Source organism: Nocardioides sp. F233, assembly GCF_057813895.1.
In genome coordinates, this window is sequence record NZ_JBVASH010000001.1 from 1,140,147 (window position 1) to 1,195,165 (window position 55,019).

At 71.1% G+C, this 55,019-nt stretch carries 62 protein-coding genes (2 of these 62 cut by a window edge); 52 read left to right on the forward strand and 10 right to left on the reverse strand.

Annotation, left to right across the window (positions count from 1 at the left end; genetic code table 11):
- Positions 1-688 carry the end of a leucine-rich repeat domain-containing protein gene (locus ACZYRU_RS05445; RefSeq protein ID WP_488956065.1) on the forward strand. Its footprint begins 2,393 nt before the window's first position, so 688 of the gene's 3,081 nt are visible here — the last part of the coding sequence; the start codon falls outside the window, past its left edge; its stop codon occupies positions 686-688.
- 7 nt (positions 689-695) lie between these two features.
- Here ACZYRU_RS05445 and ACZYRU_RS05450 read toward each other — a convergent pair whose 3' ends face one another.
- Genes ACZYRU_RS05450 through ACZYRU_RS05470 form a run of 5 tightly spaced genes read right to left on the reverse strand, consistent with a single transcriptional unit; the run spans position 696 to position 5,916 of the window.
- The gene (locus tag ACZYRU_RS05450) at positions 696-2,033 is read right to left on the reverse strand and encodes a DUF58 domain-containing protein (protein ID WP_488956066.1); all 1,338 of its coding nucleotides are present in this window, start codon (positions 2,031-2,033) and stop codon (positions 696-698) included.
- A 4-nt stretch (positions 2,034-2,037) separates the two neighbouring features.
- Positions 2,038-3,009 carry an AAA family ATPase gene (locus tag ACZYRU_RS05455; RefSeq protein ID WP_488956067.1) on the reverse strand — a complete coding sequence of 324 codons (972 nt, stop codon included), beginning with the start codon at positions 3,007-3,009 and terminating at the stop codon, positions 2,038-2,040.
- Positions 3,006-4,148, reverse strand: coding sequence for a DUF4350 domain-containing protein (locus ACZYRU_RS05460; RefSeq protein WP_488956068.1), 1,143 nt, complete (start codon positions 4,146-4,148; stop codon positions 3,006-3,008). The genes ACZYRU_RS05455 and ACZYRU_RS05460 overlap by 4 nt, the downstream gene beginning before the upstream one ends.
- Positions 4,145-4,777 (reverse strand): DUF4129 domain-containing protein, encoded by a 633-nt coding sequence (locus ACZYRU_RS05465; RefSeq protein ID WP_488956069.1) that lies wholly within the window; start codon positions 4,775-4,777, stop codon positions 4,145-4,147. Before ACZYRU_RS05465 ends, ACZYRU_RS05460 begins: the two co-directional genes overlap by 4 nt.
- Positions 4,774-5,916: a hypothetical protein gene (locus ACZYRU_RS05470; protein ID WP_488956070.1), complete on the reverse strand. Its 1,143-nt coding sequence runs from the start codon at positions 5,914-5,916 to the stop codon at positions 4,774-4,776. The genes ACZYRU_RS05465 and ACZYRU_RS05470 overlap by 4 nt, the downstream gene beginning before the upstream one ends.
- Before the next feature lie 388 nt (positions 5,917-6,304).
- Between ACZYRU_RS05470 and rpsJ the strand changes: the two genes are divergently transcribed.
- The 38 genes from rpsJ (at position 6,305) to ACZYRU_RS05660 (ending at position 37,724) form a co-directional block, all read left to right on the forward strand.
- Positions 6,305-6,613 carry a 30S ribosomal protein S10 gene (gene rpsJ / locus ACZYRU_RS05475; RefSeq protein WP_007078637.1) on the forward strand — a complete coding sequence of 103 codons (309 nt, stop codon included), beginning with the start codon at positions 6,305-6,307 and terminating at the stop codon, positions 6,611-6,613.
- A 10-nt stretch (positions 6,614-6,623) separates the two neighbouring features.
- A complete protein-coding gene (rplC, locus tag ACZYRU_RS05480) occupies positions 6,624-7,274 on the forward strand; it encodes a 50S ribosomal protein L3 (RefSeq protein ID WP_462552259.1) in 651 nt (216 codons plus the stop codon).
- 5 nt (positions 7,275-7,279) lie between these two features.
- Positions 7,280-7,891: a 50S ribosomal protein L4 gene (gene rplD / locus ACZYRU_RS05485; RefSeq protein ID WP_282426966.1), complete on the forward strand. Its 612-nt coding sequence runs from the start codon at positions 7,280-7,282 to the stop codon at positions 7,889-7,891.
- Entirely contained in the window at positions 7,891-8,196 is a 306-nt protein-coding gene (gene rplW, locus ACZYRU_RS05490; RefSeq protein WP_488956071.1) for a 50S ribosomal protein L23, read from the forward strand. The genes rplD and rplW overlap by 1 nt, the downstream gene beginning before the upstream one ends.
- A gap of 24 nt (positions 8,197-8,220) precedes the next feature.
- A complete protein-coding gene (gene rplB, locus ACZYRU_RS05495; protein ID WP_141003840.1) occupies positions 8,221-9,057 on the forward strand; it encodes a 50S ribosomal protein L2 in 837 nt (278 codons plus the stop codon).
- 12 nt (positions 9,058-9,069) lie between these two features.
- Positions 9,070-9,351: a 30S ribosomal protein S19 gene (rpsS, locus tag ACZYRU_RS05500; RefSeq protein ID WP_139621517.1), complete on the forward strand. Its 282-nt coding sequence runs from the start codon at positions 9,070-9,072 to the stop codon at positions 9,349-9,351.
- Positions 9,348-9,767, forward strand: a complete 420-nt coding sequence (rplV, locus tag ACZYRU_RS05505; protein ID WP_488956072.1) for a 50S ribosomal protein L22 — start codon at positions 9,348-9,350, stop codon at positions 9,765-9,767. The genes rpsS and rplV overlap by 4 nt, the downstream gene beginning before the upstream one ends.
- Complete coding sequence (gene rpsC, locus ACZYRU_RS05510) at positions 9,767-10,597, forward strand: 30S ribosomal protein S3 (protein ID WP_488956073.1); 831 nt, start codon at positions 9,767-9,769, stop codon at positions 10,595-10,597. The genes rplV and rpsC overlap by 1 nt, the downstream gene beginning before the upstream one ends.
- 3 nt (positions 10,598-10,600) lie before the next feature.
- On the forward strand, positions 10,601-11,020 hold the full coding sequence (gene rplP, locus ACZYRU_RS05515) for a 50S ribosomal protein L16 (protein WP_179727421.1): 420 nt from the start codon (positions 10,601-10,603) through the stop codon (positions 11,018-11,020).
- Positions 11,020-11,256, forward strand: a complete 237-nt coding sequence (gene rpmC, locus ACZYRU_RS05520; protein ID WP_028656351.1) for a 50S ribosomal protein L29 — start codon at positions 11,020-11,022, stop codon at positions 11,254-11,256. The genes rplP and rpmC overlap by 1 nt, the downstream gene beginning before the upstream one ends.
- On the forward strand, positions 11,256-11,528 hold the full coding sequence (rpsQ, locus tag ACZYRU_RS05525) for a 30S ribosomal protein S17 (protein ID WP_488956074.1): 273 nt from the start codon (positions 11,256-11,258) through the stop codon (positions 11,526-11,528). Before rpmC ends, rpsQ begins: the two co-directional genes overlap by 1 nt.
- 66 nt (positions 11,529-11,594) lie before the next feature.
- Complete coding sequence (gene rplN, locus ACZYRU_RS05530) at positions 11,595-11,963, forward strand: 50S ribosomal protein L14 (protein WP_141797584.1); 369 nt, start codon at positions 11,595-11,597, stop codon at positions 11,961-11,963.
- A complete protein-coding gene (gene rplX / locus ACZYRU_RS05535) occupies positions 11,963-12,376 on the forward strand; it encodes a 50S ribosomal protein L24 (RefSeq protein ID WP_488956075.1) in 414 nt (137 codons plus the stop codon). Before rplN ends, rplX begins: the two co-directional genes overlap by 1 nt.
- A gap of 1 nt (position 12,377) precedes the next feature.
- Positions 12,378-12,947, forward strand: coding sequence for a 50S ribosomal protein L5 (gene rplE / locus ACZYRU_RS05540; RefSeq protein WP_488956076.1), 570 nt, complete (start codon positions 12,378-12,380; stop codon positions 12,945-12,947).
- 1 nt (position 12,948) lies between these two features.
- A complete protein-coding gene (locus tag ACZYRU_RS05545; RefSeq protein WP_011757321.1) occupies positions 12,949-13,134 on the forward strand; it encodes a type Z 30S ribosomal protein S14 in 186 nt (61 codons plus the stop codon).
- Between the two features lie 67 nt (positions 13,135-13,201).
- The gene (gene rpsH, locus ACZYRU_RS05550) at positions 13,202-13,606 is read left to right on the forward strand and encodes a 30S ribosomal protein S8 (protein ID WP_488956077.1); all 405 of its coding nucleotides are present in this window, start codon (positions 13,202-13,204) and stop codon (positions 13,604-13,606) included.
- A 22-nt stretch (positions 13,607-13,628) separates the two neighbouring features.
- The gene (gene rplF / locus ACZYRU_RS05555) at positions 13,629-14,168 is read left to right on the forward strand and encodes a 50S ribosomal protein L6 (protein ID WP_488956078.1); all 540 of its coding nucleotides are present in this window, start codon (positions 13,629-13,631) and stop codon (positions 14,166-14,168) included.
- 2 nt (positions 14,169-14,170) lie between these two features.
- Entirely contained in the window at positions 14,171-14,554 is a 384-nt protein-coding gene (gene rplR, locus ACZYRU_RS05560; protein WP_141797588.1) for a 50S ribosomal protein L18, read from the forward strand.
- A gap of 25 nt (positions 14,555-14,579) precedes the next feature.
- Positions 14,580-15,224, forward strand: coding sequence for a 30S ribosomal protein S5 (gene rpsE / locus ACZYRU_RS05565; RefSeq protein ID WP_488956079.1), 645 nt, complete (start codon positions 14,580-14,582; stop codon positions 15,222-15,224).
- Positions 15,224-15,412 carry a 50S ribosomal protein L30 gene (rpmD, locus tag ACZYRU_RS05570; protein WP_139621508.1) on the forward strand — a complete coding sequence of 63 codons (189 nt, stop codon included), beginning with the start codon at positions 15,224-15,226 and terminating at the stop codon, positions 15,410-15,412. The genes rpsE and rpmD overlap by 1 nt, the downstream gene beginning before the upstream one ends.
- Positions 15,413-15,414: 2 nt before the next feature.
- Positions 15,415-15,855 (forward strand): 50S ribosomal protein L15, encoded by a 441-nt coding sequence (gene rplO / locus ACZYRU_RS05575; protein WP_141797590.1) that lies wholly within the window; start codon positions 15,415-15,417, stop codon positions 15,853-15,855.
- 160 nt (positions 15,856-16,015) lie between these two features.
- On the forward strand, positions 16,016-17,329 hold the full coding sequence (gene secY, locus ACZYRU_RS05580) for a preprotein translocase subunit SecY (RefSeq protein ID WP_488956080.1): 1,314 nt from the start codon (positions 16,016-16,018) through the stop codon (positions 17,327-17,329).
- Complete coding sequence (locus ACZYRU_RS05585; protein ID WP_488956081.1) at positions 17,326-17,901, forward strand: adenylate kinase; 576 nt, start codon at positions 17,326-17,328, stop codon at positions 17,899-17,901. Before secY ends, ACZYRU_RS05585 begins: the two co-directional genes overlap by 4 nt.
- Before the next feature lie 9 nt (positions 17,902-17,910).
- Positions 17,911-18,750 carry a type I methionyl aminopeptidase gene (map, locus tag ACZYRU_RS05590; protein WP_488956082.1) on the forward strand — a complete coding sequence of 280 codons (840 nt, stop codon included), beginning with the start codon at positions 17,911-17,913 and terminating at the stop codon, positions 18,748-18,750.
- Between the two features lie 137 nt (positions 18,751-18,887).
- Positions 18,888-25,802 carry a DUF5979 domain-containing protein gene (locus tag ACZYRU_RS05595; RefSeq protein WP_488956083.1) on the forward strand — a complete coding sequence of 2,305 codons (6,915 nt, stop codon included), beginning with the start codon at positions 18,888-18,890 and terminating at the stop codon, positions 25,800-25,802.
- Positions 25,803-25,812: 10 nt separating this feature from the next.
- Positions 25,813-26,943, forward strand: a complete 1,131-nt coding sequence (locus tag ACZYRU_RS05600; protein WP_488956084.1) for an isochorismate synthase — start codon at positions 25,813-25,815, stop codon at positions 26,941-26,943.
- A gap of 193 nt (positions 26,944-27,136) precedes the next feature.
- Entirely contained in the window at positions 27,137-28,186 is a 1,050-nt protein-coding gene (locus ACZYRU_RS05605; RefSeq protein ID WP_488956085.1) for a TerC family protein, read from the forward strand.
- Between the two features lie 39 nt (positions 28,187-28,225).
- Positions 28,226-30,676, forward strand: a complete 2,451-nt coding sequence (locus ACZYRU_RS05610) for an FHA domain-containing protein (protein ID WP_488956086.1) — start codon at positions 28,226-28,228, stop codon at positions 30,674-30,676.
- A gap of 156 nt (positions 30,677-30,832) precedes the next feature.
- On the forward strand, positions 30,833-31,885 hold the full coding sequence (locus ACZYRU_RS05615) for an LLM class flavin-dependent oxidoreductase (protein ID WP_488956087.1): 1,053 nt from the start codon (positions 30,833-30,835) through the stop codon (positions 31,883-31,885).
- A 275-nt stretch (positions 31,886-32,160) separates the two neighbouring features.
- Entirely contained in the window at positions 32,161-32,382 is a 222-nt protein-coding gene (gene infA, locus ACZYRU_RS05620) for a translation initiation factor IF-1 (protein WP_028656368.1), read from the forward strand.
- 42 nt (positions 32,383-32,424) lie between these two features.
- Complete coding sequence (gene rpmJ / locus ACZYRU_RS05625) at positions 32,425-32,538, forward strand: 50S ribosomal protein L36 (RefSeq protein ID WP_004008316.1); 114 nt, start codon at positions 32,425-32,427, stop codon at positions 32,536-32,538.
- 185 nt (positions 32,539-32,723) lie between these two features.
- Positions 32,724-33,098 carry a 30S ribosomal protein S13 gene (gene rpsM, locus ACZYRU_RS05630; protein WP_036547929.1) on the forward strand — a complete coding sequence of 125 codons (375 nt, stop codon included), beginning with the start codon at positions 32,724-32,726 and terminating at the stop codon, positions 33,096-33,098.
- Between the two features lie 55 nt (positions 33,099-33,153).
- A complete protein-coding gene (gene rpsK, locus ACZYRU_RS05635; RefSeq protein WP_038681087.1) occupies positions 33,154-33,555 on the forward strand; it encodes a 30S ribosomal protein S11 in 402 nt (133 codons plus the stop codon).
- A gap of 31 nt (positions 33,556-33,586) precedes the next feature.
- The gene (rpsD, locus tag ACZYRU_RS05640; RefSeq protein WP_488956088.1) at positions 33,587-34,195 is read left to right on the forward strand and encodes a 30S ribosomal protein S4; all 609 of its coding nucleotides are present in this window, start codon (positions 33,587-33,589) and stop codon (positions 34,193-34,195) included.
- A gap of 137 nt (positions 34,196-34,332) precedes the next feature.
- On the forward strand, positions 34,333-35,355 hold the full coding sequence (locus ACZYRU_RS05645; protein WP_141797602.1) for a DNA-directed RNA polymerase subunit alpha: 1,023 nt from the start codon (positions 34,333-34,335) through the stop codon (positions 35,353-35,355).
- Between the two features lie 70 nt (positions 35,356-35,425).
- Complete coding sequence (gene rplQ, locus ACZYRU_RS05650) at positions 35,426-36,001, forward strand: 50S ribosomal protein L17 (RefSeq protein ID WP_488956089.1); 576 nt, start codon at positions 35,426-35,428, stop codon at positions 35,999-36,001.
- A gap of 89 nt (positions 36,002-36,090) precedes the next feature.
- Positions 36,091-37,107 (forward strand): 4-hydroxy-3-methylbut-2-enyl diphosphate reductase, encoded by a 1,017-nt coding sequence (locus tag ACZYRU_RS05655; protein WP_488956090.1) that lies wholly within the window; start codon positions 36,091-36,093, stop codon positions 37,105-37,107.
- Positions 37,107-37,724 carry an L-threonylcarbamoyladenylate synthase gene (locus tag ACZYRU_RS05660; protein ID WP_488956091.1) on the forward strand — a complete coding sequence of 206 codons (618 nt, stop codon included), beginning with the start codon at positions 37,107-37,109 and terminating at the stop codon, positions 37,722-37,724. The genes ACZYRU_RS05655 and ACZYRU_RS05660 overlap by 1 nt, the downstream gene beginning before the upstream one ends.
- A 6-nt stretch (positions 37,725-37,730) precedes the next feature.
- Here the strand turns inward: ACZYRU_RS05660 and ACZYRU_RS05665 are convergent, their stop codons facing one another.
- Positions 37,731-38,150, reverse strand: a complete 420-nt coding sequence (locus tag ACZYRU_RS05665; RefSeq protein WP_488956092.1) for a DUF6542 domain-containing protein — start codon at positions 38,148-38,150, stop codon at positions 37,731-37,733.
- A 31-nt stretch (positions 38,151-38,181) separates the two neighbouring features.
- Positions 38,182-39,264, reverse strand: a complete 1,083-nt coding sequence (locus ACZYRU_RS05670) for an ABC transporter ATP-binding protein (protein ID WP_488956093.1) — start codon at positions 39,262-39,264, stop codon at positions 38,182-38,184.
- Positions 39,265-39,358: 94 nt separating this feature from the next.
- Here ACZYRU_RS05670 and ACZYRU_RS05675 point away from each other — a divergent pair, with 94 nt between their 5' ends.
- The 8 genes from ACZYRU_RS05675 (at position 39,359) to ACZYRU_RS05710 (ending at position 47,826) form a co-directional block, all read left to right on the forward strand.
- Positions 39,359-40,483, forward strand: coding sequence for an ROK family protein (locus ACZYRU_RS05675; protein ID WP_488956094.1), 1,125 nt, complete (start codon positions 39,359-39,361; stop codon positions 40,481-40,483).
- Between the two features lie 30 nt (positions 40,484-40,513).
- Complete coding sequence (locus ACZYRU_RS05680) at positions 40,514-41,800, forward strand: extracellular solute-binding protein (protein ID WP_488956095.1); 1,287 nt, start codon at positions 40,514-40,516, stop codon at positions 41,798-41,800.
- A gap of 79 nt (positions 41,801-41,879) precedes the next feature.
- Entirely contained in the window at positions 41,880-42,779 is a 900-nt protein-coding gene (locus tag ACZYRU_RS05685) for a carbohydrate ABC transporter permease (RefSeq protein WP_488956096.1), read from the forward strand.
- A 5-nt stretch (positions 42,780-42,784) separates the two neighbouring features.
- Positions 42,785-43,627 (forward strand): carbohydrate ABC transporter permease, encoded by an 843-nt coding sequence (locus ACZYRU_RS05690; protein ID WP_488956097.1) that lies wholly within the window; start codon positions 42,785-42,787, stop codon positions 43,625-43,627.
- Positions 43,624-45,027, forward strand: a complete 1,404-nt coding sequence (locus tag ACZYRU_RS05695) for a glycoside hydrolase family 3 protein (protein WP_488956098.1) — start codon at positions 43,624-43,626, stop codon at positions 45,025-45,027. The genes ACZYRU_RS05690 and ACZYRU_RS05695 overlap by 4 nt, the downstream gene beginning before the upstream one ends.
- Before the next feature lie 11 nt (positions 45,028-45,038).
- Positions 45,039-45,923: an ROK family protein gene (locus ACZYRU_RS05700; RefSeq protein ID WP_488956247.1), complete on the forward strand. Its 885-nt coding sequence runs from the start codon at positions 45,039-45,041 to the stop codon at positions 45,921-45,923.
- Positions 45,920-47,044 (forward strand): N-acetylglucosamine-6-phosphate deacetylase, encoded by a 1,125-nt coding sequence (nagA, locus tag ACZYRU_RS05705; protein ID WP_488956099.1) that lies wholly within the window; start codon positions 45,920-45,922, stop codon positions 47,042-47,044. The genes ACZYRU_RS05700 and nagA overlap by 4 nt, the downstream gene beginning before the upstream one ends.
- Positions 47,044-47,826: a glucosamine-6-phosphate deaminase gene (locus tag ACZYRU_RS05710; protein ID WP_488956100.1), complete on the forward strand. Its 783-nt coding sequence runs from the start codon at positions 47,044-47,046 to the stop codon at positions 47,824-47,826. The genes nagA and ACZYRU_RS05710 overlap by 1 nt, the downstream gene beginning before the upstream one ends.
- A gap of 217 nt (positions 47,827-48,043) precedes the next feature.
- Here ACZYRU_RS05710 and ACZYRU_RS05715 read toward each other — a convergent pair whose 3' ends face one another.
- Complete coding sequence (locus ACZYRU_RS05715) at positions 48,044-48,826, reverse strand: exodeoxyribonuclease III (RefSeq protein WP_488956101.1); 783 nt, start codon at positions 48,824-48,826, stop codon at positions 48,044-48,046.
- Between the two features lie 22 nt (positions 48,827-48,848).
- On the opposite strand from ACZYRU_RS05715, the gene ACZYRU_RS05720 reads away from it, so the two are divergent.
- Genes ACZYRU_RS05720 through ACZYRU_RS05730 form a run of 3 tightly spaced genes read left to right on the forward strand, consistent with a single transcriptional unit; the run spans position 48,849 to position 51,180 of the window.
- Positions 48,849-49,991 (forward strand): glycosyltransferase 87 family protein, encoded by a 1,143-nt coding sequence (locus tag ACZYRU_RS05720; RefSeq protein ID WP_488956102.1) that lies wholly within the window; start codon positions 48,849-48,851, stop codon positions 49,989-49,991.
- A complete protein-coding gene (locus tag ACZYRU_RS05725) occupies positions 49,988-50,500 on the forward strand; it encodes a sigma-70 family RNA polymerase sigma factor (RefSeq protein WP_488956103.1) in 513 nt (170 codons plus the stop codon). Before ACZYRU_RS05720 ends, ACZYRU_RS05725 begins: the two co-directional genes overlap by 4 nt.
- The gene (locus tag ACZYRU_RS05730) at positions 50,497-51,180 is read left to right on the forward strand and encodes an anti-sigma factor family protein (RefSeq protein ID WP_488956104.1); all 684 of its coding nucleotides are present in this window, start codon (positions 50,497-50,499) and stop codon (positions 51,178-51,180) included. Before ACZYRU_RS05725 ends, ACZYRU_RS05730 begins: the two co-directional genes overlap by 4 nt.
- Here the strand turns inward: ACZYRU_RS05730 and ACZYRU_RS05735 are convergent.
- The gene (locus tag ACZYRU_RS05735; protein ID WP_488956105.1) at positions 51,157-51,543 is read right to left on the reverse strand and encodes a hypothetical protein; all 387 of its coding nucleotides are present in this window, start codon (positions 51,541-51,543) and stop codon (positions 51,157-51,159) included. The genes ACZYRU_RS05730 and ACZYRU_RS05735 overlap by 24 nt on opposite strands.
- 53 nt (positions 51,544-51,596) lie before the next feature.
- Positions 51,597-53,747: a CDP-alcohol phosphatidyltransferase family protein gene (locus ACZYRU_RS05740; RefSeq protein WP_488956106.1), complete on the reverse strand. Its 2,151-nt coding sequence runs from the start codon at positions 53,745-53,747 to the stop codon at positions 51,597-51,599.
- Positions 53,748-53,830: 83 nt separating this feature from the next.
- On the opposite strand from ACZYRU_RS05740, the gene ACZYRU_RS05745 reads away from it, so the two are divergent.
- Both ACZYRU_RS05745 and ACZYRU_RS05750 read left to right on the forward strand, forming a co-directional pair.
- Positions 53,831-54,832, forward strand: a complete 1,002-nt coding sequence (locus ACZYRU_RS05745; RefSeq protein ID WP_488956107.1) for a zinc-dependent alcohol dehydrogenase — start codon at positions 53,831-53,833, stop codon at positions 54,830-54,832.
- Positions 54,832-55,019, forward strand: the 5' portion of a protein-coding gene (locus ACZYRU_RS05750; protein WP_488956108.1) for a 6-pyruvoyl trahydropterin synthase family protein. The gene runs 211 nt beyond the window's last position; only the first 188 of its 399 coding nucleotides appear in the window; it begins with the start codon at positions 54,832-54,834; its stop codon lies beyond the right edge, outside the window. Before ACZYRU_RS05745 ends, ACZYRU_RS05750 begins: the two co-directional genes overlap by 1 nt.

Below are 55,019 nucleotides of genomic sequence, written 5' to 3' on the forward strand. Positions count from 1 at the left end.
GCTGACCGGCCTCAACGGCCTCTACCTTGCCGACAACGAGCTGACCGTGTTGCCTGCCGAGCTCGGCGACCTCGACGCGCTCACCTGGCTGTCGGTCGAGCGCAACGAGCTCACGTCGGTGCCCGCCGTCGTGCCCCAGCTGGCCGGGCTGGAGCACCTGATCCTCAGCGGCAACCACCTGACCGAGGTGCCTGCCTCGGTGGGCGGTCTGACCCACCTCCGTGCCCTGTACCTCGACGACAACGAGCTCCCCGGCTTGCCCACCCCGGTGTGGAACCTCCCGCTGCTCGAGGAGCTGCGCCTCGGCCTGAACCAGCTGACGCAAGTGCCGGCGGACATCGCCGGGCTCGTCCACCTCACCCACCTCGACCTGCAGTTCAACCAGCTCGCCAGTCTGCCCGCTCAGCTGTGGGGACTCACGGGATTGCGTGAGCTCCACCTGGCCGGAAACGCGTTCACGAGCATGCCGGCGGGCCTCGGCAACCTGGCCCACCTGGAGACTCTGGACCTGGACCAGAACGACCTGAGTGGCGACATCTCGTCGTGGGCCTCCGGGCTGCGACAGGCCGGGACGCTGGGCTCGCTCACGCTGTGGGGCAACGGGTGCCTCGACGTCGGAACGGACGTCGCACTGGCCGCGTGGGTCGGCAACCTCGACCCGCAGTGGCGACAGAGCTGCCCGGGCTGAGCCTCGCTCAGAGCAGGCCCTGCGCCTTGAGCGCGAGGTAGTGGTCGGCCAGCGCGGGAGGCAGCTCGCCTGCATCGGCGTCGACGACGTCGACCCCGAGTCGCACCAGCATGGCGCGGGTGCGCTCGCGGCGATCGAGCTCGTGGGAGGCGGCCGCGGCGGCATAGACGTCGTCGGCGGTGGGCGGCGTGGGACCGTCCTCGTCGGCGAGCGCCGCCATCCGGGTCAGCTCGGGATCGCGCACGGACGCGATCACCACGCGGTGGTGGCGGGTGAGGACCGGCAGCACGGGCAGCAGGCCGTCGGCGATCGCAGCGGGCTCGAGCGCGGTGAGCAGGACGACGAGCGCGCGCTGGCGACCGAAGCCCTGGACCGCGCCGGCCAGCAGGTCCCAGTCGGCCTCGGCGAGGACCGGCTCGAGGTCGGTCATCTGCTCCTGGAGCCGCATCGCCACGTCGCGGGCGCCGTGCAGCCGCTGCCGGGCGCGGACCCGTCGGTCGCCGGCGACGAAGTCGACGCGGTCACCGGCCCGCGAGGCGAGGGCGGCGAGCAGCAGGGCGGAGTCCATCGCGGCGTCCAGCCGCGGCATGCCGTCGGTCTCCGCCTCGCCGGCGGCGCGGGCGACCCGGCCGGCCGACGTACGGGAGGTGTCGAGGACCAGCACCACCCGGCGGTCCCGCTCGGGCTGCCAGGTGCGGACCACGACGTGGGTGCTGCGGGCCGAGGCGCGCCAGTCGATGGAGCGTACGTCGTCGCCGCGGACGTACTCGCGCAGCGAGTCGAACTCGGTGCCCTGCCCGCGCACGCGTACGGCGGCCCGCCCGTCGAGCTCGCGCAGCCGCGCCAGCCGGGAGGGCAGGTGCTTGCGGGACTCGAAGGGCGGCAGCGCCCGGACCGAGCCGGGCACGTCGTACGTGCGCTGCCGGGCGACCAGCCCGAGCGGCCCCCACGACCGGACCGTGACGCCGGCGGCGCGCAGGTCGCCGCGGCGGCGGGGGAGCAGCGGCGTGGTCAGCCGTCGCTGGTCGCCAGCGGCCAGCCGCAGCCGGAACCGGTTGTCGCGGGCCTCGGCCGACGGCTGCCAGGCGTCGCGCACGTGGAGGTGCAGTCGGCGGCCGGTCGCGGCGAGCACGAGCTCGGACGACGCGGGGTCGCCGAGCCGGACCGAGCCCGGCGGGCGCCGGGTGATCGTCGCCAGCGCGGGCGAGGGGGTGAGCAGCCGGTCGAGGCCGACCAGCAGCAGCACCCCGAGCAGCCACAGCCACACCGTGCCGGCCTGCGGGCGCAGCACGACCGCTGCCAGCCCCAGCAGGAGCAGCAGCGGGACGCGGCCGGAGATCGCCATCCGACTAGCGCGGGACCGGGACGGACGCGATCGCCGACGCGAGCACCTGGGCGACGTCGACGCCCTCGAGCTCGGCCTCGGCGCGCACGCCGAGGCGGTGGGCCAGCGATGCCTGGGCGAGCGCCTTCACGTCGTCGGGCGTCACGAAGTCGCGACCCGACAGCCACGCCCACGCCCGGGCCGCACGCAGCAGCGCGGTCGCACCACGCGGGCTCACGCCGAGCGAGAGCGACGGGGAGGCCCGGGTGGCCCGCGCGATGTCGACGATGTACGACGCCACCTCGGGTGCGACCTGCACCTTCTTCACCGCCGCCTGCCCGGCCTCGAGGTCGGCGGCACCGGCCACGGGACGCACGCCCGCGCCGGCCACGTCGCGCGGGTCGAAGCCCTCGGCGTGGCGGGTGAGGATGGTGATCTCGTCCTCGCGCGGCGGCACGGGCAGCACCACCTTGAGCAGGAACCGGTCCAGCTGGGCCTCGGGCAGCGGGTAGGTGCCCTCGAACTCGACCGGGTTCTGGGTGGCGGCGACCAGGAACGGGCGCGGCAGCGGCCGGGTCACGCCGTCGGCGGACACCTGGCCCTCCTCCATCGCCTCCAGCAGCGCCGACTGCGTCTTCGGCGGCGTCCGGTTGATCTCGTCGGCGAGCAGCAGGTTGGTGAAGATCGGCCCCTCGCGGAAGCTGAGCTCACCGCCACCTGCGGAGTCGATGACCAGCGATCCGGTGATGTCGCCCGGCATCAGGTCGGGGGTGAACTGCACCCGGCGGGTCTGCACGTCGAGGCTCTGGGCCAGGGTCCGCACGAGCAGCGTCTTCGCCGTACCGGGCACGCCCTCCATCAGCACGTGGCCGCCGCACAGCAGCGCGACGAGCAGCCCGGACACGGCCGCGTCCTGGCCGACCACGGCCTTGGCGACCTCCTGGCGCACGGCCATCAGCCGCTCGCGCACACCGGCCTCGTGGGTGGTCTGGGTCATGAGCGTCGTACCTCTCTCCTCAGTCGGGCCAGGTCCTGCGCGAACCGGACCAGGTCCTGGTCGGTCGCCGGTGGCATGCGGTCGTCGTCGAGCAGGGCGGCCACGGCCTCGACCGGAGCCCCGAGGTGGCGCGCGGCCGCCTCGACGACCACCGGGGTCGGGGCGCCGCGGTCCAGGCGCAGCCGGCGGGCGATGTCGGCGCGGGCGGCGCGGCGCAGCGCGGTGGCGGCGTGGTCGCGGTCACCGCTGCGGCGGTACATCCGGCCGCGGCTGCTGGCGGTCTCGACCGCGCGGACCACGACCGGCAGCGGCTCGGTCGACAACGGGCCGAGCCGGCGCACCCGCCACAGCAGCAGCGCGGCCCCGGCCAGCGCCAGGATCCACAGGCCCGGCCCGATCCAGTCGGGCAGCAGGGTGCCGATCGTGACGGCGTCGTCGGACACGGCGTCGGTGGCGTCGGGGACGTACCAGACCAGCCGCTGGTCCTGCCCGAGCAGCCGCAGCCCGACCGCCGCGTTGTCGGCGCGGGTGACCTGGTCGTTGGTCAGCGCCTGGCCGGCACCGAGGAGGACCAGCCCGTCCACGCTGCGCACCAGAGCCCGGTCGGAGACCGGGAAGCAACCCTCGCCGGTGTACGACGTGGCACGGTCCACCTCGACGCGCAGCCCGTCGAGGTCGACACCGGCGATCCCGTCGGGGCAGCGGGCGGCGACGGAGTCGTCCTTGCCGGCGGGCACGGTGAGCAGCCCGAGGTCCGGGTCGATCTGGTTGAGGATCGCGAAGTCCGGCTCGACCAGGACGATCCGGGCAGCGGCCGAGGCGTGCTCGCGCATCCGCCGCAGCGTGCTCGGCGCCAGCTGCTCGGTGCCGCTCACGACGACGGTGGTGCGGTGGTCGACCTTCGCCTCGTCGAACGCGTCGGCCGAGCGGGCGATGGTGACGTCGACGCCCTGGTCGGCGAGCACCTTGGCGATCGCCTGGGCGCCGTCGGGCCCGGGGTTGCGCGGGTCGGCGTCGCCCGGGTACTGCTCCGAGCCGCGGGTCGTCCACACCGCAACCACGATCGCGAGCACCACCGCTGCGGCGACCACCAGCTGGCCCCGCGAGACACGCACCCGAGCCCCCGTCGCGGTCGTCATCGGCGCACCGCCCGCCCGGCGAGGGCGTCGTCGAGCGCCAGCAGCTCGGCCGCCTGCCCGGCCGTGGCCGGCCGCTCGCCGTAGAGGACGCCGTCGAAGAGGTCGGCGCCGCGCAGCACGGCCTGACGGTGCTCGGGGAACACCGCGACCAGCGCGTCGGCCAGCTCGTGGGCCGTGGCCTGGGGGAGGTCCTCGATCCGGCCGCGCTCGACCTGGCGCACCGCGGCCGCCCGGTAGGCGTCGACCAGCGCCCCGGCGGCGTCACCTGCGGCCAGGGCGGCCTCGGCGCGCGCCCGCAGCTGGTCGGCGCTGACCACCTCGTCGGTCAGGGCGGGGGTGCTCGCGGCCCGCCCGGTCGCCGTACGACGGGCGCGGCTCGCGAGGAAGAGGACGCCGGCGACGATCAGCAGCACCACCAGGATCGCTGCCGCCGTGGTCAGGCCCGACGAGCCGGAGGCGGCGTCGACGGTGCCGGAGATCAGCCGGTCGAGCCAGCGGGTCAGCCGGCCGATGATGTCGTCCTGGTAGTACTCCGGGCGCACCAGCTCGCGACGCAGCTGACGGCGCGCCTCGTCCCCACTCGGGTCGAGCGGCGGGTCGAGGCGGACGAGGGCGAGCGCCGGGATCATGCCGGGACGATCCCCGCCTCCCGCATCAGCTCGACGTCGAAGGCCTCCTTGCGCATGCGGAGGTCGACGTACTGCACCGACGTGACGGCGGCGAGGAAGGGCGCGACGAAGGCATTCTGGACGACCACGGCGATCGCCTGGGTCAGGATCAGCGCGAGCACGGCGTGCTGCGGGGCGGCCAGCGCGACCACGTTGCCGACGATGCTGACGGGGAAGGACAGGAGCCCGCCGGCGAACTGCGCGATGACCACGGTGAGCAGCGCGATGCCGAAGGTGCGCCAGTACTGCCGTGACGAGAGCCGCCAGCCGCGGCCGATCGCCCCGAAGACGCCGACCGGCTCGAGCATCAGCGCCGGCACCGGCAGGTAGTAGAAGCGGATCCACAGCCAGCAGCACAGGGCGATGAAGGCAGGCACGCTCACCAGGCCCCAGATCACGACCGGCCACGGGTTGCTGCTCACCACCACCACGAGCACCCACAGCAGGATGTAGGCCACGAGCAGGAACAGGAAGGTCACGTTGAGGACCAGGGTGAGCCCGAGCAGCCGCCACCGCTTGCCCCGCGTCGCGGCCCACGCCTCGCCGAGCCCCAGCCGGCGGCCGACCGCCGCGGCCCGGGTCACGTGGGCGACCATGCCCGTCACGAACACCACCCCGACCTGGGCGACGACCAGGGACAGCAGCAGGGAGCCGTACGCCGCCAGCGCCCCCACCAGCTCCGCTGTGCTGGCGTTGGGGTCGAGCTCACCGGAGGCGTCGGCCGCGATGCCGATGGTGAGGCTGACGATCACCGTCACGACGACCGGGATCAGCATGGCGACCGCGGTCACCATCACCGCGGCGCCGACCGTCGCCTTCGGGTTGAACCGGATGATCCGGAACGCGCCGTCGTAGATGTTGCCGAGGGTCAGCGGGCGCAGGGGGAGTGCGCCGGGCTTGTGGGCGGCGCCGAGCACCAGGCCGGGGCGCGGCCCCGGACCGGTCGGGTACGGCGCCCAGCCGGCCGGCGCCGGCCCGGGGACGTAGCCCCGGGGCGCCCCCGGCGGCGGGAACGAGGCCCCGGCGACGCCGGGCGGGACCGGGTCGGCGGGCGCGGGCGCACCCGGGGCCGGGTACTGCTGCGAGGGGCCGTCGGTCATGCGGGTCATCCTTGCATCCGGTCCCTGCGGAACCGGGGGAGACGGCCTCGAGAATGGAGCGCCCTCCGCAATTTGGTACGCCCCGGGAACTCTGCCAAGATGTTCCGGTTGCCCCGGACAGGTCGTCGGGGTGCGTGCCAATCTTGACTACTGAATCGTGTCTCCCCTGCGGAGTGGTCGGCCCTGCCGATCCGAGCCGCGTGGAGCGTGTGCAGGTCGTCGACATCAGCTCGCACCGCACGCCCGGGAGGCCCGAGGCAGCCAAGAACAACAGCTCGACTTCCCCAGGGAAGACGTGCGCGCCCACAACAAGGTGCGACACGCCCGACCGCGGGGGTCGGAGCTGAAGGACCCAGAGTCGTACGACGAGTAAGGACGAGAGAGACCTATGGCGGGACAGAAGATCCGCATCAGGCTCAAGGCCTATGACCACGAGGTGATCGACACCTCGGCGCGCAAGATCGTGGACACGGTCACCCGGACGGGTGCGAAGGTCGCCGGCCCCGTGCCGCTGCCGACCGAGAAGAACGTCTTCTGTGTCATCCGCTCGCCGCACAAGTACAAGGACTCGCGCGAGCACTTCGAGATGCGCACCCACAAGCGGCTCATCGACATCATCGACCCCACGCCGAAGACCGTCGACAGCCTCATGCGCCTCGACCTGCCGGCCGGTGTCGACATCGAGATCAAGCTCTGAGGTTCGAGACATGACTATTGAGCGCAACGTGAAGGGCCTGCTGGGCACCAAGCTCGGCATGACCCAGCTCTGGGACGAGAACAACCGGGTCATCCCGGTGACCGTGGTCGCCGCCGGCACCAACGTCGTCACCCAGGTCCGCCAGCCCCAGCCGGACGGCTACAACGCCATCCAGATCGGCTTCGGCGAGATCGAGGGCCGCAAGGTCAACAAGCCGCAGGCGGGTCACTTCGCCAAGGCCGGTACGACGCCGCGTCGCCACGTGGTCGAGATCCGCACCGCCGACGCCAGCGAGTACACCGTCGGCCAGGAGCTGCCCGTCGACACGTTCGAGGCCGGCCAGGTCATCGACGTGACCGGCACCAGCAAGGGCAAGGGCTTCGCCGGTGTCATGAAGCGTCACGGCTTCGCCGGCGTGAGCGCCTCGCACGGTGCCCACCGCAACCACCGCAAGCCGGGCTCGATCGGCGCGTGCGCCACCCCCGGCCGCGTGTTCAAGGGTCTGCGCATGGCCGGTCGCATGGGTACCGACACCGTCACCACCCAGAACGTCACCGTCCACGCCGTCGACGTCGAGAAGGGCATCGTCCTGATCAAGGGCGCCGTTCCCGGCCCCAAGGGCGGTCTCGTCGTTCTCCGCACGGCTGCGAAGAAGGGCTGATCACCATGGCCAAGACCGTTTCCGTCGACTTCCCCGCCGAGATCTTCGGTGTCGAGGTCAACATCCCGCTGATCCACCAGGTCGTCGTCGCCCAGCAGGCCGCTGCGCGTCAGGGCACCCACGCCACCAAGCGTCGCGGCGAGGTCCGCGGCGGTGGCAAGAAGCCCTACAAGCAGAAGGGCACCGGCCGCGCCCGTCAGGGCTCGACCCGGGCGCCGCAGTTCGCCGGCGGTGGCATCGTCCACGGCCCGCAGCCGCGTGACTACAGCCAGCGCACCCCCAAGAAGATGAAGGCCGCCGCCCTGCGCAGCGCCCTCTCCGACCGGGCCCGCAACGAGCGGATCCACGTCGTCGAGGGCCTCGTGTCCGGCGACAAGCCGTCGACCAAGGCCGCGCTCGCCTCGCTCTTCGAGCTGACCACCCGCCGCAAGTTCCTCGTCGTGCTCGAGCGCGCCGACAGCCTCACCTGGCTCTCGCTGCGCAACGCGCCCGAGGTGCACATCGTGGCGGTCGACCAGCTCAACACCCGCGACGTCCTCGTGAGCGACGACGTGGTGTTCAGCAAGGCCGCGTTCGACCGCCTCGTCGGTGGCAACGCCGAGGAGGAGACCAACTGATGAGCACCCTGCACAAGGACCACCGCGACGTCCTGATCGCGCCCGTGGTGTCGGAGAAGAGCTACAGCCTCCTCGACGCCAACAAGTACACCTTCCTGGTGCACCCGGACGCCAACAAGACCGAGATCAAGATCGCCGTGGAGAAGGTCTTCGGCGTCAAGGTCACCTCGGTGAACACGCTCAACCGTCCGGGCAAGGTCCGTCGCACCAAGAACGGCCTCGGCAAGCGCAAGGACACCAAGCGCGCCATCGTGAGCCTGGCTGACGGTCACCGCATCGACATCTTCGGAGGTCCGGTCTCCTGACCGGGCTAGGTAGAGGAATCTGACATGGCTATCCGCAAGTACAAGCCGACCACCCCGGGCCGTCGTGGCTCCTCGGTGGCCGACTTCGCCGAGATCACCCGGACCACCCCCGAGAAGTCGCTGACCCGCCCGCTGCCCAAGAAGGGCGGTCGCAACAACCAGGGCCGGATCACCACGCGGCACCAGGGTGGCGGTCACAAGCGCGCCTACCGGATCATCGACTTCCGTCGCTACGACAAGGACGGCGTTCCGGCCAAGGTCGCTCACATCGAGTACGACCCCAACCGCACCGCGCGCATCGCGCTGCTGCACTACGCCGACGGCGAGAAGCGCTACATCGTGGCGCCGAAGGACCTGACGCAGGGCATGCGGGTGGAGTCGGGCGTCGGTGCCGACATCAAGCCGGGCAACAACCTGCCGCTGCGCAACATCCCCGTCGGTACGACGATCCACTGCGTGGAGCTCCGCCCCGGTGGCGGCGCCAAGCTGGCCCGCTCGGCCGGCAACAGCGCGCAGCTCGTCGCCCGTGAGGGCTCGCGTGCCACCCTGCGTCTGCCCTCGGGCGAGATGCGCTACGTCGACGTGCGCTGCCGCGCCACGATCGGCGAGGTCGGCAACGCCGAGCAGTCGAACATCAACTGGGGCAAGGCCGGCCGCATGCGCTGGAAGGGCAAGCGCCCGACCGTCCGTGGTGTGGTCATGAACCCGGTCGACCACCCGCACGGTGGTGGTGAGGGCAAGACGTCCGGTGGTCGCCACCCCGTCTCACCGTGGGGCAAGCCCGAGGGCCGTACGCGCAAGCGCAAGGCCAGCGACTCCCAGATCATCCGACGCCGCAAGTCCGGCAAGAACAAGCGCTGAAGGAACTGAGAGATGCCTCGCAGCCTGAAGAAGGGCCCCTTCGTCGACGGCCACCTGCTCAAGAAGGTGGACGCCGAGAACGAGAAGGGCACCCACAACGTCATCAAGACCTGGTCGCGCCGGTCCATGATCATCCCCTCGATGATCGGCCACACGATCGCGGTCCACGACGGTCGCAAGCACGTCCCGGTCTTCGTGTCCGACTCCATGGTCGGCCACAAGCTCGGTGAGTTCGCGCCGACCCGCACCTACCGCGGCCACGTCAAGGAAGACCGGAAGGGACGCCGTCGATGAGCACCACTGAGCGCAACCGCGTCAGCGCGCGCCGCGAGTCCCTCCTGGGCGACGAGCCCGGCGCGTTCGCGACCGCCCGCTTCGTGCGGATCACCCCGATGAAGGCCCGCCGCGTCATCGACCTGGTCCGCGGCCTGCCCGCCGACGAGGCGCTGACCCTGCTGCAGTTCGCGCCGCAGGCGGCCTCCGAGACCGTCTACAAGGTGCTGCAGAGCGCCGTCGCGAACGCCGCGACCACCGAGGGCCTCGCCACCGGCGACCTGGTCGTCTCGGTCGCGCGGGTCGACGAGGGTCCGACGATGAAGCGCTGGCGTCCGCGTGCGCAGGGCCGGGCCACCCGGATCAACAAGCGCACCAGCCACATCACCATCGCGGTCCAGCCGGCCGATGTCGTCGCGAAGAAGGGCAAGAAGTAATGGGTCAGAAGATCAACCCGAACGGCTTCCGCCTCGGCATCTCGACCGACCACAAGTCGCGTTGGTACGCCGACAAGCTGTACAAGTCCTACGTCGGCGAGGACGTCGCGATCCGCAAGCTGCTCAGCAAGGGCATGGAGCGGGCCGGTATCGCCAAGGTCGAGATCGAGCGCACCCGTGACCGGGTCCGCGTCGACATCCACACCGCGCGTCCGGGCATCGTCATCGGTCGCCGTGGCGCCGAGGCCGACCGCATCCGCGGCGAGCTCGAGAAGCTCACCGGCAAGCAGGTCCAGCTGAACATCCTCGAGGTCAAGAACCCCGAGATCGACGCGCAGCTGGTCGCCCAGGGTGTCGCCGAGCAGCTGTCGGGTCGCGTGCAGTTCCGCCGCGCGATGCGCAAGGCCATGCAGACCTCGATGCGTTCCGGTGCCAAGGGCATCCGGATCCAGTGCTCCGGCCGCCTCAACGGCGCCGAGATGTCGCGCACCGAGTTCTACCGCGAGGGTCGCGTCCCGCTGCACACGCTGCGTGCCGACATCGACTACGGCTTCTACGAGGCCCGCACGACCTTCGGCCGCATCGGCGTGAAGGTCTGGATCTACAAGGGCGAGGTCGCCGGCTCCCGTGCCGAGCGCCAGGCCCAGGCTGCTGCTCGCGCCGGTGTTCCCGGCCGCGGTGGCCGCCCCAGCCGTGGTGGCGACCGTCCGACCCGTGGGTCGCGCGGTGACCGCCCGAACCGCTCGGACCGCAACGCCGACGGTGCCGCTCCCGCGGACGCCGTCGAGGCTGCGCCGGCCGCCGAGCCGACCACCGGAACGGAGTCCTGACCCATGTTGATGCCGCGTCGCGTCAAGCACCGCAAGCAGCACCACCCCAAGCGGTCGGGTGCTGCCAAGGGCGGTACGTCGCTCGCGTTCGGTGACTTCGGTATCCAGGCGCTGGAGAGTGCGTACGTCACCAACCGCCAGATCGAGTCGGCCCGTATCGCGATGACCCGCCACATCAAGCGTGGCGGAAAGGTCTGGATCAACATCTACCCGGACCGCCCGCTCACCAAGAAGCCGGCCGAGACCCGCATGGGTTCCGGTAAGGGTTCCCCCGAGTGGTGGGTCGCCAACGTCAAGCCCGGCCGCGTCATGTTCGAGCTCTCCGGCGTCCCGGAGGACATCGCTCGCGAGGCCATGCGTCGTGCGATCCACAAGCTGCCCATGAAGGCCCGTTTCATCACGCGAGAGGCTGGTGAGTTCTGATGGCGAACGTCATCCGCGCCCACGAGCTGGACGAGCTCAACGACGTCGACCTGGAGGCCAAGCTCCGCGAGGCCAAGGAGGAGCTGTTCAACCTCCGCTTCCAGGCGGCCACCGGCCAGCTGGAGAGCCACGGTCGGCTCCGCACGGTCAAGAAGGACATCGCCCGGATCTACACCGTGGTGCGTGAGCGCGAGCTCGGCATCCGGACCGCCCCGGGTTCGGAGGAGGAGAACTGATGAGCGAGTCCAACGAGACCGCCCGCAACGCCCGCAAGACCCGTGAGGGTCTCGTGGTCAGCGACAAGATGGACAAGACCGTGGTCGTGTCCGTCGAGGACCGCGTCAAGCACGCCCTGTACGGCAAGGTCCTGCGCCGCAACACGCGGCTCAAGGCCCACGACGAGCAGAACGACTGCGGCGTCGGCGACCGTGTCCTCATCATGGAGACCCGCCCGCTGTCGGCCACCAAGCGCTGGCGCGTGGTGGAGATCCTCGAGCGCGCGAAGTAAATCCGTTCGGCCAGGCTCAGGCTCCCGTGAGGGTCTGAGAACCGGCACGACAACCAGGAGAAATCGATGATTCAGCAGGAGTCGCGACTCAAGGTCGCCGACAACACCGGTGCCAAGGAGATCCTTTGCATCCGCGTGCTCGGCGGCTCCGGTCGTCGATACGCCGGGATCGGTGACGTCATCGTCGCCACCGTCAAGGACGCCATTCCCGGTGGCAACGTCAAGAAGGGCGAGGTCGTCAAGGCTGTCGTCGTGCGCACCGTCAAGGAGCGTCGCCGGCCCGACGGTTCGTACATCCGCTTCGACGAGAACGCGGCGGTGATCCTCAAGAACGACGGCGAGCCGCGCGGTACGCGCATCTTCGGCCCCGTCGGCCGCGAGCTGCGTGAGAAGAAGTTCATGAAGATCATCTCGCTGGCACCGGAGGTGCTGTGATGGCTGCCAAGTTCATTCGAAGCGCCCGCAAGAAGTCCGAGCAGAACCGCAAGAAGCCCAACCTGCGCGTCAAGAAGGGCGACACCGTCAAGGTCATCGCCGGCAAGGACAAGGGCGCCGAGGGCAAGATCATCAAGGTCCTCCGTGAGGAGGAGCGCGTGATCGTCGAGGGTGTCAACCGCATCAAGAAGCACACCAAGGTCGTCGACCAGGGTGGGCGCGCGGGCAACACCGGCGGCATCATCACCACCGAGGCCCCCATCCACGTGTCCAACGTGATGCTGGTCGAGGGTGACGGCGTCACCAAGATCGGCTACAAGCGGGTCGACGTGACGAAGCGTCGCGCCGACGGTTCCGAGTACCCCTCGACGCGCAGCGTGCGCATCTCCCGCAAGACCGGGAAGGAGATCTGAGATGAGCGAGACCACCATCGAGAAGGTCACGCCTCGGCTCAAGACCAAGTACCGCGAGGAGATCCTCCCGGCGCTGCGTACCGAGTTCGAGATCGCCAACGTCATGCAGGTTCCCGGCGTCGTCAAGGTCGTCGTGAACATGGGTGTCGGCGAGGCTGCCCGCGACTCGAAGCTGATCGAGGGCGCGATCCGCGACCTCACCGCGATCACCGGCCAGAAGCCGGCCGTCACGAAGGCCCGCAAGTCCATCGCGCAGTTCAAGCTGCGTGAGGGCATGCCGATCGGCACGCACGTCACGCTGCGTGGCGACCGGATGTGGGAGTTCCTCGACCGCCTGCTGTCGCTCGCGCTGCCGCGCATCCGCGACTTCCGTGGTCTGTCGCCGAAGCAGTTCGACGGCCGCGGCAACTACACGTTCGGCCTGACCGAGCAGGTCATGTTCCACGAGATCGACCAGGACAAGGTTGACCGCCAGCGGGGCATGGACATCACCATCGTCACCACGGCGACCAACGACGAGCAGGGGCGCGCGCTGCTGAAGCAGCTCGGCTTCCCGTTCAAGGAGAACTGACATGGCGAAGACTGCGCTCAAGGTCAAGGCGGCCCGCAAGCCCAAGTTCGCGGTGCGTGGCTACACCCGCTGCCAGCGTTGCGGCCGGCCGAAGGCGGTCTACCGCAAGTTCGGCCTGTGCCGGATCTGCCTGCGGGAGATGGCCCACCGCGGCGAGCTGCCCGGCGTCACCAAGTCGAGCTGGTAACACCCAACCGTTGAAGGTCCACTCGCCGCGTTGCTGAGTGGAAACCACAGCAGAAAGAACACACATCATGACGATGACTGACCCGATCGCAGACATGCTCACGCGTCTGCGCAACGCCAACCAGGCGTACCACGACGCGGTGACCATGCCGTACAGCAAGCTCAAGGAAGGCGTCGCGGAGATCCTCAAGCAGGAGGGCTACATCACCTCCTACGGGGTCGCCGACAACGAGAACGGCGTCGGCAAGCTGCTGACCGTGACCCTCAAGTACGGCCGCAACCGTGAGCGTTCGCTCGCCGGTGTGCGCCGCATCAGCAAGCCCGGTCTGCGGGTGTACGCCAAGCACACCGGTCTGCCGAAGGTTCTCGGCGGCCTGGGTGTGGCGATCATCTCGACCAGCCAGGGTCTGCTGACCGACCGCCAGGCCAACCAGAAGGGCGTGGGTGGGGAAGTCCTCGCCTACGTCTGGTGACAAGGGAAGGAGAGAGAAGAACATGTCGCGCATCGGCAAGCTCCCCGTCCCGGTCCCCGCGGGCGTCGACGTCCAGGTGGACGGCTCCGTCGTCACGGTGAAGGGCCCGAAGGGCACCCTGAGCCACACCGTGGTCGCTCCGATCACGGTCGAGAAGGGCGACGGCGTCCTCGACGTCAAGCGCCCCGACGACGAGCGCCTGTCCAAGGCCTACCACGGCCTGTCCCGGACGCTCATCAACAACATGGTCGTCGGTGTCACCGACGGCTACGAGAAGAAGCTCGAGATCGTGGGCGTGGGTTACCGCGTCCTGTCGAAGGGCCCGACCCAGCTGGAGTTCCAGCTCGGTTACTCGCACGTCATCATCTTCGACGCCCCCGAGGGCATCACCTTCACGGTGGAGAGCCCGACCAAGCTGGGCGTCGTCGGTATCGACAAGCAGCTGGTCGGCGAGGTCGCCGCCAACATCCGCAAGCTCCGCAAGCCCGAGCCGTACAAGGGCAAGGGCGTCCGGTACTCCGGCGAGCACGTCCGTCGCAAGGTCGGAAAGGCTGGTAAGTGACCATGGCGATCACCCTCAAGCACCAGCGGAACCTCTCGGCTCGCGCCAGCTCCAAGCTGCGCCGCCAGATCCGCGGTCGCAAGAAGATCTCCGGTACCTCCGAGCGTCCGCGCCTGGTGGTCACCCGCTCGAGCAAGCACATCACCGCGCAGGTCGTCGACGACCTGGTCGGCAAGACCCTGGTGTCTGCCTCGACCCTCGAGGGCGACCTGCGCGCCTTCGACGGCGACAAGACCGCCAAGGCGAAGAAGGTCGGCGAGCTCGTGGCCGCCCGCGCCAAGGAGCAGGGCGTCGAGTCGGTCGTCTTCGACCGGTCGGGCAACAAGTATCACGGTCGCATCGCGGCCCTGGCTGATGGCGCCCGCGAGGGCGGCCTGACCTTCTGACCGCGAACAGGACTGAGGAGAAATCATGAGCGGACCCCAGCGCGGACAGCGTTCGGGCGGCGACCGTGGTGGCCGTGGCGGTCGCGACGGCGGCCGTGGCGGCGCCGAGAAGAGCCAGTACGTCGAGCGCGTCGTTGCGATCAACCGTGTCGCCAAGGTCGTGAAGGGTGGTCGTCGCTTCAGCTTCACCGCCCTCGTGATCGTCGGTGACGGCGACGGCCTGGTCGGCGTCGGCTACGGCAAGGCCAAGGAAGTTCCCGCGGCGATCGCCAAGGGCGTCGAGGAGGCGAAGAAGAACTTCTTCCGCGTCCCCCGCGTCCAGGGCACGATCCCGCACCCGGTCCAGGGCGAGAAGGCTGCCGGCGTGGTGTTCCTGCGTCCGGCCGCTCCCGGTACCGGTGTGATCGCCGGTGGCCCGGTGCGTGCAGTCCTCGAGTGCGCCGGCATCCACGACGTGCTCAGCAAGTCGCTGGGCTCGTCCAACCAGATCAACATCGTGCACGCGACCGTCGCGGCGCTCCAGATGCTGGAGCAGCCCGAGTCGGTGGCCGCGCGTCGTGGTCTGCCCGTCGAGCACGTCGCCCCGGCGGCGCTGCTCAGGGCCAAGGCCGAGGGTGAGGCCGCTGCGGCCGCCGCCAAGGCTTCGGCGCCCGAGGCGGTGTCCATCTGATGGCACAGTTGAAGGTCCAGCAGACCAAGTCGAAGATCGGCGCCAAGGCCAACCAGCGTGAGACGCTGCGCAGCCTCGGCCTCAAGCGGATCGGCGACGTCGTGATCAAGGAGGACCGTCCCGAGATCCGGGGCATGGTCCACACCGTCCGTCACATGGTGACGGTCGAGGTCGTCGGAGGCGAGTGACAATGACGCTCAAGCTGCACCACCTGCGCCCCGCGCCGGGTGCCAAGACCGCCAAGACCCGCGTGGGTCGTGGTGAGGGCTCCAAGGGCAAGACCGCCGGTCGTGGTACGAAGGGCACCAAGGCCCGCTACCAGGTCCCGGTCGCGTTCGAGGGTGGCCAGATGCCGCTGCACATGCGGCTCCCGAAGCTCAAGGGCTTCAAGAACCCCTTCAAGGTGACCTTCCAGGTCGTCAACCTCGACCGGATCAGCGCGCTGTTCCCCGAGGGCGGCGACGTCACCCCGGAGACGCTGGTCGCCAAGGGCGCCGTCCGCAAGGGCGAGCTCGTCAAGGTGCTCGGCCAGGGTGACCTGACGGTCAAGGTGTCGGTGAGCGCGAACGCGTTCTCGGCGTCGGCCAAGGAGAAGATCGAGGGCGCCGGCGGGACCATCACGGTCCTGTGATGGCGCTGCGAGGGGCGCGTCGGTCCCGGGTGTTGCCCGGGTCTCGTCGCGCCCCTCGTGTCATCTCCACGGTCTGCCGGGCGTACCCCGCTGGCGGCTGTGTGCCCCCTGTTAGGCTTCCCGCTGGCCACAAGGCCAGCGATGAGAGAAGAGGACCCGCGTGCTCACCGCGTTCGTGAACGCCTTCCGGACCCCGGACCTGCGGCGCAAGCTGCTGTTCGTCCTGATGATCATCGTCATCTTCAGGGCCGGATCGCAGATCCCGGCACCTGGCGTGCATGTCTCCAACGTGGAGAAGTGCATCAAGGTGGTCGAGGAAGGCAGCAACGCCAGCCTCTACAGCCTGGTCAACCTCTTCTCCGGAGGAGCGCTCCTCCAGCTGACGATCTTCGCGCTCGGCATCATGCCGTACATCACCGCGAGCATCATCCTGCAGCTCCTCGTCGTGGTGATCCCGCGGCTCGAGGCCCTCAAGAAGGAGGGCCAGGCCGGTCAGACGAAGATCACCCAGTACACGCGCTACCTCACCCTGGGCCTCGCGGTCCTGCAGGCCACCGGCATCGTCGCGCTCGCGCGCACCGGCAACCTGCTGCAGGGCTGTGACAACACCCAGTACCCGTTGCTGCACAGCAACGACACCAAGACGTTCCTCGTCATGGTCGTGACCATGACCGCCGGTACGGCCGTCATCATGTGGCTCGGCGAGTTGATCACCGAACGCGGCGTCGGCAACGGCATGTCGATCCTGATCTTCACCCAGGTCGTCGCGACGTTCCCGATCGCCCTGTGGCAGGTCAAGATCAGCCAGGGCTGGTGGACCTTCGGCATCGTCGTCGTGATCGGCCTCGTGCTCGTGGCCGCGGTCATCTTCATCGAGCAGGCACAGCGCCGGATCCCGGTGCAGTACGCCCGCCGGATGGTCGGCCGCAAGATGTTCGGCGGAAGTTCGACGTACATCCCGCTCAAGGTCAACCAGGCCGGCATCATCCCGGTCATCTTCGCCTCGTCGCTGCTCTACCTGCCGGCGATGGCGGTCCAGTTCAACCAGGAGAACCCCAACAAGTTCATCCGGTGGGTCAACGAGTACCTCGTCGACCAGGGTCACCCGGTGCACATGGCGGCGTACTTCCTGCTGATCATCTTCTTCACCTACTTCTACGTGTCGATCACCTTCAACCCTGAAGAGGTGGCCGACAACATGAAGAAGTACGGCGGCTTCATCCCCGGGATCCGGGCGGGCAAGCCGACCCAGGACTACCTGTCCTACGTCCTGTCCCGCATCACGCTGCCGGGCGCTCTCTACCTGGGTCTGATCTCGCTCGTACCGCTGATCGCGTTCGTGCTGATCAACGCCAACCAGAACTTCCCGTTCGGTGGCACGTCCATCCTGATCATGGTCGGCGTCGCACTGGACACGGTGAAGCAGATCGAGAGCCAGCTCCAGCAGCGCAACTACGAAGGATTCCTGCGTTGAGGCTTCTGATCATGGGCCCCCCGGGCGCCGGCAAGGGCACCCAGGCGAAGGCCGTCGCCGACCACTTCGGCGTTCCGGCCATCTCCACCGGCGACATCTTCCGCGCGAACGTCGGCCAGGGCACCCCGCTCGGTGTCGAGGCCAAGCGCTACATGGACGCCGGCGAGTACGTGCCCGACGAGGTCACCAACAACATGGTGCGTGACCGGATCGCCGAGTCGGACGCCGAGAAGGGCTTCCTCCTCGACGGCTACCCGCGCACCCTGGCGCAGGTCACCGAGCTCGACAAGATGATCGACGCGACCGGCCACCGGCTCGATGCCGTGCTGTGCCTGACCGTCGACCAGGAGGCCGTCGTCGGCCGTCTGCTGAAGCGGGCCCAGATCGAGGGTCGCGCCGACGACACCGAGGACGTCATCCGACGCCGCCTCGAGGTCTACGCCGAGGAGACCGAGCCGCTCATCGCGGTCTACGCCGAGCGTGGCCTGGTCGTCTCCGTCGACGGCATGGGCGACATCGACGACGTCCAGCAGCGGATCTTCGACGCGCTCGACGACATCCCGCAGTCCTGACGGCGTCTCTTGTTCTTCGACCAGCACCGGATCGAGATCAAGACGCCGGAGCAGGTACGCGTGATGCGTGCGGCCGGCCTCGTGGTCGGCCGCACGCTCGCGCGCCTGCGTGACGCGGTCCGTCCCGGCGTCACCACCGCCGAGCTCGACGCCCTCGCCGAGCTGAGCATCCGCGAGCAGGGCGCTGTCCCGTCCTTCCTCGGGTACGGCGAGCCGCCCTTCCCCGCCAGCGTCTGCGCCTCTGTGAACGACGAGGTCGTGCACGGCATCCCCGGCAGCCGGGTGCTCGCCGAGGGCGACGCCATCTCCATCGACTGCGGGGCGATCGTCTTCGACGACTCCGGGCAGGGCTGGCACGGCGACGCCGCGATCACGGTCGCCGTCGGTACCGTGCGCGACGAGGTCACCGAGCTGATGCGTGTCACTGAGGAGTCGCTGTGGCGCGGCCTGGCCGCTGCCCGCATCGGTGGCCGCGTCGGCGACATCTCGCACGCCGTGGCGTCGTACGTCCGCAGCCAGGGCGACTACGGCATCGTCGACGGCTACACGGGCCACGGCATCGGCACCGCCATGCACATGGAGCCCGACGTCCCCAACGAGGGACGCCCCGGCCGCGGCCCGCGGTTGCGCCAGGGCACCGCGCTCGCCGTCGAGCCGATGATCAGCCTCGGCACCCACGACAGCGACGTCGCCGCCGACGACTGGACGGTCGTCACGGCCGACGGCAGCTGGGCCGCGCACTACGAGCACACCTTCGCCCTCACCGAGCACGGTGTGTGGGTGCTGACCGCCGAGGACGGCGGTCGGGCCCGCCTGGAGGCTCTCGGCGTCCCGTACGGTGGCGACTGACGCAGATCTGCCGCTCTTGTTCTCAGATCTGGTAACTCTGTCCGTGATCTGGGTTGCTCTGCCGCCGATTGTGGCGTGAAGCCTTCTCAAAACTCCCTACTCTCGCTCGCGGAGGGAGTGTGAGAACAGTGGGTGGAGTGCGTCCGAAGCAGGGTGGGAGCCGTCGTCGCTGGGCCGGAGGGGCCCTGGCGATGCTGGTCGGGATGATCGGTCTGGTCGCGGTGGTGCCGCCGTCGGCCGGTGCTCCGGACTCGTTGCAGATCGACAAGACGGTCGACCAGGCCGAGCCGAAGCCGGGGCAGACGTTCACGTACCTGATCCAGGTGCGTTGCTCCGAGGACGACTGCCTCGACACGCAGGTCGTCGACGAGCTGCCCGACGAGCTGGCGGGCTTCCCGATCCAGAACGTGACGTTCAGCCCGAACGCCGCCACCGTCCCCCGCACGGTCACCTGGCAGCCGGGCGGCGCGGCCACCCCGCCCTCGACCGTGGTGCCGGGCACCTCGTTGACCGTCGACCTCGACCAGGTGACTGACGGGCCGGTCGGCACCGGTCTGCAGGCCGGTACGACGTACACGATCTCTGTCTCGCTGAAGGTCCCGGACGACTACCCGCCGGGCCGGAGCCCCGACATCGTCAACACCGCCCGGGTGTCGGCGAGCAACGCGGACACCAAGCAGAGCGCCGCCACCATCAACGTCGACGCGCCGATCACCATGGGCGCGGACGTCACCAAGTCGTGGCAGCCGGGCAGCCAGCCCTTCGAGCCGGGCGCCGACTCGACGATCGCTGTCGGCATCCGCAACGCCGGCAACGTCGCCGTCGACCGCCTGACCGTGCAGGAGCCGAAGGCGGCGCCGGACGGTGCCGCGACGCTCGCTGCGAGCAACCCCTTCACCATCACCGACTTCACCGGCTTCGGCGCGGTCACCTTGCCGGCCGGCTGCGACACGGTCCGGGTCGACGCCTACGTACGCTCGGGAGGGACCTGGAGCTGGGTGCAGGGAACCGACGCTCCGGCGTCCGATCCGCTCGCGCTGCCGGCCGGGGTCGGCAATGCCGAGGTGGGTGGCATCCGGATCACCTGCTCCGGCGAGATCGCGCCAGGCCAGCAGATCAAGGCAGACCTCGGCCTCGAGCAGCGCGGCACGCACCGCAACGACGGCAGCGACCTGTCGACCGCCGAGCACCGCGTCGACAACGTCGCCACCGGAAGCGCCGTGCTGGCCGGCCAGCCGACCGCGACCGACGACGCCACGGCGTCGTACGTCGTGCGCCCGGCCATCCCGACGGTCGAGGCCGGCAAGGACATCTCGCCGGGCGGCATCACCGCCGGCCAGGACGCCTCGGCGACGATCAGTGGCACCAACGGCGAGGTGCCGGTCACCTCGCTGGGCCTGCAGGACCGCGACTTCTTCACCGACGAGGTCACCTTCGGTGGCTTCACCGCGCCGCTCACCTGGCCTGCGGCCGCCACCCAGGCGACCGTCACCTACCACCTGCTCGCGGGCGGGACCGACACCGTGGTCGTCACCAGCGGCCAGACACCCGCGCCGCCCTCGGCGAAGATCTCCGGCTTCGACATCGATTGGACCGGCCCGATCGGGGCCAACGAGACCGGTGGCGCGAGCTTCACGATCGACACCACCGAGGACGCCACGGCCGGCGATCCCGACGTGACGCTCACCAACCGCGTCGACGCCGACGTGCGGGCGAGCAACGGGCTCACCGACAGCGACGACGCCAGCGACACGCTGCGGATCGTGGATCCGGCCATCAGCACCACCCTGACCAAGACGGTGCGGCCCTCGGCCGCCGTCGAGCCGGGGGAGTCGGTGATCTCCTCGCTGCAGGCCAACGCGGTCGCACACGGCGACGGCGCGCTCGTGCGCGACATCGTGGTCGAGGACGCCGTCGGCAGCGGCAGCGCCGAGTTCTGGGACGCCTTCGACCTGGTCTCGATCGCCCCCACCCAGGTGCCCGCGGGCACGGTGCTGACCGTCGAGGTGCAGGACACGGCGGGTACGTGGCACACCCTGGTCGTGCACGGCCCGCAGGTCGGCGCCTCGGTGCTGCGGCGCGACGCCGCGGCCACCACGGCACTGCTCGCCGGGCTCGGCCTCACCGGCGACACGGTGCAGGGCATCCGGTTCTCCTTCCACAGCGCTGCCGGTTTCCCGAGCAACACCACGCTCACCCCGAACATCGAGTTCGAGGCCCGCGGCGACCTCCGCGACGGCGGTGCGGTCACGCCCGGCCCGGACCGGCCCACGCCGTACGTCAACTCCGCGACGGTCGACGCCGACGGCGAGTCCGCCGGCGGCGCCACCCTCCACGACGACGACGGCGACACCGGCACCGGCACCGTCGTCACCGACGCCGGCGGCCCGGGCGACGGCGTCGAGATCCGCAAGACCTGGGTGGAGGCCGCGGTCGACGCACAGTCCGACGACCGGGCGACCACGCACCTCGACTGGAGCGTCAGCCGCGGCCACTCGCCCGTCGTGATCACCGACGGCGTCGACCCGGCCACCACGCCGGTCGCCGAGACCGTCTACGACGCGTTCGACCTGGTCCGGATCTCGCCGGTCGCGGCCAGCTCGACGCCGTACTCCAGCGGCTGGTACCTGCGCTACGACACCGTCACCCAGGTCGCCCTGTACGACGGCAGCGGCTGGACCGTCGTCCCCGCGCCGGGCGGCAGCTGGATGGACGGCAGCCGCGGCTTCAAGGGCTACGACCTGACCGGACCCCAGCGCGCGTCGACCACCGGCATGCGGATCACGCTCGCCGAGACCGCGGCCGACACCGCCGCCCGCCAGGCGGCCCAGCAACCGGGCGGTGCGTTCGACCCGTTCGCGCCCGACCCCGGCTCCGGCGTCGGCGCCGGCAGCACCGACCGCCGGTTCTCGCTGCTCTGGCAGGTGCGCGACAAGGCCCGCTCGGACGGCGCCTTCGTCGTCGAGGACCGCGACTACAACACCGCCGACCAGGGCCTGGTCGACAACGACGTCGAGATCGCGGGCACCCCGACCGCCGGCGGCCCCGCCGTCACCGACACCGACCACGACACGATCCAGGTCCTCGACCCGGACCCCGTCGTCGCGGTGACCAAGGCGGTCACCCCGACCTCCTCGATCCACGTGCCGCCCGTCGGTACCGCCCCGGGGGCGTACCCCACCGCGACCTGGACGATCACGGGCAGCAACGGTTCGACGGCGCGGGCGTCGTACGTCCGGCTCACCGATCCGGCGCTGTGCACCGACACCACGGTGCCGGACTGCCAGAGCAGCGCCGACCCCGCGGGCGCCCAGGCCGACCCGTTCGACACCGGCGCCGACCACCTCGGCGACCCGGCCCGCCCGAACCCGCTCAACCGGTTCGACGTCACCGGCATCACCATCGCGGCGAGTCACCCCGGCCAGGTGGACCTGAGCGCCAGCACCGTGTGGCTGCTCCGGTACGACGAGGCCGCCGGCACCTACGCCACCGAGCGGACCACGGCCGCCGCCGTCAACGCCGGCCTCGCCTCGCCGCAGACGATCGTCGGCATCAGTGTCACCTTCCAGGGCAGCGCCCCGGCGACCACGGGCGGCACGATCACCGAGGACAACCAGCTCACCGTCACCCTGGCGACCCGGCTGCGGCCCACGCTGCGTGCCACCGGCGCCGACCAGGTGCTGCGCGCCGGCCAGACGGTGGACGTCGCCAACCGGGTGTTCGCCCAGTCCTACGACCCGGTGACCAGCCCGGGCGTCGCGACGGGCGACGTCGACGACGCGACGGTCACGCTGACCGGCGGTCTCGTCAACATCACGCCCACCAAGGCGATCTCGCCGACGGTGATCTACGAGCCGAACCCGGACGTCCCGGTCACCGTGACCCTCGGCGCCGACCAGGGCTCGAACCCGCGCAGCACGCTCGCGCCGCAGGTGCTGGTGGTCGAGGACCACGCCGACTCGACCGAGTTCTGGGACACCTTCGACTTCACCGGCCTCGGCGCGGTCGCCCTGCCGCAGGGCGCCGACCGGGTCCAGGTCGACCTGCACGACGGCAGCCAGTGGGTGCTCGGTACGCCGACACCGACCGCGACCCTGCCCGCGGGCGTCCCGAACGGCCAGGTCCAGGGCATCCGGTTCACGTTCACGCGGGCCGACGGCAAGCTGTTCTCCGCCACGGTGCCCGCACCGAGCTGGGCGGCCACGGCGACCTTCGGTGTGCGGCTGCGCGCGAGCCATCGCGCCTCCGGCGATCCGGTGCTGTTCGACCACGTCGTCGAGAACACCCAGACGTCCTGGACGACCCGGCCCGACGGCAACGACTCCGAGCACGAGGACGCCGTCGCCGCGGTCGAGCTGGCGCCCGGCAGCCGCGAGATCGCGGTCCGCAAGCTGACCAACGACGGCAACCGGCTCGCGTCGGTCGGCGACGCGGTCCCGTTCGACCTCACGATCGAGAACACCGGGACCGGCTACCTGAACCTGACCGAGCTGCGCGACGTGGTGCCGCCGGCACTGCTCCACACCGGCTCTCCCGCGCCTGTCTACACCCCCGACCCCGACGGGTCCCTGTCGGACGACGTCACGGTGACCACCGATTCCGGTGGCTCGGTCCTGCGGTTCACCTGGCCCGCGGGCGGCTCCCAGATGCGTCCGGGCGAGGTGTTCCGGATCCGGGTGTTCCTCGAGCTCCAGCCGGGGCTCGGGACGGGGCAGACGGCCACCAACACGATGACGGTGCGCACCGAGCAGACCCTGTCGTCGTGCCGCAACACGGTGCCCGGTGGCCCTCTCACCGGTGACTGGGGCCAGGACCCGACCACCTGCGGGACCTCCGACTTCGTCGGCACCGTCACCGGGCCGAACCTCTACACGGTCAAGGGCGTGCGGGGATCGCTGGCCGGAGCGACGCAGCCCGGCGCCCCGGGTGCGGTGTGCACGCCGAGCCTCGCGGCGACCGGCGGCTCCTACTACCGCTCGCCCTGCGTGGCCAACAGCGAGGTCGACGGCACCGACGACTGGGTCCTGCACAGCGTCAACGCCGGCACCGTGAACATCGACGAGATGACGGTCTTCGACCAGCTCCCGGTGCGCGGTGACCGCCAGCTCGTCTCGGGGAGCCAGCGCGGGTCGGCGTACCGTCCCCAGCTGGTCGCCGGCTCGCTCCAGGTCGCGGCTCCGCCGGGGACCACCCAGCGGGTCGAGGTCACCACCCGGCCCGGCGTGTGCGTCGGGACGTGGAGCGGACTGGCCACGAGCCCCGTGTGCGAGCAGAACAACGAGAGCTGGTCGGTGGCGGACGGCACGACGGACTGGAGCAAGGTGACGGGAATCCGCGTCCACCTCGACTTCCGTACGACGCCCGCGGGCTCGCTGCGCGCCGGCGAGACCGCCGACGTGACCTTCTCCACCGTCAACCTGCTCGCCTCGGACGACGACCCCAGCGGGGTGCCGCGCGACGTTCCCGCCCAGGACCTGGTGGCGTGGAACCAGCACGGCATCAAGTTCAGGTACAGCGGGGTCAGTGCCTTCCGGCAGATCGCGCCGAACCGGGTCGGGGTGCAGCTGCGGACCGGGTCGGTCCGGATCACCAAGCAGGTGACCGGTCCGGCCGCCGACTACGCGCCCGACACCTTCCGGGTCGACGTGACCTGCCAGGCCGGCGGCGTCGTCCTCGACCTCGGGACGGACGCGGTGGTCGAGCTGCGCCAAGCCGACCAGCTGACCGCGCGCATCGACGGCATCCCCGTCAGCGCGAACGGCAGCTCCTGCACGTTCACCGAGCAGGGCGCGGTCGGCGAGTTCGGGGAGACCTCACGCTCCGGCACGCCGGTGACCGTGGCGGTCGGGGACACCCCCGCCGCCGCGACCATCACCAACGACTACCGGTTCACCGGGCTGTCGGTGACCAAGCGGGTGCAGACCCAGGCGACCGGCACCACCTTCGGGCCGTTCACCTTCACCCTGCGCTGCACGTCGATCACCGGAAGGGACGTGACCTTCGACGGGACCGGCGCGACCGACCTGGAGTTCACGCTGCGTGCCGGCGAGACCTTCACCGCACCGGCGGACACGATCCCGGTGGGCGCGGCCTGCACGGTCACCGAGACCGACCTGTTCTTCGCGGACCACATCGTCGTCACCGGCGGCGACGTCGTCGACCACGGCGACGGCTCCGCGACGGTCACGCCCGGCACCGAGCCTGCCGCGGTCGAGGTCACCAACGCCTACGACGCGGGCACGCTCACCCTGGAGAAGAAGGTCGACGGCGACGGCGCCGCGCGCTGGGGCACGGGCACCTTCACCTTCCAGGTCCGCTGCACCTACCGGGGGCAGACGCCGTACGACGAGACGGTCCGGCTCGCCGCGGGCGGCACCCGCACCGTGGGTCCGTTCGCGATCGGCACCTCCTGCGTGGTGAGCGAGACCGGCTCCGGTGGCGCGACGTCCACCCTCCTGGCCCCGGCCGACGGCACCGTCGTGGTGCCGGCGCCGGACCAGGCGGGCGGGCTCAGCCACGTGGCGGTGACCGCGACCAACACCTTCCGGTTGACCTCGCTCGAGGTGATCAAGAAGGTCGTCGGCGATACCACCACCGGCGGTGCGAAGGGCCCGTTCCGCGTGTCCCTCGCCTGCACCTGGCTCGTGGACGGGCAGCGGGTCGCCTTCGACGTGCCCGGGGGAGCGACCCGGGTGCTGTCGCGGGGCAGCGGCTACCGGGCGTCGTACCCGGAGCTTCCGTCGAGCGCGGCCTGCACCCTCACCGAGACCAAGGACGGCGGCGCCTCGTCGACCTCGATGACGGCCAGTGTCGCGGGCAGGACGAGCACGTCGAAGAAGCCGACGATCGCCGTCGACCTCACCACGACGACCGGTCCGGGGCAGGCCTCGGTGCGGGTGGTCAACGAGTTCGACGAGGTGGCGGGCAACGAGGTCGGCAAGGGCGGTGGCCTGCCGAACGCCGGTGCGCCCTACCGGCCCTGGCACCTGGCCCTCGGGCTGCTGCTCCTCCTCGCCGGGCTCGGCGCGGTGCTCCGCAGCAGGCTCAACTAGGCTGAGTGACATGGCGCGGGACCCGATCACACCAGCGGCTCTCGCGGCTCGCCCGATGCTCTTCGCATCGGGCGAGCAGGCCTACGTCGCCGCCGCGGTGCGGCACACCTCCGAGGTGCCCGACGGTGCCGATCCGGCGTGGGCCGACCAGGTCGTCGCGGAGCTCGAACCGGGGGAGCGGGCGCTGTGCGCGTTGTCCTTCGCCGCCGGCGCACCGGGGCTCGCGCACTTCGTGACCGGTGCCGAGCACGCGCTGCAGCGGCCCGACACCGACACCAGCGTCGAGCGGACCTACGAGGTCACCGAGTTCCCGACGCCCGACGAGTACGCCGCGATGGTGGCGACCGCGCTCGAGAAGATCGCGAGCGGCCACCTCCACAAGGTCGTGCTCGGCCGGTGCCTCGACGTGGTGAGCACCCCGCCGCTGGTGCCCGCCGAGATCATCGACCGGCTGCTGACCACGCGACCCGGTCGTTACGTGTTCAGCGTCCCGCTCGAGTGCTCTGCCGACGGCGAGGGCCCGATCCTGGTCGGCGCCAGCCCCGAGCTGCTCGTGCGCCGCGAGGGTGCGGTCATCTCGTGCACGCCGCTGGCCGGATCGGTGCCGCGCTCCAGCGACCCCGCCGAGGACGCCCGGCGCGCCGGTGAGCTGCAGCAGTCGGCCAAGGACCTCGCCGAGCACGCGTTCGTGGTCGAGGCGATCGTGCACGCACTCAAGGACGTCTGCGTCGAGATCGAGTACCCCGCCACCCCGGAGCTGCTCTCGACCGACACCGTGTGGCACCTCGCCACGCCGATCCACGCCCGCCTCGCCGATCCGGTCGACGGGCCGAGCGCACTGCGGCTGGCCCAGCTCCTGCACCCGACCCCGGCCGTGGGCGGCGTACCCACCGCGGCGGCCAACGCCGTCATCGCCGACCTCGAGGGCGACCTGCGTGACTGGTTCGCGGGCTGTGTCGGCTGGGTCGACCGGTACGGCGACGGCGAGTTCGCGATCACCATCCGGGCGGCCGTCATGGACGGTCCGCGGCTGCGGCTGTTCGCCGGCGCGGGGATCGTCGCAGGCTCCGACCCGGCGTCCGAGGTCCGCGAGACCGGCGCCAAGCTGGCCACGATGGCCCGGGTCACCGGCCTGCCCTGATTGGACCGGCTTCCCCGCGGCGTGCGAGGATTCCGGGCACCAGGGGGGAGTACTCCTTCGCTGCGGGCTCGTCATCACGAGCGGTCGAAGTCGCCCGCTCCGGTCCCGTAGGCTGCAACGACGGCGTCATCGTCGGCAGCGGAAGAGACCTCGGGCGATCTGTCGACGCATCCGCCCCTGAAGGGACACCCCTATGGACGTGACCACCCTCGAATGGACGATCACCATCGCGGTGACCGTCGGAGTCCTCCTCTTCGACGTCTTCGTCATCGCACGTGACCCGCACGAGCCGTCGATGAAGGAGTGCGCCATCGCGCTCGCCGTCTACGTCGGCGCGGCCGTGGCCTTCGGTGCCTTCATCCTGATCCACCACGGGCACGACTACGGCATCCAGTTCTACACGGGCTGGCTGACCGAGTACTCGCTCTCGATCGACAACCTCTTCGTCTTCATCATCTTGATGTCGGCGCTCAAGGTGCCCCGCAAGTACCAGCAGGAGGCGCTGCTCGTCGGCATCGTCCTCGCGCTGGTCTTCCGCGGCATCTTCATCGCTCTCGGCTACGCGCTGATCGAGAACTTCAGCTGGATCTTCTACGCCTTCGGCGCCTTCCTGGTCTACACCGCGGTGAAGCTGGTCAAGTCGTACGGCGCCCACGAGGACGAGCACCCCGAGGACAACGCGATCGTCGCCTTCACCCGGCGCCGGATGCGGGTCGGTGACAGCTGGCACGGCCTCAAGCTCTGGTACCACGAGAACGGTGTCCGCCTCGTCTCGCCGATGCTCATCGTCGTCATCGCGCTCGGCGTCACCGACATCCTGTTCGCGCTCGACTCGATCCCGGCGATCTTCGGCATCACCCAGGAGCCGTACCTCGTCTTCACGGCCAACGTGTTCGCGCTGATGGGCCTGCGCCAGCTGTACTTCCTGCTCGGCGGGCTGCTGCAGAAGCTGGTCTACCTCTCGCTCGGCCTGGCCTTCATCCTCGCCTTCATCGGCGTCAAGCTGGTCCTGCACGCCCTGCACGAGAACGAGCTGCCGTTCATCAACGGCGGCGAGCACGTGGCCGTGTGGGACATCCCGTCGCTGTTCAGCCTCGGCGTGATCATCGTGACCCTGGTCGTCACGGCCGTGGCGAGCCTGTGGAAGTCCTCGCGCGGCGGCGACGACCACGTCCCCGACCACGCCGTGACCCCGCGCGACCAGGCCGACGTCGACGACACCACCGGCCCCGACTGGCGGTGACCGCCCGCCCGGTCCACCTGGTCACCTAGGGTGTCGGTCGTGGATCGACTCCAGGTGCAGTGGGCCGGGCAGACGCGGACCTTCGACGGACCCCGCATCGTCGTCGGGCGTGAGCTGGACTGCGACATCCCGGTCACCGACGCCAAGGCGTCGCGGCACCATGCCTTCCTGCAGGTCGAGGACGGTGCGTGGGTCGCGGTCGACGCGAGCAGCAACGGCACCTACGTGGCCGGCCAGAAGATCAGCCGGCTGCCGCTGACCGGTGCTCCGGTCAGCCTCCACCTCGGCAGCCCGACCGGTGAGCCGGTCGTCGTCAGCGTGCTGGTGTCCGCGGTGGCCCCGCCGCCACCCCCGCCCTCGGCCCCGATCGCTGCACCCGCTCCTGCTCCCGCCCCGCGACCGATGCCCGTCGCGGAGCCGACGCCGGCTCCGGCGCCGGTGGGGGAGTTCTGGAAGAACCTGCCGCCGCCGCAGGTGCCGGCCAGCGGGGGACCCGTCGATGCCTGGCGACCGGCCGGCGTACTGCCTCCGGGGCAGCTGCCTCACGGTCACTCCATCGTCCTCCCGCAGCAGGTCCAGACCGGCCGGTCGCTGACGATCGGTCGCGAGCACAGCAACGACGTCGTGCTGGCCGACCCGCTGGTCAGCCGGCACCACGCCCGCCTCGACCCGGCGACCCCGACGTCGCCTGCGGTGCTCCACGACCTCGGCTCCTTCAACGGCACCTTCGTCAACGGCCAGCGGGTCCAGGGCGCCGTCCAGCTGGCGCTCGGCTCCGAGGTCATCTTCGGCAACCAGACCTTCCGGTGGGACGGCCACCAGCTGATCGCCTCGGCGACGGCCCACGAGTTCACGCTGTACGCCGACGGGCTGACCCAGGTGGTCGCCGGCGGCAAGCGGCTGATCGAGAACATCTCGTTCAAGCTCGAGCCGCGCAGCCTCACCGCCGTCATCGGCCCCTCGGGAGCCGGCAAGTCCACGCTGCTCGGTGCGCTCACCGGCCTCAAGCCGGCCAGCCACGGCCGGGTGATCTGGCAGGGCCACGACCTCTACCAGCACTACGACCAGCTGCGCTTCCAGATCGGCCTGGTGCCGCAGCAGGACATCCTGCACCCGCAGCTGAAGGTCCGGCAGGGCCTGCGGTTCGCCGCCCAGCTCCGGCTGCCGCCCGACACGACGGCGCAGGAGTGGGACCACCGCGTGCAGACGGTCGCGCAGCAGATGCAGCTCACCGAGCGGCTCGACAACCGGATCGGCACCCAGCTCTCCGGCGGTCAGCGCAAGCGCGTCTCCATCGCCACCGAGCTGCTCACAGCGCCGCCGCTGCTCTTCCTCGACGAGCCGACCTCCGGTCTCGACCCGGGTCTCGACCTCGAGGTGATGCGCCAGCTGCGCAGCCTCGCCGACGACGGCCGCGTGGTCATGGTCGTGACGCACTCGGTGCTCGCGCTCGACGTCTGCGACAACGTGCTCGTGCTCGCCCCGGGCGGCCGGATCGCGTACTTCGGACCGCCGGACGGCGTGCTCACCCACTTCGGCAAGACCAACTACCCCGAGGTCTTCGACCTGCTCGACGACGCCGACCTGTGGCAACGGATCCCCGTGCCCCAGCACGCCGTCGACACCTCGGCGATGCCGCAGCAGTCGCACGGCGGCGCCGTACCCGCTCCGCCGCGCCAGTCCGTCTCCCGTCAGCTGACCACCCTGGTCAAGCGCAACCTCGCCGTCGTCCTCGCCGACCGGCTGCTGCTCGGCATGCTCGTGCTGCTCCCGCTCATCCTCGGCGGGTTGAGCCGGGTCGTGCCCGGCCACGACGGCATCTCGATCCTCGAGGCCGGCGGCAAGGTCGGCGAGGCCCAGCAACGGCTGACGGTCCTCATCGTCGCGGCCTGCCTGATGGGCACGGCGCTCGCCATCCGGGAGCTGGTGGGGGAGCGGCCGATCTTCAAGCGGGAGTACGCCGTCGGCCTCTCGCCCGGCATCTACTTCACCAGCAAGGTGCTCGTGCTCGGCACGGCCGCGTTCGTGCAGGGCCTGGTCGTCACCTTCCTCGCGACCGTCGGCCTCCCCGGCGCCGACGGCACCGCCGGCACCTTCCGGGTCGCGATCGCGATCGCAGTCCTGTCCGCGGTGATGGTGGTCATCGGCCTCGCGCTGTCCGCGCTCGTCACCAGCACCGAGCAGACGATGCCGGCCCTGGTCGGCCTGGTCATGCTCCAGCTGGTCCTGTCGGGAGCCCTCTTCGAGATCGCCGGCCGCGTGCTGCTCGAGCAGATCGCCTGGCTCTCGCCCTCGCGGTGGGGGTACGCCGCCTCGGCCTCCGCGATCCAGCTGGTCGACCGGTTCGAGGGGACCGACCGCTCCGACTGGATCGCCCAGAGCGGGGCCGGGCACTACCTGATGGACGTGTTCATGCTCTGCCTGCTCGGGGCCGGGGCGTTCGGGGCGGGGTTGCTGCTGGTGCGCAGGAGCGCGACTTCCGACGACTGACGCTGCTCGGGGTGTGCGGATTCATCACGGGATGTAGGCGAGTCCCCGCTTCCCCTCCGGAACTCCGCTACAGGACCGCCGGTTGATCTACATACCGTGATGAATCCGCGGCACGCTCGGGGAATGTGTGGCGGGGGTAGCGCCTTGGATCTGGTGATGTCTTCGTCTCTCGCGCTCTCCGTCCTCGACCTCGTCCCCGTCCGCAGCGACCAGGCCACCGGCGACGCCCTCGCGGCGACCCTGGACCTGGCCCGCGCCGCCGACAGGCTCGGCTACCGCCGCTTCTGGCTCGCCGAGCACCACAACATGCCGGCCGTCGCGGCGACCAACCCTCCGGTCGTGATCGGTCTGGTGGCGTCGGCGACCGAGCGGATCCGGGTCGGTTCGGGTGGCGTGATGCTCCCGAACCACGCGCCGCTGGTGGTCGCCGAGCAGTTCGCGCTGCTCGAGGCGGCCTTCCCGGGGCGGATCGACCTCGGCATCGGGCGGGCGCCGGGCACCGACCCGGTCACCAGCTGGGCGCTGCGCCACGGCGCCGGCGGCGTCAGCGACGAGGCGGTCACCCACTTCCCGGAGTACGTCGACAACGTGCTCGCGATGATGGAGCCCGCCGGCGTCGGGCTGGCCCTGCGCGGGTCGCAGCACGTCCTCAGGGCAACGCCGGCCGCGCAGTCGGTGCCCCAGATCTGGCTGCTCGGCTCCTCCGACTACTCCGCGCGCCTGGCCGCGGCCAAGGGCATGCCGTACGTCTTCGCCCACCACTTCTCGGGCTCCGGCACCGCCGAGGCGCTCGAGCTCTACCGCTCCACCTTCCAGCCGTCCCCGGAGCTGGCCGAGCCGCGGACCTTCCTCACCGTCAACGCCTCGGTCGCCGACACCGCCGAGGAGGCCGGCCGGCTGGCGCTGCCGCAGCTGCTGCAGATGCTCGCACTGCGCACCGGCCAGCCGCTGGTCGCCCAGCGCACCGTCGAGGACGCCGAGACCATCGTCGAGGCGGGCCTGCCCGAGGCGCACGAGGGCCTGGTCGACGCGATGCGGCGACGTTGGGTGATCGGCGACGCCGACGGTGCCCGGGCCGAGCTGGCCGACCTCGCGGCGTCGTACGGCGTCGACGAGGTGATGGTCAACCCCGTCGCCGGTGCCTTCCGGGGCACCGACCCGCGGACCTCGCCTGCCCGGGTGCGCAGCCTGGAGCTCCTGGCGGGCTGAGCCCCCGGCCGGTTTCGAGACGCGCCGTCGTGGCTTCGTCCCTCAGCTGCGGGCGCCCTCAACTCCCTCGGCACACCGGCGGACCCCTCGTGCCTCGGTGCCCGCCGGCCTCGGGGATTGGGAGTTCGTTGACGCCAGCACATAGACTGGCGTGTCGGTCCAACGTGGGTTTCGTGTGTGGTGCACGACCCGCGAGGTCCACTCGGTCGCCTGCGGGCAGCCGAGAGGTTCCCGGACCACCGGTAGACACAACATCCCCGAGCAGATTGTGAGACATGGCGAAGAAAGAAGGCGTCATCGAGATGGAGGGCTCCGTCGTGGAGGCCCTTCCGAACGCCATGTTCCGCGTCGAGCTGAGCAACGGCCACAAGGTCCTCGCTCACATCAGCGGCAAGATGCGCCAGCACTACATCCGGATCCTCCCCGAGGACCGCGTGGTGGTGGAGCTCTCGCCGTACGACCTCTCGCGCGGCCGGATCGTCTACCGCTACAAGTGAGCCACCGCTCACCTGTCCTGCCACTAGCAAGAAAGGGCTGACATGAAGGTCAACCCGAGCGTGAAGCCGATCTGTGACAAGTGCAAGGTGATCCGTCGCCACGGCCGCGTCATGGTGATCTGCGAGAACCCGCGCCACAAGCAGCGCCAGGGCTGAGCCCGGCTGGTTGTCGAGGAGGTCGCGCAGCGACCGCCTCGAGACACAACTGAACAACTCATCAACGTGATCGCTTAGCCGTCGTACGACGGCGAACCACCTCCGGTGCGGATGGCCGGAGCTGGGCACGCAAGGCCCGGATGCATCACGACCACACCACCGCAACCGTTTGAAAGGAAGCCATCATGGCTCGCCTCGTCGGAGTCGACCTGCCGCGTGACAAGCGCATCGAGGTCGCACTCACCTACATCTACGGCATCGGCCGTACCCGCGCCCAGCAGCTGCTGGAGGCCACCGGCGTCAGCCCGGACCTCCGCGTCCACGAGCTGGGTGACGAGGAGCTGGTCAAGCTCCGCGACGAGATCGAGGCGAACTTCAAGATCGAGGGTGACCTCCGTCGCGAGGTTCAGGCCGACATCCGCCGCAAGATCGAGATCGGCAGCTACCAGGGTCGCCGTCACCGCATGGGCCTCCCGGTCCGCGGTCAGCGCACCAAGACCAACGCTCGCACCCGCAAGGGCCCGAAGCGCACGGTTGCCGGCAAGAAGAAGGCCAAGTGATCTGAGCCTCTGGCTCGACACTGCCTCACGACCAGCTTTCTCAAGGAGATAACGCATGCCTCCCAAGGCTCGCGCGGGCGCCAAGAAGGTGCGCCGCAAGGAGAAGAAGAACGTCGCTCAGGGCGAGGCCCACATCAAGAGCACGTTCAACAACACGATCGTCACGATCACCGACCCGACCGGTGCGGTGATCTCGTGGGCCTCTGCCGGCACCGTCGGCTTCAAGGGCTCCCGCAAGTCCACCCCGTACGCCGCTCAGATGGCCGCCGAGGCCGCTGGTCGTCGGGCGATGGAGCACGGCATGAAGAAGATCGACGTCTTCGTCAAGGGTCCGGGTTCGGGCCGCGAGACGGCGATCCGTTCGCTGGGTGCGATCGGCCTCGAGGTCGGCACCATCCAGGACGTGACCCCCGCCCCGCACAACGGCTGCCGCCCGCCGAAGCGCCGGCGCGTCTGAGCGTCTGACCAGGACTTAGAGGAGAACTTCAATGGCCCGTTACACCGGACCCCTGACCAAGAAGTCGCGCCGTCTCGGCGTCGACCTCGTCGGCGGCGACGCTGCCTTCGAGAAGCGCCCCTACCCCCCGGGCCAGCACGGCCGCGCGCGGGTCAAGGAGAGCGAGTACCGCAACCAGCTGCAGGAGAAGCAGAAGGCCCGCTTCACCTACGGCGTGCTGGAGAAGCAGTTCCACAAGTACTACGTGGAGGCTGCCCGTCGCCAGGGCAAGACCGGCGAGAACCTGCTCCAGCTCCTCGAGTGCCGTCTCGACAACGTGGTCTACCGTGCCGGCTTCGCCCGCACGCGCCGCCACGCCCGCCAGCTGGTGACCCACGGTCACTTCCTGGTCAACGGCAAGAAGGTCGACATCCCGTCCTTCCAGGTCACCCAGTACGACATCATCGACGTGCGCGAGAAGTCGCTCGAGATGACCCCGTTCATCGTGGCTCGCGAGACCCACGGCGAGCGGATCGTTCCGGCCTGGCTCGAGGCGCTCCCGACCCGCATGCGGATCCTGGTTCACCAGACTCCCGTGCGCGAGCAGATCGACATGCCGATCCAGGAGCAGCTCATCGTGGAGTACTACTCCAAGAAGTGATCGCGAGCCCGTCCCGGTCCACCTCCACCACGTGGAGGAGCCGGGGCGGGCATGCGTCATCCCGCAGTCCCTCTTCTCCATCTCCGCACCACGTCTGGGTCCTCATATAGCGGTCGGCCCGGAAAGGAACGAAACAAGTGCTCATCGCACAGCGCCCCACCCTGTCGGAGGAGACCGTCGACCAGTTCCGGTCGCGCTTCGTCATCGAGCCGCTCGAGCCCGGCTTCGGCTACACGCTCGGCAACTCGCTGCGTCGTACCCTCCTCTCGTCGATCCCCGGTGCCTCGGTCACGAGCATCAAGATCGACGGCGTCCTCCACGAGTTCTCGACGATCGAGGGCGTCAAGGAAGACGTCACCGAGATCATCCTCAACCTCAAGGGCCTCGTCGTCTCCTCCGAGCACGACGAGCCGGTCACCATGTACCTGCGCAAGTCGGGTGCCGGTGACGTCACGGGTGCCGACATCGCGCCGCCGGCCGGCGTCGAGGTCCACAACCCCGACCTGAAGATCGCCACCCTCTCCGACAACGGCAAGCTCGAGCTCGAGCTCGTCGTGGAGCGCGGCCGCGGCTACGTCTCGGCCGTCCAGAACAAGGGCGCCGACAACGAGATCGGCCGGATCCCGGTCGACTCGATCTACAGCCCGGTCCTCAAGGTGACCTACAAGGTCGAGGCCACCCGTGTCGAGCAGCGCACCGACTTCGACAAGCTCGTCATCGACGTCGAGACCAAGCCGTCGATCCTGCCCCGCGACGCCATCGCGTCGGCCGGCAAGACGCTGGTCGAGCTCTTCGGCCTGGCCCGTGAGCTCAACGTCGAGGCCGAGGGCATCGACATCGGCCCGTCGCCCGTCGACGAGCAGCTCGCCGCCGACCTCGCCCTCCCGGTCGAGGACCTGCAGCTGACCGTCCGGTCCTACAACTGCCTCAAGCGCGAGGGCATCCACACCGTGGGTGAGCTCATCAGCCGCTCGGAGCAGGACCTGCTGGACATCCGCAACTTCGGTGCGAAGTCCATCGACGAGGTCAAGGCCAAGCTCCACGAGATGGGTCTGTCCCTCAAGGACAGCGCCCCGGGCTTCGACCCGTCGGCCGCCCTGGCCAACTACTCGGACGACGAGGACGACGACGAGTCGTTCATCGAGTCCGAGGAGTTCTGACCTGATCCGTCCCGCTCGGGACATCACCTACCCCGGTACCTGACACGGCCGGGGAGAATCGAGAGAAGCAATGCCCAAGCCCAAGAAGGGCCCCCGCCTCGGCGGTAGCGCCGCGCACCAGCGCCTCATCCTGTCGAACCTGGCCACCGCGCTCTTCGAGCACGGCCGGATCACGACCACCGAGGCCAAGGCGCGCACGCTGCGTCCGTACGCCGAGAAGCTGATCACCAAGGCGAAGAAGGCCCACGCCGGCGAGAACCCGCTGCACCAGCGCCGCGAGGTCCTCAAGGACATCCGTGACAAGGGCGTCGTGCACACCCTGTTCGCGGACATCGCGCCGACCTTCGCCGACCGTCCGGGTGGCTACACCCGGATCACCAAGATCGGCAACCGTGCGGGCGACAACGCCCCCATGGCGGTCATCGAGTTGGTCACCGAGACGTTCAAGCCGGCCGCTCCGAAGGCTGCCAAGGCTGCTCCGGCTGCCGAGGCTCCGGTCGAGGAGGCCCCCGAGGCCGAGGTGACCGAGGCCGAGGAGACCGAGGCTGCTGAGGTCGAGGCCCCCGAGGCCGAGGCCGAGGTCACCGAGGAGGCCGCCGAGGAGGCGCCCGCCGAGGAGTCCGCCGAGGACGCCGACAAGGCCTGAGCTCACGCTCTCCGACGGCCCGTCACCCGCGAGGGTGGCGGGCCGTCGCGCTTTTCCCCTCGTCGGCGCGGCCTCCGTAGACTGGAGCCATGACGATCGACCTGGGGAGCCCGCGCCTGCTCGAGGACAGCGAGCGTGAGGTGCTGCTCGCGGCCCCCCGCGGCTACTGCGCCGGTGTCGACCGTGCGGTCGTGACCGTCGAGCAGGCGCTGGACCTGTACGGCTCGCCCGTCTACGTGCGCAAGCAGATCGTCCACAACAAGCACGTCGTCGCCAACCTCGAGGCGCGGGGCGCGATCTTCGTCGAGGAGCTCGAGGAGGTGCCGGCAGGTGCACGCGTGGTGTTCTCGGCGCACGGTGTCTCGCCGGCGGTCGTGAACGAGGCGGCCGAGCGTCACCTGAAGACCATCGACGCCACCTGCCCGCTGGTGACGAAGGTGCACCGCGAGGCGGTCCGCTTCGCAGCCGACGGCTACACGATCCTGCTGATCGGGCACGCGGGCCACGAGGAGGTCGAGGGCACCGCGGGCGAGGCCCCCGATCAGACCATCCTGGTCGAGCACCCCGACGACGTGGCGAAGCTGGAGTTCCCCGCCGACGCCAAGCTCGCGTGGCTCTCGCAGACGACGCTGAGCGTCGACGAGACCATGGAGACCGTACGACGCCTCCGGGCCAAGTTCCCGCAGCTCGAGGACCCGCCCAGCGACGACATCTGCTACGCCACCCAGAACCGCCAGGTCGCCGTCAAGGAGATCGGCGCGGCCGCCGACCTGGTGATCGTGGTCGGCTCGGCCAACTCCTCCAACTCGGTGCGCCTCGTCGAGGTCGCGCTCGAGGCCGGGGCCAAGGCGTCGTACCGCATCGACGACGTGTCCGAGCTCGACGAGGCCTGGCTCGACGGTGCCTCGACGGTCAGCGTCACCTCCGGCGCCTCGGTCCCCGACCACCTCGTCACCGAGGTCCTGGCCTACCTCGCCGAGCGTGGCTACCCGGACGCCCGGGCCGTCCAGACCGCCGAGGAGACCCTCGCCTTCTCGTTGCCCAAGGAGCTGCACCGCGACCTCAAGGCCGCCGGGCGCAGCACCAAGACGGCTGTCCGCCTCTGATGGCCCGCTACCTCGACGTCCACCCGGACAACCCGCAGCCGCGCACGCTGCAGCAGATCGTCGCTGCGCTGCAGGACGACGCGCTGATCGCGTACCCGACCGACTCGGGCTACGCGCTGGGCTGCCGGATCGGCAACCGCGAGGGCCGCGACCGGATCCTGAGGATCCGCGGCCTCGACGACAAGCACCACTTCACGCTGATGTGCCGCGACTTCTCGCAGCTCGGCCAGCTGGTCCACGTCGACAACTCGGCGTTCCGGGCGATCCGGTCGGCGACGCCGGGTCCCTACACGTTCATCCTCACCGCGATGCCCGAGGTGCCGAAGCGGCTGCTGCACCCGAAGAAGAAGACCGTCGGCGTGCGGATCCCCGAGAACACCTTCGTGCAGGCGCTGCTCGAGGAGCTCGGTGAGCCGCTGCTCAGCTCCACCCTGATCCTGCCGGGCGAGACCGAGCCGCGGACCATGGGCTGGGAGATCAAGGAGGACCTCGACCACGAGGTCGACATCGTCGTCGAGGCCGGCGAGGTCAGGCCGGAGCCGACCACCGTCGTCGACTGGTCCGAGGGCTACCCCGAGGTGATCCGGCGCGGCGCTGGGGACCCCGACCGCTTCTAACGGGTTCTAACGCGGGTGGTGCTCCACGAAGGAGCGCCGCAGGGCGAGCAGGCCGAGACAGGCGGCGTACCCGAGCGCCAGGGCGATGCCGTGGCGCGAGAGCCCGGCCAGCACGGCCTGGACGATGCCGTCGTCGGCGCGGGCGATGCTGCCGCGGTCGCTGATGCCGAGCAGCAGCACCACGAGGGCCATCGCCAGCGGCGGCAGCACGCCGATCAGGAAGAAGTCGGGCGGTCGGACGGCGAGCGCGGCGCCCACGCAGAGCGTCACGAACGCCAGGTCGAAGAACAGCCCGAGCCCCTCGGAGAGCACGAGGTCGAGCACGGTCGCGCTCAGCAGGAGCGCGATCGCCAGCGAGGCCACCTCCCGGCCGGGACGGCAGCCCTCCTCCCACAGGGTCCGATGGCGCTGCGCAGCGCTGCTCACGTCTCCACGCTAGGACATGGGTCCGACGGAATCAGGGACTGAGGCGTCGTCCGGTCGCCGTGTCGAAGACGTGCGCCGCGCCCGCGGGGATCGCGACGTGGAGCACGTCGTCGGGGCCGACGTGCCCGCGCGAGGGGAGTCGTACGGCGATCGTGGCGGTTGCGTCGCCGAGGTCGGCGGTGCCGTGGGCGAAGCCGTCGGAGCCGAGCTCCTCGACCAGGTTGACCCGGACCGGGATGCCGGCGCCGGGCGCGACCAGCTGCCAGGCCTCGGGGCGGACGCCGACGGTGACCTCCGGGGTCAGGGAGGCGCGGGTGTGCGGGTCGAGCGGGACCGCGTACCCGCCGAGCGCGAGGCCGTCGTCGCCGCCGACCTTGGCGCTCATCAGGTTCATCTGGGGCGAGCCGATGAAGCCGGCGACGAAGAGGTTGGCCGGCCGGTCGTAGAGCGCGAGGGGAGCGTCGACCTGCTGGATCTCGCCGCCGTTCATCACCGCGACCCGGTCGCCCATCGTCATCGCCTCGACCTGGTCGTGGGTGACGTAGACCGTGGTGACGCCGAGCTCGCGCTGCAACCGGGCGATGTCGCTGCGGGTCTGCACGCGCATCTTGGCGTCGAGGTTGGACAGCGGCTCGTCCATGCAGAACACCTGGGGGGAGCGGACGATCGCGCGGCCCATCGCGACCCGCTGCCGCTGGCCGCCGGAGAGCTGCTTGGGCTTGCGGTCGAGCAGCTCGGTGAGGCCGAGCAACGCGGCGGCGTCGGCGACCCGGCGCTCGCGCTCCTCGCGCTCGACCTTCGCGATCTTCAGGGCGAAGCCGAGGTTCTCGCGCACCGTCTTGTGCGGGTAGAGCGCGTAGCTCTGGAAGACCATCGCGATGTCGCGGTCCTTGGGTGCGAGGCGGGTGACGTCGCGCTCGCCGATCAGGATCCGGCCGGCGTCGACCTCTTCGAGGCCCGCGAGCATCCGCAGGGTGGTGGTCTTGCCGCAGCCCGACGGCCCGACCAGGACGAGGAACTCGCCGTCCTCGACCACGAGGTCGATGCCGGGTACGGCGGGGGCGTCCGCGCCGGCGTACCACCGCTGCGCGCCCTCGAAGGTGATGCTGGCCATCGCTGCTCCTCGGCTGTGTGTCTGACCCCAGTGTGTGACCTGGATCGCATTCAACTCTTGCGAGGGTATATGTAAGTGTGCTGAACTAACAAACATGTCCTGGCGCAGCCCGACCTCCCGGTCGCCCCGAGAGCGGATCAAGCTCGACCGTGCCGACTCCCGTCGCCACCACCGCTCGATGCTGCTCCAGGAGCTGTTCGCGTCCGGCCCGGCGAGTCGCGCCGATCTGGCTCGTAGCAGCGGGCTGACCCGGGTCACGGTGTCCGACCTGGTCGCCGAGCTGCTGGCCGAGGGCCTGGTCGAGGAGCTCGGTACGCCGATCGAGAGCCGGGTCGGCAAGCCGCCGACCATGGTCGGGCTGGTGGCCGACGCCAAGCACGTCGTCGCGATCGACCTGTCCGTCGACGACCAGGTGGCCGGCGCCGTGCTCACCCTCGAGGGCCAGGTCGTGCTCCGCGACGCGAAGCCGCGTGAGGGCCGCACCGGTGCCGACGCCGTGGCCCTGGTCCGCGAGTTCGCCGCCGACCTGATCGCGCGCAGCAGCCGCCCGCTGCTCGGCCTTGCGGTCGCGACCCCCGGTGTCGTCACGCCCGACGGCGTCGTCCTCGACGCGCCCAACCTGGGCTGGCACGACCTGCACCTCGCCGACGACCTGGCCGCCGCGCTGGACCTGCCGGTCTACGTCGCCAACGACGCCAATACCGCCGTGATGGGGGAGTTCGTCTTCGGCAGCCGCGGTGAGGGCGGCCTGCTGCTGCTCCGGCTGAGCACCGGTCTCGGCGCGGGTCTCGTGATCAACGGCGCCCTGCTGCACGGGCAGGGCGGGGCCGCCGGCGAGATCGGCCACGTCCAGGTCGACCCCGACGGGCCGCTGTGCGGCTGCGGTCGGCCGGGCTGCCTGGAGACCTACCTCGCCGTGCCGCGGCTGCGTCGTGAGCTCGCTGCAGGCGACGCCGACGCGGTGCTCGCCGATGCCGGCGCCCGCCTCGGCCAGGCGCTCGCGCCGGTCGTGGCCACGCTCAACCTCGGTGAGGTGGTGCTCAGCGGACCGGCCGACCTGGTCGAGCCGCTGGCGCGCGTGGCCGAGCAAGCGGTCCGGGACCGGGTGATGCCGGTGTCGGCCCAGCAGTTCGTCGTCCGTACGTCGTCCCTCGGCGACGACGGCGTGCTCGCCGGAGCCACGGGCATGGTGCTCGCCGGCGAGCTGGGGGTGTCCTGAACCATGAGGAAGATCGAAGGGAAACTAGCGGTGCGACTCAACAAGACCCTGGCCACGAAGAGCGTGGCCGTCGCAGCCATCACCGCCCTGCTGGGCGTGACCAGTGCCTGCGGCTCCGACAAGGAGGACGCCGGCGGCGGCCCCGACAAGGCCGAGATCGTGGTGTGGCTCAACGGCGCGGACACGCCGGACTCCGCCCGCACCTGGCTCAAGGAGACCTTCGAGAAGGAGCACCCCGGCTCCACCCTCAAGATCGAGCAGCAGGAGTGGGAGGGGCTCGTCGAGCGGCTCACCACCGCGCTGACCTCCGCCGACCAGACCCCCGACGTGGTCGAGGTCGGCAACACCCAGGCCGCGACGTTCACCACCGTGGGCGCGTTCAGCGACCTGACCGGCGACCTCGCCGACCTCGGCGGCGACGACCTGCTGCCGGGCTTCGTGGAGGCCGGCTCGGCCGACGGCAAGACGTTCGCGGTGCCCTACTACGCGGGCTCGACCTACGTCTTCTACCGCAAGGACCTCTTCGAGAAGGCCGGTATCACCGAGGTCCCGGCCACGATGGCCGACTTCGTCGCCGCGGCCAAGAAGCTCAAGCAGGACAGCGGACAGGCCGACTTCTCGGGCTACTGGCTGCCCGGCAAGGACTGGCGTGACGGCGCGGCCTTCCTCTGGGACGCCGGTGGTGACTTCGCCCAGGCCGACGGCGACGGCTGGAAGGCGACCCTCTCCACGCCCGACTCGATCACGGGCCTCGAGGCCTTCCAGGACCTCTACACCTCGGCCTCCGGCGCGCCTGCCGACGCCAACGAGTCCGACCCGGTGACGCCGTTCTGCGCCGGCAAGATCGGCATGATGTCCCGCCCCGGCTGGGTCGAGGGCATGCTCACCGACCCCGAGAGCGGCTGCCCGGACCTCGCGAAGCAGGTCGGCGTCTTCGCCCTCCCGGGCGGCGACGGCGAGCCCGCCCCGGTGCTCCTCGGCGGCTCGAACATCGCGATCTCCGCGAAGTCGCCCAACCAGGACCTCTCGCGCGACGTGGTCTCCCTGATGCTGAGCGAGGACTACCAGACGATCCTCGCCGAGGCCGGTCTCACCCCGGCCCGGCAGTCGTACGCCGCCAAGCTCGGCGACGACGAGTTCGCCCAGGCCACCATCGCGGCCGCGTCGAACGCCAAGCTCACCCCGCCGGCCGCCAACTGGGCGACCGTCGAGGGCAAGTTCGTGCTCGAGGACCTCTACAGCAAGATCGCGCAGGGCGGCGACGTGAAGAAGCTCGCGGCCGCCGCTGACGAGCAGATCGACGCCGAGCTCAACTGAGCTGCATCATCGACGGTGTCCGGCCGGCCCCCAGCCGGCCGGACACCGTGCCGTCCACCCCTGCCCTGAGAGGAGCATCGTGACCCGCCCCGCTGCCCGTCGTACCAGCCTCCCGCTGGGTCTCGTGCTTCCCGCGACCGCGCTGCTCGCCCTCGCGCTCGGCTACCCGCTGGTGCGCCAGGTGGTGCTGTCGCTGCAGGAGTTCGGCCTGGCCCAGCAGTTCGGCCAGCCGCCGGCCTGGAACGGGCTCGGCAACTACGTCGACCTGCTGACCGACAGCGAGCTGTGGGTCGTGGTGCTGCGCACGGTCGCCTTCTGCTTCGTCAACGCCGGCCTGACGTTCGGCATCGGCCTGGGCCTGGCGCTGCTGATGGCCCGGATGAGCCGGCCGGTGCGGATCCTCGCCCAGTGCGGCCTCCTGCTCGCGTGGGCGATGCCGGTCGTCGCGGCGATGACGGTGTGGCAGTTCCTCTTCGACACCGAGTACGGCGTCGTCAACTGGATGCTCACCCGGGCGGGTGGCGACTTCGAGGGCCACGGCTGGCTGCTCGACCCGTGGTCGTTCTTCCTCGTCGCCACGATCATCGTGGTCTGGATGAGTGTCCCGTTCGTCGTGTTCACGCTGTACGCCGCGCTCACCCAGGTCCCCGAGGACGTCGTGGAGGCCGCCGAGATCGACGGCGCCACGCCGTGGCAGCGGTTCGTCCACGTCGTGCTGCCGGCGATCCGGCCGGTGCTGCTGGTGGTCGTGCTGCTGCAGGTCATCTGGGACCTGCGGGTGTTCACGCAGATCTACACGCTCCAGAAGGCAGGCGGGGTCAGCACCGACACCAACGTGCTCGGCACCTACATCTACACGCTCGGCATCAAGGGCGGGGACTTCGGCACCGCGGCGGCCGCCGCGATGTTCATGCTGCTGCTGACGATCGTGCTCACCGCGCCGTACGTCCGGCTGATGATCAAGCAGGAAGAGGACTGAGCGGCATGGCTCGTCGTACGCCCACCGCCGTGCGGATCGGTGCCGACCTGGTCGGCATCCTGGTCCTGCTCGCCTGCGTCTTCCCGGTCTACTGGATGGTCAGCCGGTCGTTCCTGCCGCGCAACCGGATCAAGGGCGAGGACCCGGTGCTGTTCCCGTGGCACGGCACCCTCGCCAACTACCGCAAGGTCCTCGGCGACGACGGCTTCGGTGACGCGATGGTGACCAGCCTCAGCGTCACCCTGCTGACGGTCGTCGTGGCGATCCTGTTCGCCTTCCTGGCGGCGGTGGCGGTGAGCAGGTTCCGGTTCCGCGGGCGTCGTACCTTCATCCTCACGCTGCTGCTCATCCAGATGATCCCGGCCGAGGCGCTGTTCATCAGCCAGTACAAGATGCTCGACGGGATGGGCCTGCTCAACTCGGTGATCGGCCTGACACTGGTGTACGTCGCCGGCGTGCTGCCGTTCACCGTGTGGACCCTGCGCGGGTTCGTCGACGGGGTGCCGCGCGAGCTCGAGGAGGCCGCCATGATGGACGGCTGCTCGCGCACGGGGGCGTTCTTCCGGGTGACCCTGCCGCTGCTCGCGCCGGGCCTGGTGGCCACCGGCGTCTTCGGGTTCATCCAGGCCTGGAACGAGTTCACGCTGGCGGTCGTCGTGATGACCGACCCGGGCAGCAAGACGCTGCCGGTGTGGCTGGTGGCCTTCACCGACTCGCGCAGCCGTGGCGTCGACTGGGGCGCGATCATGGCGTCGTCGACGCTGATCACGATCCCGGTCATCGTGTTCTTCCTCCTCGTCCAGCGCCGGATGGTGACCGGCCTGACCGCGGGTGCGGTGAAGGGATGAGCGCTGGTGTCGAGCGCCTCGCGCTCGAGGTGCAGCTGGCGTCCTTCGCCGGTCCGGTGCTCACCGACGAGTGGGCGGAGCTGCTGGAGGACGGACTCGGCGGGATCTGCCTGTTCGGGTCCAACCTGACCGGATCGCTCTCCGATGTCGCGGACCTGGTGCGGGAGATCCGGTCCTGCCGTCCCGCGGCGCTGGTCGCCACGGACGAGGAGGGTGGCGACGTCACCCGCCTGCACACGCGCACGGCGAGCCCGATGCCGGGTGCGGCGGTGCTGGGCGCGGTCGACTCGGTCGCGCTGACCCGGTCGGTCGGTCTCGCGGTCGGTGCGGAGCTCGCGTCTGTCGGGATCGACCTCGACCTCGGGCCGGTCGCCGACGTCAACAGCAACCCGGACAACCCGGTGATCGGCACCCGCAGCTTCGGTGCGGATCCTGAGCTGGTGGCGCGGCACGTGGCGGCGTGGGTGTCCGGGCTGCAGTCGGCCGGTGTCGCGGCCTGCGTGAAGCACTTCCCCGGGCACGGCGACACGGGTCAGGACAGCCACCTGACGCTGCCGGTGCTCGCTGCGGACGCCTCGGTCGTGCGGGGACGCGAGCTGGTGCCCTTCGCTGCTGCGGTGCAGGCGGGCGCGGCGTCGGTCATGACCTCGCACATCCTCGTCCCCGCGGTGGATCCGGACCTACCGGCGACCTTGTCAGCACCCGTGCTGGCGCTGCTGCGCGAGGAGCTGGGGTACGACGGCGCGATCGTCAGCGACGCGCTCGACATGGCCGGCGCCTCCGCCTCTCGGGGGATCCCGGAGGCTGCGGTGCTCGCGCTCGCCGCCGGCTGCGACCTGCTCTGCATCGGCCCCGACAAGCCGGCCTCGCTCGTCCGGGAGGTCCAGGCGGCGGTGGTCGACGCCGTCGCGTCCGGGCGGCTGCCCGTCGTCCGCCTGGTCGAGGCAGCCGCGCGGGCCGGGCGGATCGGGCGAGGCGCGGGCTTGGCCGGGGTGCTGCCGGACCCGGATGCGCTGGTGGCTGCGGCGCGGCAGGCGTGCGTGGTCGAGGGCGCGCTGCCGGACCTGGCCGGTGCTCGGGTCGTGAGCGTGGAGACCGAGGCCAACATCGCCGTGGGCGCGGGGCGTTGGGGGCTCTCACCTGATCTGGTGGTGGCGGCCGGTGCGGCGCTGCCGACCGGGCCGGTCGTCGTACAGGTCCGGGATGCGCACCGACGTGCCGAGGCGAGCGCCGCGCTGGCCGCGCACCCGGGGCCACTGGTCGTCGTCGAGTGGGGCTGGCCCGGCCCCCGGACCGGGTGGGAGGCCGCGCCGCACGCGCGGATCTGCACCCGGGGCAACGGGCAGCCGTCGATCGCGGCGGTGACATCGATTCTTCGAGAGGCGGGCTGGAGCAGGTGAGCGGCGTGCTCATGGGACTGGACATCGGCGCGACCAAGATCCTCGGGGTCGTGGCGTCGGCTCAGGGAGAGGTGCTCGCGTCGGTGCGGGTCGCCAGCCCGACCGGCGGTGACCGGGTGGTCGCGTCGGCGGCCGAGGTGGTCGAGAAGCTGCGTGCTGCGGCCGGGTCCGCGGGACGCGGCGTGGTCGGCGTCGGGATCCCCGGACTGGTCGACGTCGAGCACGGCACGGTGCGGCACGCGGTGAACCTCGGCGTTGCCGACGGGTACCCGTTCAGCGAGCGGCTCGGCACCGCCACCGGCGCCCGGGTCGTGCTCGACAACGACGCCAACGCGGCGGCCCTCGGTGCGGCCGCGCTGCTGGGGGAGCGGGACCTCGGGTACCTCAGCCTCGGCACCGGCCTCGCTGCCGCCCTCGTCCTCGACGGTGCGGTGCGGCGGGGATCGCGCAACGCGGCGGGCGAGATCGGGCACATCCCCGTCGACCCGGCCGGTCCGCGCTGCGAGTGCGGGCAGGTCGGCTGCCTCGAGACGGTCGCCTCCGGCTCGGCGATCGCCGCGCTCTGGCCCGGCAACGGCCAGCCCGCGGCACAGGCGCTCTTCGACGCGGCAGCCGCCGGCTCGGTCGAGGCCGCGGCGGTGCGGGACCGGTTCGCGGCGCGGGTCGCGGACGCCGTACGCCTGGTGGCGTTGACCGTCGACCCCACGGTCGTCGTGCTCGGTGGCGGGGTGGCGCAGGTCGGCGAGCGGCTGCGGGTCGCCGTCGCGCACGCGCTGGCCGAGCAGGCCGCGGCGTCGCCGTTCCTGCGCTCGCTCGACCTGGCCGGGCGGTTGCGGCTGGCGCCGCTGGATCGGCCGGTCGCGGCGCTCGGCGCTGCGCTGCTGGGGGCGTCATGACGGGCTCGTTGCGGGTGGTCGGGGGATCGGTCGACGTCACGGTCGTGGACGGCGTGGTGGCCTCCGGGGCCGCGGAAGGTCCGGCGTACGACGCGTCCGGGCTGACTGTGCTGCCCGGCCTGATCGACCTCCAGGTCAACGGCGCGGCCGGCATCGACCTGACCCTCGAGCCGACGCGGCTGTGGGAGGTGGCGGCGGCACTGCCGAGGTACGGCGTGACCGCGTTCCTGCCGACGGTCATCACGTCCTCGCCCGTTGCCCGGGCGAGTGCCCTGGAGACCCTGGCGGCCGGACCGCCTCCCGGTTGGGCAGGAGCGTGGCCGCTCGGACTGCACTTCGAGGGGCCGATGATCGCGCCCGCGCGCAAGGGCGCCCACCCGGCGGCGTGGCTGGTCCCGCCGTCCGCGGAGGTGATCGCCGGCTGGTCGCGCGAAGCCGGGGTGGCGATGGTGACCATCGCGCCCGAGCTGCGTGGCGCGCTCGACGTGATCTCGAGGCTGGTCGACGCCGGCGTCCTCGTCGCTGTCGGCCACACCGAGGCCAGCGCCGAGCAGGTGGCCGCGGCCGTCGAGCGCGGCGCACGGTCCTTCACGCACCTCGGGAACGCGATGCCCGCCATGGCCGGCCGCGCGCCCGGGCCGGTCGGCGCGGCGCTCGCGGACGATCGACTCGTCGCCGGCGTGATCGCCGACGGGCACCACCTGCACCCGACCACCCTCGCCGGCTGGGCCCGCGCCCTCGGCCCGTCGCGGCTGCTGGCCGTCACGGACTGCACCGCCGCGCTCGGCATGCCGGACGGGCCTTCCCGGCTGGGGGACCAGGCGGTCGTCGTACGGCAGGGGACGGTGCGGCTCGAGGACGGCACCCTCGCCGGCTCGGCCGCTTCCCTGTCCGAGTGCCTCCGGGTGCTGCGGTCCGCGACCGAGTGGTCGCTGGAGGAGGTCGTGGGCTGCTGCACGTCGGTCGCGGCGGACCTGGTCGGCGATGCCTCACGCGGCCGACTGGCCGCCGGTGCACGCGGCGACCTGACCCTCGTCGACGACAACCTGGACGTGGTCGCCACGGTCGTGGGCGGTCGGCTGCTGCACGGATCACTGGGATCGCTGGAAGGTGAGCGCTGATGGAGGTCGTCCCGCTGTCCTCGGCCGAGGAGGTCGCCGCATTGGGTGCGGACGTGATCGAGGCCGCGGTCCGCTCAGGCGCCGGCGTGCTCGGGCTGGCGACGGGCTCGACCCCGCTGCCGACGTACCGGGAGCTGATCCGGCGTCACTCGGCGGGCCTCGGGCCGTCGTACGACGGGGTGCGGTGCTTCACCCTCGACGAGTACGTCGGCCTCCCGCCCGGCCATCCCGAGAGCTACCGCGCCACCATCGCCCGCGAGCTCACCGACCCGCTCGGCATCCCGGCCGACCGCGTGCAGGGGCCCTCACCGGACGTGGCTGGGCTGCCGACCGCGGGGGAGCGCTACGAGGAGGCGCTCGTCGCTGCGGGCGGCATTGACGTCCAGGTCCTCGGCATCGGCTCCGACGGTCACCTCGCCTTCAACGAGCCCGGCTCGTCGCTCGCCTCGCTGACCCGCCTCAAGACCCTGACCGAGGAGACCCGGCGCGACAACGCCCGCTTCTTCGGCTCGATCGACGACGTGCCCCGGCACGTCCTCACCCAAGGCCTCGGCACCATCCTGCGTGCCCGGCACCTGCTGCTCCTCGCCACCGGCGCCGGCAAGGCCGCCGCGCTCGCCGCGGCTGTCGAGGGCCCGGTCTCCGCGTCGTGCCCGGCCTCGGTGCTCCAGCTGCACCCGCACGTCACCGTGCTCTGCGACGCGGCTGCCGCCGGCGAGCTCGCTCGGCGCGACCACTACCGGGAGGTGTACGACGCCAAGCCGGCCTGGCAGGCGCTGTAGCGCTTGTAACTAAGGGTTACAGCACAGAATTCGGTGCAACAACGCCCGGGTGGCAGCCACAGCACCCGGGTGGATGGCCGCGGAACGCGCTCAGGTCATCTCAACCGGTCCGATGGTCGGTCGGCGCAACTACCCGGGCGCTGTGACATCTACCCGGGTGCTCTGGCCGCGAAAAGCGGTACGTAACACTTAGTTACAAGGGCCGGCGTCCCCGCGCTCAGTCGGCCAGGTCCACGACCACCGGCGCGTGGTCGGACGGAGCGGCCGGGAAGACCGCCGGATCACGCTCCTCCCGGTCGATGAATGCCCCGGTGACCCGCTCGGCGAACGACGCGGAGCCGAGGACGAAGTCGATCTTCAGCCCGCGGTCACGCTCGAAGCGCTGGCGGTAGTAGTCCCAGTACGTGTAGCCGGGCGCGTGGGCACGGGTGACCTCGGACCAGCCGCCGTCGAGGAAGGCCTGGAAGGCGGCGCGCTCGGCGGGGGTGACGTGGGTGGAGTTCTTGAACTGGGCGATGTCGAAGACGTCGTCGTCGGTGGGGCAGATGTTCCAGTCGCCGACGAGGGCGGTCGGCACATCGAGCCAGGGCGAGGCAGCGGTGCGCAGCCGGGCCAGCCAGTCCAGCTTGTAGACGTAGTGCGGGTCGTCGGGCTTGCGTCCGTTGGGGACGTACAGGCTCCACACCCGGACGCCGCCGCAGGTCGCGCCGAGCGCGCGGGCCTCGACCTCGAGCGCCTCGCCGAAGCCGGGCTGCTCGGGGAAGCCGACGGTGACGTCGTCGAGGCCGACCCGGCTGAAGATCGCGACGCCGTTCCACTGGTTCAGGCCGTGGGCGGCGACCTCGTAGCCGCGCGCCTGCAGGCCCATCAGCGGGAGCTGCTCCTCGCGGGCCTTGGTCTCCTGGACGGCGAGCACGTCGATCTCGTGCCGGTCGAGGAAGGCTTCCACGCGGTCGATCCGCGTGCGCAGGGAGTTGACGTTCCAGGTGGCCAGTCGCACCGGGCAACCCTAATCTGCAGGCATGGACCGCGTACGGCGGGGAGTCGGCCCGGCGTGCGTCGCCGGGGTCGTCCTCGGCGCGCTGGTCGCCGGTGCGGTCGCGGGTGGGTTCCCCGACCTCCACGTCTACCGGTACGGCGGCAGCGCGGTCCTGCACCAGACGGGGCTCTACGCCGCCGACGACCCGGTCACCGGCTACCCGTTCACGTACCCGCCCTTCGCCGCCCTGCTCATGGTCCCGCTCGCCGTCCTCCCGAGCACTGCAGCCGCGGCGCTGTGGACCGCCGCCTCGGTCGCGGCCCTGCTGGCGGCCATCACGCTGGTGCTCCGGACCCGGGGCCGACAACCACACCCCGCAGCGGTCGCGGCACTCGGTGTCGCCGCGCTGGCCCTGGAGCCGGTCTGGCAGACGCTCTCGTTCGGCCAGGTCAACCTGCTGTTGATGCTGGCCCTCGTGGTCGACCTGCAGAAGCCCGAGCAGCGCTGGTCCGGCGTCCTGGTCGGGATCGCCGCGGGGCTCAAGCTCACCCCGCTCGTCTTCGTGGTCCTCCTCGTCCTCGTGGGCCACCGTGCTGCAGCACGGCGGGCGATCCTCACCTTCGCCGGCACCGTCCTCCTGGGAGCACTGGCGCTGCCGGGCTCCGCGGCGTCGTACTGGACCGACGGGCTGCTCGACGCCCGTCGCGTAGGGCCGCCGGCGCTGGCCCACAACCAGTCGGCGTACGGCGCCCTCACCCGCCTGGTCGGGGAGCCGGCGCCGACCTGGCTCTGGCTCGCCGTCGCCGGCCCGGTCGCCATCGCGATCCTGGCCGTCGCCCGGAGGTGGTGGGCCGACGATCGCACCGCCGCGCTCTGCCTGGCCGCGGTCGCGATGCTCGTCGCCTCGCCGGTGTCCTGGTCGCACCACTGGGTCTGGGCGGTCCCGATCACGCTCGTCCTCTGGCACCGCAACCGGGCAGCAGCCGGTGCCTGGGTCGCCGTCTTCGTTGCCCGGCCGTTCGTCTGGCCGCCGTGGGGGCAGGGCCGGGAGTACGACTGGCGCTGGTTCGAGCAGGTGCCGGGCAACGCCTACCTCCTCGCCGCGCTCGTCCTCACGATCGTCGCCGCGGGAGCATTGAACCGACGACGCAGTCCCGTCGTATCCCCAGCCGGGAGGTGCGGATGACCGAGGACCGGGCCACAGCGATGCAGGTGCTGTACGACGACCACGCGGCAGCCCTGTGGGGCTTCTGCCTGCACCTGACCGGCAACGACCGGGCCCGGGCGGAGGACGTCGCGCAGGAGACGATGCTGCGCGCCTGGCGCAACGCCGCGGTCCTCACCGAGTCGCGTGGCTCGGTCCGCTCCTGGCTGTTCACCGTCGCGCGCAACATCGTGATCGACGAGTGGCGCTCACGGCGCGGCACCCGCGAGTTCGCGACCGCCGAGCCGCCGCCGGGCGAGGTCACCGACGACGGGACCGACGAGCTGCTGCTGTCGTGGGTCGTCGCCGACGCCCTGCGCCAGCTCTCCGACGACCACCGCGCGGTGCTCGTCGAGTGCTACTACCGGGGCCGGTCGGTGGCCGAGGCCGCCCGCCGCCTCGACATCCCGGAAGGAACCGTGAAGTCCCGCACCCACTACGCGCTGCGCGCCCTGCGACTGATCCTCGAGGAGACGGGGGTGGCGTCATGATCCAGCCGGAAACGAGCTGCGAGTACGCCCACCTCGACGGCGTCTACGTCCTCGGTGCGCTGGCAGCGGGGGAGCGGGCGGCGTACGAGCGCCACCTGCCGGGCTGCGCCGAGTGCACCCGCGCGCTGCGCGACCTGGCCGGGATCCCCGGCCTGCTGGGGCGGGTGCAGGCGGAGACGGTCGAGCAGCTGCAGCCGGCCGAGCCGGTGCCCGCGACGCTGCTGCCGGCGATGCAGGCCGAGGTACGCCGGGCGCAGGGACGGCGCCGCGTCGCGGTCGGCTCGTTCGTGGCCGCGGCCGCGGTGCTCCTGGCGCTCCTCGCGGTCGGGATCGGCACCACCCTGGGCGACGACGCCCAGCCCCCGCAGCAGCAGCTCGCCGCCGCGCAGCGGATGGACGCCCTCGGCACCCCGTCCTCCGGCTGGGTCTCGCTGACCCGGCGCGGCTGGGGCACGCAGATCGACCTGACCTGCACCTACGAGGGCCCGGTGGCAGGCGCGGCGACGTACGTCCTCGTGGTGACCGCGACCGACGGCCGGACCGAGCAGGTCGGTACCTGGCGCACCGCCGACGGCCAGGAGGTCCACGTCACCATGGCGACGGCGGTGGCCCCCGACGACATCGCGTCGGTCGAGGTCCGGACCGACTCGGGCTACTCAGTCCTTCGCCTGGCGCAGTGAGCGGAGCGAGGCGAACCAGCCCTCCGCCGACGCCGCGGCAACGGCCACCACGACCGCCAGGATCTCGGAGATCGCGGCCAGCCACGCGTACCAGGTGCCCCACGACGTGTGGATGCCGAACAGCCCACCGGTCGTGGCGATGATGAACGCCAGCAGGGTGGTGGCGCCGAGGCCGGCCAGCAGGAACAGCGGGATCCAGCTGCGCCAGGCGACCACGAGGACGGCGATCACCGCTCCCGCGAGCACGTTCACCACGAACAGCTGCCCGACCGTGCCCTGGTCGCGCACCCCGTCGAACCACAGGTAGAGGTGCACCGCCGCCGTCACCACGGCCGCCAGCGCACCGATCACTCGGATGCCCATCGCGCGCTCCTAACGCTCGTTTGAGGGGAACACGCAGGAGAGGGGCATCCGGTTCACTTCCCGTACGCCGCCAGGAACCGGTCGCGCACCGTGTCCATCCGCCACACCGGCGCGTCGGGGGAGGGCAGGATGCCGGGCTGCCAGCCCCAGCCGTCGATCCGCGCGATGGTGGCGGGGTCCTGCGCGAGCACCGTGATCGGTACGTCGTGCCCGGGGTTCCGGCCGCTCACGTACGAGTGCGGCTGGTGGTCCCCGACGATCACGAGCACCCGGTTCGGGTCCGGGTAGGTCATCAGGAACGAGATCAGCGTGCGCCACGTGTACCGCACGGTCGCGGCGTAGTCCGCCTGCGCCGTTTCCGGGTGCCGCTGGCCGTCGACGCCCTCGTGACCGCGCTCCGGCATCCCGTCGTACACCGATCCGTCGCCGACCTCGGCCCACGGCACCTCCTGCGGTACCGGCGCCCACGGGTGGTGGCTGGAGATCAGGTCCACCTCGGCGAACACCGGCTTCCGGCTCCCGGGTGCGAGCTCCGCCGTGCGGAGGTGGTCGAGCGTGTACTGGTCGGGCATCGGTGCGTACCCGAACTCGGGGCCGCGGTAGCCGACGTTGCGGGAGTCGTAGAGCTTGTCGAAGCCGTAGTACGCCGCACCTTCGGGCCAGTCACGGGTGTTGGCGGGTACGTCGAACACCGTGCGCCAGCCGGCAGAGCCGAACGCGCGCGTGAGGCTGAGGCGGTCGCTGTCGAGGAGCTGGCCGTAGCGGCGTTCGCTGCTCGTCCACGCGCCCGACTGCAGGGTCGCGTGCGCCAGCCAGCTGCCGGCGCCGAAGGTCGGCGAGGTCAGGAACGCGCTGCGGGACTGGTAGCCGGCGGCGGCCAGCTCGCGGTTGCCCTGCTCGAGGACCTTGACGACCGACGGGGCGAACCAGCTGTCCTCCAGCGCGATCCGGCCGTAGCTCTCGAACCAGACGAGCAGCACGTCCTTGCCCTGCAGGCCGCCCAGCAGCTGGTCGCCGGGCGTCGCGGCGTACGCGTCGGTGGCGAGCTCGCGGGCGAAGACGCGGGTGTCCTGGCGGTCGGCGCGGACCTGGTCGACGGTGTCGATGACCAGGCCGGCCGACCCGGCGGCGGCGACGTGGTCCACCGGACCGCCGAAGGCGGCGCACACCACCCACACGGTGCCGAGCGCGGCGAGCGAGCGCCAGGTCGTCCGCGGGTGTGCGGCCGACGCCCGGGTGGCCCGGCCCACCGCCCAGGTCAGCACGACGGCCAACGCGGCCACCAGCGCCAGCACACCGGCGAGGGTGAGCACCGCGAGCACCCCGCCCCGGGTGTCGCGGACGACCTCGTACCCCTTGGGCAGGTAGGACCAGTCACCGAGCACGTCGAAGGGCCGGCCGAGGTAGGTGTCGAAGCCGAGGCCGAGACCGCGCAGCACTGCGAGCGCGGTGACCACGAGGCCCAGCACGACGGCCAGCACGCGGCGTCCGCGGGCCGGCAGCACGACCGCGAGTGCCGCCAGCGCCAGCCCCTCGACGGGGATCCGGGCGAAGTCGGCGGGGCTGATCCCGTCGGCCACGTGCGGCGGGGCGAGCGCCAGCCAGACGGCGACGACCGCGGTCGCGGTGACGAGCCCTGACGGGGGCGGGGTGACGGGTTCGGGGTCGTGGCGGTGCCGCCACTGCCAGATCGCGTCGTGGCCGAAGGACTCCACCAGCAGGGCGAGGGCGGCACCGACGGCCAGGCGGACCACCGGATCGGGCAGCAGGGTGGACGCCGCGACGGTCAGCACGATGCCCTGGATCGCGGCGACGACCTTCGCCCAGTACCGCGGCGGCGTCGGGCGTCGCAGCCACGGCAGCGCCCACCCGGCGACGACGTACGCGTAGCGCATCGCGCCGATCACGAGCACCCACCAGCCGACCTGCGGCGCCACGTGGACGCTGAGCACCGCGATCAGGAAGGCGTCGGTCTCCATGTCGAAGCGCGCCCCGAACGCGCTCGCCGTACCGGTCCGGCGGGCGACGTACCCGTCGACCGCATCGAGCACCAGCGCCACGGCGGCGACCGTGACCAGGACCGCCGTGAGCCGCGCGGACAGGGGGTCGGCGAGGCCGCGGACGGTGAGCCCGGCGACGCCCACGGCGAGCGCGGCACGCACCGCGGTCACCCGGTCGGCCGGGCCCAGCTGAACCGGATCCATCGCACCTCCGTGTCCTAGGTTGTAGCGGGCTGCAATGACGGGTACGACGAGCGCACGGCGCCGGTTCAACGAGAGGAGTCCGGGTGGTCGACGAGGCGTGGGCCTACTGGATCACCGAGCCCGGCCACGGCGAGATCCGACCGGTCGCGCTCCGCGAGCCACGGGCCGACGAGGTCCTGGTCCGGACGGTCCGTTCCGCGATCAGCCGCGGCACCGAGACCCTGGTCCACGGCGGCCGGGTGCCCGCCAGCCAGTACGCCGTGATGCGGGCACCCTTCCAGGAGGGCGAGCTCCCGGGCCCGGTGAAGTACGGCTACCTCAACGTCGGCGTCGTCGAGCGCGGGCCCGAGGAACTCGTGGGCCGCACCGTGTTCTGCCTGCACCCGCACCAGACGGCGTACGTCGTACCGGCCACCGCGGTCGTCCCCGTGCCCGACGGCGTCCCGCCGGAACGGGCGGTGCTCGCCGGCACCGTCGAGACCGCACTCAACGCCCTGTGGGACGCGCCGCCGCTGCTCGGCGACCGGGTCACCGTCGTCGGCGCCGGACTGGTGGGCTGCTGCGTCGCGCGCCTTGCTGCGGGCGTGCCCGGCGTGAGCGTGACCCTCGTCGACACCGACCCGGGGCGGGCGGCGGTGGCCGCCGCGCTGGGCGTCGCCTTCGCCGGCGCCGCGGACGATGTCGGGCGCAGCGACCTCGTCGTGCACACGAGCGCGACCGAGGCCGGGCTGCGGCGGTCCCTCGAGCTGGTCGCGCCGGAGGGGACGGTCCTCGACCTGTCCTGGTACGGCGACCGGCCGGTCAGCCTGCCGCTCGGCGAGGCGTTCCACTCCGCCCGGCTCACCCTGCGCAGCAGCCAGGTCGGCATGGTCGCGCCCGCCCGGCGGGACTCGCGCAGCCACCGCGACCGGCTGGCGCTCGCGCTCGAGCTGCTCCGCGACCCGGGCTTCGACGTACTGCTCACCGACTGCTCGCCCTTCCGCGAGCTGCCCGAGGTCATGGCGAAGATCGCCGCCGGCTCGATGCCGGGGCTGTGCCACTCGATCGACTACTCCCACGACCACCACGACAACGAGGAGGCCTGATGTTCCGGGTGACCGTCCGCGACCACATCATGATCGCGCACAGCCTGACCGGGGAGGTGTTCGGACCGGCGCAGCGGCTGCACGGCGCGACGTACGTCATCGACGCGACGTTCGCCGGCGCCGACCTCGACGCCGACGGGATCCTGGTCGACATCGGCCGGGCCACCGACGTGGTGCGCGAGGTGCT

Coding starts and splice junctions, on each gene's coding strand:
- rpsD (WP_488956088.1), top strand. CDS start 33,587: ATGGCCCGTTACACCGGACCCCTGACCAAGAAGTCGCGCCGTCTCGGC.
- rpmJ (WP_004008316.1), top strand. CDS start 32,425: ATGAAGGTCAACCCGAGCGTGAAGCCGATCTGTGACAAGTGCAAGGTG.
- rpsM (WP_036547929.1), top strand. CDS start 32,724: ATGGCTCGCCTCGTCGGAGTCGACCTGCCGCGTGACAAGCGCATCGAG.
- rplB (WP_141003840.1), top strand. CDS start 8,221: ATGGCTATCCGCAAGTACAAGCCGACCACCCCGGGCCGTCGTGGCTCC.
- rplW (WP_488956071.1), top strand. CDS start 7,891: ATGAGCACCCTGCACAAGGACCACCGCGACGTCCTGATCGCGCCCGTG.
- ACZYRU_RS05710 (WP_488956100.1), top strand. CDS start 47,044: ATGGAGGTCGTCCCGCTGTCCTCGGCCGAGGAGGTCGCCGCATTGGGT.
- ACZYRU_RS05690 (WP_488956097.1), top strand. CDS start 42,785: ATGGCTCGTCGTACGCCCACCGCCGTGCGGATCGGTGCCGACCTGGTC.
- rpsQ (WP_488956074.1), top strand. CDS start 11,256: ATGAGCGAGTCCAACGAGACCGCCCGCAACGCCCGCAAGACCCGTGAG.
- ACZYRU_RS05470 (WP_488956070.1), bottom strand. CDS start 5,916: ATGACCGACGGCCCCTCGCAGCAGTACCCGGCCCCGGGTGCGCCCGCG.
- ACZYRU_RS05460 (WP_488956068.1), bottom strand. CDS start 4,148: ATGACGACCGCGACGGGGGCTCGGGTGCGTGTCTCGCGGGGCCAGCTG.
- nagA (WP_488956099.1), top strand. CDS start 45,920: ATGACGGGCTCGTTGCGGGTGGTCGGGGGATCGGTCGACGTCACGGTC.
- rplX (WP_488956075.1), top strand. CDS start 11,963: ATGGCTGCCAAGTTCATTCGAAGCGCCCGCAAGAAGTCCGAGCAGAAC.
- ACZYRU_RS05455 (WP_488956067.1), bottom strand. CDS start 3,009: ATGACCCAGACCACCCACGAGGCCGGTGTGCGCGAGCGGCTGATGGCC.
- rplR (WP_141797588.1), top strand. CDS start 14,171: ATGGCGATCACCCTCAAGCACCAGCGGAACCTCTCGGCTCGCGCCAGC.
- rpsJ (WP_007078637.1), top strand. CDS start 6,305: ATGGCGGGACAGAAGATCCGCATCAGGCTCAAGGCCTATGACCACGAG.
- rpsE (WP_488956079.1), top strand. CDS start 14,580: ATGAGCGGACCCCAGCGCGGACAGCGTTCGGGCGGCGACCGTGGTGGC.
- ACZYRU_RS05660 (WP_488956091.1), top strand. CDS start 37,107: ATGGCCCGCTACCTCGACGTCCACCCGGACAACCCGCAGCCGCGCACG.
- ACZYRU_RS05615 (WP_488956087.1), top strand. CDS start 30,833: ATGTCTTCGTCTCTCGCGCTCTCCGTCCTCGACCTCGTCCCCGTCCGC.
- ACZYRU_RS05730 (WP_488956104.1), top strand. CDS start 50,497: ATGATCCAGCCGGAAACGAGCTGCGAGTACGCCCACCTCGACGGCGTC.
- ACZYRU_RS05735 (WP_488956105.1), bottom strand. CDS start 51,543: ATGGGCATCCGAGTGATCGGTGCGCTGGCGGCCGTGGTGACGGCGGCG.
- rpsC (WP_488956073.1), top strand. CDS start 9,767: ATGGGTCAGAAGATCAACCCGAACGGCTTCCGCCTCGGCATCTCGACC.
- rpmD (WP_139621508.1), top strand. CDS start 15,224: ATGGCACAGTTGAAGGTCCAGCAGACCAAGTCGAAGATCGGCGCCAAG.
- rplC (WP_462552259.1), top strand. CDS start 6,624: ATGACTATTGAGCGCAACGTGAAGGGCCTGCTGGGCACCAAGCTCGGC.
- ACZYRU_RS05740 (WP_488956106.1), bottom strand. CDS start 53,747: ATGGATCCGGTTCAGCTGGGCCCGGCCGACCGGGTGACCGCGGTGCGT.
- rplP (WP_179727421.1), top strand. CDS start 10,601: ATGTTGATGCCGCGTCGCGTCAAGCACCGCAAGCAGCACCACCCCAAG.
- rpmC (WP_028656351.1), top strand. CDS start 11,020: ATGGCGAACGTCATCCGCGCCCACGAGCTGGACGAGCTCAACGACGTC.
- ACZYRU_RS05695 (WP_488956098.1), top strand. CDS start 43,624: ATGAGCGCTGGTGTCGAGCGCCTCGCGCTCGAGGTGCAGCTGGCGTCC.
- rpsS (WP_139621517.1), top strand. CDS start 9,070: ATGCCTCGCAGCCTGAAGAAGGGCCCCTTCGTCGACGGCCACCTGCTC.
- rplE (WP_488956076.1), top strand. CDS start 12,378: ATGAGCGAGACCACCATCGAGAAGGTCACGCCTCGGCTCAAGACCAAG.
- ACZYRU_RS05545 (WP_011757321.1), top strand. CDS start 12,949: ATGGCGAAGACTGCGCTCAAGGTCAAGGCGGCCCGCAAGCCCAAGTTC.
- rplO (WP_141797590.1), top strand. CDS start 15,415: ATGACGCTCAAGCTGCACCACCTGCGCCCCGCGCCGGGTGCCAAGACC.
- rplN (WP_141797584.1), top strand. CDS start 11,595: ATGATTCAGCAGGAGTCGCGACTCAAGGTCGCCGACAACACCGGTGCC.
- rpsH (WP_488956077.1), top strand. CDS start 13,202: ATGACGATGACTGACCCGATCGCAGACATGCTCACGCGTCTGCGCAAC.
- infA (WP_028656368.1), top strand. CDS start 32,161: ATGGCGAAGAAAGAAGGCGTCATCGAGATGGAGGGCTCCGTCGTGGAG.
- ACZYRU_RS05465 (WP_488956069.1), bottom strand. CDS start 4,777: ATGATCCCGGCGCTCGCCCTCGTCCGCCTCGACCCGCCGCTCGACCCG.
- ACZYRU_RS05720 (WP_488956102.1), top strand. CDS start 48,849: ATGGACCGCGTACGGCGGGGAGTCGGCCCGGCGTGCGTCGCCGGGGTC.
- rplD (WP_282426966.1), top strand. CDS start 7,280: ATGGCCAAGACCGTTTCCGTCGACTTCCCCGCCGAGATCTTCGGTGTC.
- ACZYRU_RS05450 (WP_488956066.1), bottom strand. CDS start 2,033: ATGGCGATCTCCGGCCGCGTCCCGCTGCTGCTCCTGCTGGGGCTGGCA.
- ACZYRU_RS05605 (WP_488956085.1), top strand. CDS start 27,137: ATGGACGTGACCACCCTCGAATGGACGATCACCATCGCGGTGACCGTC.
- ACZYRU_RS05600 (WP_488956084.1), top strand. CDS start 25,813: ATGGCGCGGGACCCGATCACACCAGCGGCTCTCGCGGCTCGCCCGATG.
- ACZYRU_RS05675 (WP_488956094.1), top strand. CDS start 39,359: ATGTCCTGGCGCAGCCCGACCTCCCGGTCGCCCCGAGAGCGGATCAAG.
- ACZYRU_RS05670 (WP_488956093.1), bottom strand. CDS start 39,264: ATGGCCAGCATCACCTTCGAGGGCGCGCAGCGGTGGTACGCCGGCGCG.
- ACZYRU_RS05655 (WP_488956090.1), top strand. CDS start 36,091: ATGACGATCGACCTGGGGAGCCCGCGCCTGCTCGAGGACAGCGAGCGT.
- rpsK (WP_038681087.1), top strand. CDS start 33,154: ATGCCTCCCAAGGCTCGCGCGGGCGCCAAGAAGGTGCGCCGCAAGGAG.
- rplV (WP_488956072.1), top strand. CDS start 9,348: ATGAGCACCACTGAGCGCAACCGCGTCAGCGCGCGCCGCGAGTCCCTC.
- ACZYRU_RS05725 (WP_488956103.1), top strand. CDS start 49,988: ATGACCGAGGACCGGGCCACAGCGATGCAGGTGCTGTACGACGACCAC.
- rplF (WP_488956078.1), top strand. CDS start 13,629: ATGTCGCGCATCGGCAAGCTCCCCGTCCCGGTCCCCGCGGGCGTCGAC.
- ACZYRU_RS05700 (WP_488956247.1), top strand. CDS start 45,039: ATGGGACTGGACATCGGCGCGACCAAGATCCTCGGGGTCGTGGCGTCG.
- rplQ (WP_488956089.1), top strand. CDS start 35,426: ATGCCCAAGCCCAAGAAGGGCCCCCGCCTCGGCGGTAGCGCCGCGCAC.